Source organism: Streptomyces vilmorinianum, assembly GCF_005517195.1.
In the GTDB taxonomy this organism is placed as follows: Bacteria; Actinomycetota; Actinomycetes; order Streptomycetales; family Streptomycetaceae; genus Streptomyces; species Streptomyces vilmorinianum.
This window is the reverse complement of sequence record NZ_CP040244.1, coordinates 5,542,374-5,600,044: the sequence shown is the minus strand read 5'-3', so window position 1 is coordinate 5,600,044 and position 57,671 is coordinate 5,542,374. Positions and strand designations below refer to the sequence as shown.

General features: G+C 71.7%; 44 protein-coding genes and 1 riboswitch (2 of these 45 cut by a window edge). Of the genes, 32 read left to right on the top strand and 12 right to left on the bottom strand.

Going from position 1 to position 57,671, the window contains the following annotated elements; genetic code table 11:
• A protein-coding gene (locus tag FDM97_RS25945) for a trypsin-like serine peptidase (protein WP_137992892.1) crosses the window boundary here: on the bottom strand, nucleotides 1-62 show its 5' portion. 1,114 nt of this gene lie to the left of the window's left edge; only the first 62 of its 1,176 coding nucleotides appear in the window; it begins with the start codon at nucleotides 60-62; the stop codon falls past the left edge of the window.
• Nucleotides 63-383: 321 nt separating this feature from the next.
• Here FDM97_RS25945 and FDM97_RS25940 point away from each other — a divergent pair, with 321 nt between their 5' ends.
• The 5 genes from FDM97_RS25940 (at nucleotide 384) to FDM97_RS25920 (ending at nucleotide 8,386) form a co-directional block, all read left to right on the top strand.
• Complete coding sequence (locus FDM97_RS25940; RefSeq protein WP_254705760.1) at nucleotides 384-1,847, top strand: diaminobutyrate--2-oxoglutarate transaminase family protein; 1,464 nt, start codon at nucleotides 384-386, stop codon at nucleotides 1,845-1,847.
• Nucleotides 1,848-1,890: 43 nt separating this feature from the next.
• Nucleotides 1,891-3,792, top strand: a complete 1,902-nt coding sequence (locus FDM97_RS25935; RefSeq protein ID WP_137992891.1) for an IucA/IucC family protein — start codon at nucleotides 1,891-1,893, stop codon at nucleotides 3,790-3,792.
• A 17-nt stretch (nucleotides 3,793-3,809) separates the two neighbouring features.
• Complete coding sequence (locus FDM97_RS25930; protein WP_137992890.1) at nucleotides 3,810-4,520, top strand: GNAT family N-acetyltransferase; 711 nt, start codon at nucleotides 3,810-3,812, stop codon at nucleotides 4,518-4,520.
• A gap of 61 nt (nucleotides 4,521-4,581) precedes the next feature.
• A complete protein-coding gene (locus FDM97_RS25925; RefSeq protein ID WP_137992889.1) occupies nucleotides 4,582-6,375 on the top strand; it encodes an IucA/IucC family protein in 1,794 nt (597 codons plus the stop codon).
• 37 nt (nucleotides 6,376-6,412) lie between these two features.
• Complete coding sequence (locus FDM97_RS25920; protein WP_137992888.1) at nucleotides 6,413-8,386, top strand: ATP-dependent DNA helicase; 1,974 nt, start codon at nucleotides 6,413-6,415, stop codon at nucleotides 8,384-8,386.
• Between the two features lie 129 nt (nucleotides 8,387-8,515).
• Here the strand turns inward: FDM97_RS25920 and lexA are convergent, their stop codons facing one another.
• Nucleotides 8,516-9,313: a transcriptional repressor LexA gene (lexA, locus tag FDM97_RS25915; RefSeq protein ID WP_137992887.1), complete on the bottom strand. Its 798-nt coding sequence runs from the start codon at nucleotides 9,311-9,313 to the stop codon at nucleotides 8,516-8,518.
• A gap of 479 nt (nucleotides 9,314-9,792) precedes the next feature.
• On the opposite strand from lexA, the gene nrdR reads away from it, so the two are divergent.
• Nucleotides 9,793-10,305: a transcriptional regulator NrdR gene (nrdR, locus tag FDM97_RS25910; protein WP_137992886.1), complete on the top strand. Its 513-nt coding sequence runs from the start codon at nucleotides 9,793-9,795 to the stop codon at nucleotides 10,303-10,305.
• Between the two features lie 159 nt (nucleotides 10,306-10,464).
• On the top strand, nucleotides 10,465-13,359 hold the full coding sequence (locus tag FDM97_RS25905; RefSeq protein WP_137992885.1) for a vitamin B12-dependent ribonucleotide reductase: 2,895 nt from the start codon (nucleotides 10,465-10,467) through the stop codon (nucleotides 13,357-13,359).
• A gap of 118 nt (nucleotides 13,360-13,477) precedes the next feature.
• On the opposite strand, the gene FDM97_RS25900 is transcribed toward FDM97_RS25905, so the two are convergent.
• Complete coding sequence (locus FDM97_RS25900) at nucleotides 13,478-14,008, bottom strand: TerD family protein (RefSeq protein WP_137992884.1); 531 nt, start codon at nucleotides 14,006-14,008, stop codon at nucleotides 13,478-13,480.
• Nucleotides 14,009-14,438: 430 nt separating this feature from the next.
• Here FDM97_RS25900 and FDM97_RS25890 point away from each other — a divergent pair, with 430 nt between their 5' ends.
• The 3 genes from FDM97_RS25890 to FDM97_RS25880 all read left to right on the top strand — a co-directional run bounded on the left by FDM97_RS25890 (nucleotide 14,439) and on the right by FDM97_RS25880 (nucleotide 16,714).
• A complete protein-coding gene (locus tag FDM97_RS25890; RefSeq protein ID WP_137992883.1) occupies nucleotides 14,439-15,044 on the top strand; it encodes a YdbC family protein in 606 nt (201 codons plus the stop codon).
• Between the two features lie 86 nt (nucleotides 15,045-15,130).
• Nucleotides 15,131-15,790 (top strand): histidine phosphatase family protein, encoded by a 660-nt coding sequence (locus FDM97_RS25885; RefSeq protein ID WP_137992882.1) that lies wholly within the window; start codon nucleotides 15,131-15,133, stop codon nucleotides 15,788-15,790.
• Between the two features lie 12 nt (nucleotides 15,791-15,802).
• Complete coding sequence (locus tag FDM97_RS25880) at nucleotides 15,803-16,714, top strand: ADP-ribosylglycohydrolase family protein (protein ID WP_137992881.1); 912 nt, start codon at nucleotides 15,803-15,805, stop codon at nucleotides 16,712-16,714.
• Nucleotides 16,715-17,009: 295 nt separating this feature from the next.
• Here FDM97_RS25880 and FDM97_RS37145 read toward each other — a convergent pair whose 3' ends face one another.
• Nucleotides 17,010-17,285: a hypothetical protein gene (locus tag FDM97_RS37145; RefSeq protein ID WP_432816248.1), complete on the bottom strand. Its 276-nt coding sequence runs from the start codon at nucleotides 17,283-17,285 to the stop codon at nucleotides 17,010-17,012.
• Here FDM97_RS37145 and FDM97_RS25875 point away from each other — a divergent pair.
• Entirely contained in the window at nucleotides 17,260-18,765 is a 1,506-nt protein-coding gene (locus FDM97_RS25875; protein ID WP_432816247.1) for a DUF4153 domain-containing protein, read from the top strand. The genes FDM97_RS37145 and FDM97_RS25875 overlap by 26 nt on opposite strands.
• An 84-nt stretch (nucleotides 18,766-18,849) precedes the next feature.
• Here FDM97_RS25875 and FDM97_RS25870 read toward each other — a convergent pair whose 3' ends face one another.
• Complete coding sequence (locus FDM97_RS25870; RefSeq protein ID WP_137992879.1) at nucleotides 18,850-20,400, bottom strand: MFS transporter; 1,551 nt, start codon at nucleotides 20,398-20,400, stop codon at nucleotides 18,850-18,852.
• 134 nt (nucleotides 20,401-20,534) lie between these two features.
• Here FDM97_RS25870 and FDM97_RS25865 point away from each other — a divergent pair, with 134 nt between their 5' ends.
• From FDM97_RS25865 to FDM97_RS25855, 3 genes are all read left to right on the top strand, one after another.
• Nucleotides 20,535-21,161 (top strand): TetR/AcrR family transcriptional regulator, encoded by a 627-nt coding sequence (locus tag FDM97_RS25865; RefSeq protein ID WP_137992878.1) that lies wholly within the window; start codon nucleotides 20,535-20,537, stop codon nucleotides 21,159-21,161.
• 95 nt (nucleotides 21,162-21,256) lie between these two features.
• A complete protein-coding gene (locus FDM97_RS25860; protein ID WP_137992877.1) occupies nucleotides 21,257-21,967 on the top strand; it encodes a ribonuclease HII in 711 nt (236 codons plus the stop codon).
• 91 nt (nucleotides 21,968-22,058) lie between these two features.
• Nucleotides 22,059-22,688 (top strand): hypothetical protein, encoded by a 630-nt coding sequence (locus FDM97_RS25855; RefSeq protein WP_137992876.1) that lies wholly within the window; start codon nucleotides 22,059-22,061, stop codon nucleotides 22,686-22,688.
• Nucleotides 22,689-22,797: 109 nt separating this feature from the next.
• Here the strand turns inward: FDM97_RS25855 and FDM97_RS25850 are convergent, their stop codons facing one another.
• Both FDM97_RS25850 and FDM97_RS25845 read right to left on the bottom strand, forming a co-directional pair.
• Nucleotides 22,798-23,427 (bottom strand): hypothetical protein, encoded by a 630-nt coding sequence (locus FDM97_RS25850; RefSeq protein ID WP_137992875.1) that lies wholly within the window; start codon nucleotides 23,425-23,427, stop codon nucleotides 22,798-22,800.
• A 217-nt stretch (nucleotides 23,428-23,644) separates the two neighbouring features.
• The gene (locus FDM97_RS25845) at nucleotides 23,645-25,828 is read right to left on the bottom strand and encodes a RecQ family ATP-dependent DNA helicase (RefSeq protein ID WP_137992874.1); all 2,184 of its coding nucleotides are present in this window, start codon (nucleotides 25,826-25,828) and stop codon (nucleotides 23,645-23,647) included.
• A 133-nt stretch (nucleotides 25,829-25,961) separates the two neighbouring features.
• On the opposite strand from FDM97_RS25845, the gene FDM97_RS25840 reads away from it, so the two are divergent.
• From FDM97_RS25840 to FDM97_RS25810, 7 genes are all read left to right on the top strand, one after another.
• The gene (locus FDM97_RS25840) at nucleotides 25,962-27,332 is read left to right on the top strand and encodes a DUF4192 domain-containing protein (protein WP_137992873.1); all 1,371 of its coding nucleotides are present in this window, start codon (nucleotides 25,962-25,964) and stop codon (nucleotides 27,330-27,332) included.
• Nucleotides 27,333-27,447: 115 nt separating this feature from the next.
• Complete coding sequence (locus tag FDM97_RS25835) at nucleotides 27,448-29,499, top strand: glycogen debranching N-terminal domain-containing protein (protein WP_137992872.1); 2,052 nt, start codon at nucleotides 27,448-27,450, stop codon at nucleotides 29,497-29,499.
• Between the two features lie 109 nt (nucleotides 29,500-29,608).
• Nucleotides 29,609-30,379 carry an NUDIX hydrolase gene (locus FDM97_RS25830; protein ID WP_137992871.1) on the top strand — a complete coding sequence of 257 codons (771 nt, stop codon included), beginning with the start codon at nucleotides 29,609-29,611 and terminating at the stop codon, nucleotides 30,377-30,379.
• A gap of 119 nt (nucleotides 30,380-30,498) precedes the next feature.
• Entirely contained in the window at nucleotides 30,499-32,271 is a 1,773-nt protein-coding gene (locus FDM97_RS25825; RefSeq protein ID WP_137992870.1) for an ATP-binding cassette domain-containing protein, read from the top strand.
• A 159-nt stretch (nucleotides 32,272-32,430) separates the two neighbouring features.
• Nucleotides 32,431-33,318 (top strand): FadR/GntR family transcriptional regulator, encoded by an 888-nt coding sequence (locus FDM97_RS25820; RefSeq protein ID WP_137992869.1) that lies wholly within the window; start codon nucleotides 32,431-32,433, stop codon nucleotides 33,316-33,318.
• A gap of 377 nt (nucleotides 33,319-33,695) precedes the next feature.
• Nucleotides 33,696-35,243, top strand: coding sequence for an RNA polymerase sigma factor (locus tag FDM97_RS25815; RefSeq protein WP_137992868.1), 1,548 nt, complete (start codon nucleotides 33,696-33,698; stop codon nucleotides 35,241-35,243).
• Nucleotides 35,244-35,373: 130 nt separating this feature from the next.
• Nucleotides 35,374-36,192, top strand: a complete 819-nt coding sequence (locus FDM97_RS25810) for a S1 family serine peptidase (protein WP_137992867.1) — start codon at nucleotides 35,374-35,376, stop codon at nucleotides 36,190-36,192.
• Between the two features lie 103 nt (nucleotides 36,193-36,295).
• On the opposite strand, the gene FDM97_RS25805 is transcribed toward FDM97_RS25810, so the two are convergent.
• Nucleotides 36,296-36,526: a DUF7455 domain-containing protein gene (locus tag FDM97_RS25805; protein ID WP_137992866.1), complete on the bottom strand. Its 231-nt coding sequence runs from the start codon at nucleotides 36,524-36,526 to the stop codon at nucleotides 36,296-36,298.
• A gap of 433 nt (nucleotides 36,527-36,959) precedes the next feature.
• Between FDM97_RS25805 and FDM97_RS25800 the strand changes: the two genes are divergently transcribed.
• The 5 genes from FDM97_RS25800 to FDM97_RS25780 all read left to right on the top strand — a co-directional run bounded on the left by FDM97_RS25800 (nucleotide 36,960) and on the right by FDM97_RS25780 (nucleotide 43,368).
• Nucleotides 36,960-39,077 (top strand): DNA gyrase/topoisomerase IV subunit B, encoded by a 2,118-nt coding sequence (locus FDM97_RS25800; protein ID WP_137992865.1) that lies wholly within the window; start codon nucleotides 36,960-36,962, stop codon nucleotides 39,075-39,077.
• A gap of 100 nt (nucleotides 39,078-39,177) precedes the next feature.
• Nucleotides 39,178-40,395: a sensor histidine kinase gene (locus FDM97_RS25795; RefSeq protein WP_254705758.1), complete on the top strand. Its 1,218-nt coding sequence runs from the start codon at nucleotides 39,178-39,180 to the stop codon at nucleotides 40,393-40,395.
• Nucleotides 40,392-41,162 carry a response regulator transcription factor gene (locus tag FDM97_RS25790; protein ID WP_137992864.1) on the top strand — a complete coding sequence of 257 codons (771 nt, stop codon included), beginning with the start codon at nucleotides 40,392-40,394 and terminating at the stop codon, nucleotides 41,160-41,162. The genes FDM97_RS25795 and FDM97_RS25790 overlap by 4 nt, the downstream gene beginning before the upstream one ends.
• Before the next feature lie 98 nt (nucleotides 41,163-41,260).
• Nucleotides 41,261-41,773: a DUF485 domain-containing protein gene (locus tag FDM97_RS25785; RefSeq protein ID WP_137992863.1), complete on the top strand. Its 513-nt coding sequence runs from the start codon at nucleotides 41,261-41,263 to the stop codon at nucleotides 41,771-41,773.
• Nucleotides 41,770-43,368: a solute symporter family protein gene (locus FDM97_RS25780; protein ID WP_137992862.1), complete on the top strand. Its 1,599-nt coding sequence runs from the start codon at nucleotides 41,770-41,772 to the stop codon at nucleotides 43,366-43,368. Before FDM97_RS25785 ends, FDM97_RS25780 begins: the two co-directional genes overlap by 4 nt.
• Nucleotides 43,369-43,380: 12 nt before the next feature.
• Here the strand turns inward: FDM97_RS25780 and FDM97_RS25775 are convergent, their stop codons facing one another.
• Both FDM97_RS25775 and FDM97_RS25770 read right to left on the bottom strand, forming a co-directional pair.
• The gene (locus FDM97_RS25775; RefSeq protein WP_137992861.1) at nucleotides 43,381-44,058 is read right to left on the bottom strand and encodes a DUF7342 family protein; all 678 of its coding nucleotides are present in this window, start codon (nucleotides 44,056-44,058) and stop codon (nucleotides 43,381-43,383) included.
• On the bottom strand, nucleotides 44,055-45,791 hold the full coding sequence (locus FDM97_RS25770) for a sensor histidine kinase (RefSeq protein WP_137992860.1): 1,737 nt from the start codon (nucleotides 45,789-45,791) through the stop codon (nucleotides 44,055-44,057). Before FDM97_RS25770 ends, FDM97_RS25775 begins: the two co-directional genes overlap by 4 nt.
• Nucleotides 45,792-46,272: 481 nt before the next feature.
• Between FDM97_RS25770 and FDM97_RS25765 the strand changes: the two genes are divergently transcribed.
• Nucleotides 46,273-47,331 carry a CobW family GTP-binding protein gene (locus tag FDM97_RS25765; RefSeq protein ID WP_137992859.1) on the top strand — a complete coding sequence of 353 codons (1,059 nt, stop codon included), beginning with the start codon at nucleotides 46,273-46,275 and terminating at the stop codon, nucleotides 47,329-47,331.
• Here the strand turns inward: FDM97_RS25765 and FDM97_RS25760 are convergent.
• Nucleotides 47,328-49,784 (bottom strand): DNA gyrase/topoisomerase IV subunit A, encoded by a 2,457-nt coding sequence (locus tag FDM97_RS25760; protein ID WP_137992858.1) that lies wholly within the window; start codon nucleotides 49,782-49,784, stop codon nucleotides 47,328-47,330. The genes FDM97_RS25765 and FDM97_RS25760 overlap by 4 nt on opposite strands.
• Nucleotides 49,785-50,020: 236 nt before the next feature.
• Between FDM97_RS25760 and FDM97_RS25755 the strand changes: the two genes are divergently transcribed.
• From FDM97_RS25755 to FDM97_RS25740, 4 genes are all read left to right on the top strand, one after another.
• Nucleotides 50,021-51,373 carry a M16 family metallopeptidase gene (locus FDM97_RS25755; RefSeq protein ID WP_137992857.1) on the top strand — a complete coding sequence of 451 codons (1,353 nt, stop codon included), beginning with the start codon at nucleotides 50,021-50,023 and terminating at the stop codon, nucleotides 51,371-51,373.
• Between the two features lie 26 nt (nucleotides 51,374-51,399).
• Entirely contained in the window at nucleotides 51,400-52,767 is a 1,368-nt protein-coding gene (locus FDM97_RS25750; protein WP_137995029.1) for a M16 family metallopeptidase, read from the top strand.
• A 211-nt stretch (nucleotides 52,768-52,978) separates the two neighbouring features.
• Nucleotides 52,979-53,145, top strand: a riboswitch (cyclic di-AMP (ydaO/yuaA leader).
• Nucleotides 53,146-53,158: 13 nt separating this feature from the next.
• Nucleotides 53,159-53,929, top strand: a complete 771-nt coding sequence (locus FDM97_RS25745; protein WP_137992856.1) for a M23 family metallopeptidase — start codon at nucleotides 53,159-53,161, stop codon at nucleotides 53,927-53,929.
• Between the two features lie 197 nt (nucleotides 53,930-54,126).
• Nucleotides 54,127-54,819, top strand: a complete 693-nt coding sequence (locus FDM97_RS25740; protein WP_137992855.1) for a GntR family transcriptional regulator — start codon at nucleotides 54,127-54,129, stop codon at nucleotides 54,817-54,819.
• A 158-nt stretch (nucleotides 54,820-54,977) separates the two neighbouring features.
• Here FDM97_RS25740 and FDM97_RS25735 read toward each other — a convergent pair whose 3' ends face one another.
• Entirely contained in the window at nucleotides 54,978-55,259 is a 282-nt protein-coding gene (locus FDM97_RS25735) for an HPr family phosphocarrier protein (protein ID WP_137992854.1), read from the bottom strand.
• A 174-nt stretch (nucleotides 55,260-55,433) separates the two neighbouring features.
• On the opposite strand from FDM97_RS25735, the gene FDM97_RS25730 reads away from it, so the two are divergent.
• Nucleotides 55,434-57,671 carry the 5' portion of a GNAT family N-acetyltransferase gene (locus FDM97_RS25730; protein ID WP_137992853.1) on the top strand. It continues 1,053 nt past the right edge of the window, so only the first 2,238 of its 3,291 coding nucleotides appear in the window; it begins with the start codon at nucleotides 55,434-55,436; the stop codon falls past the right edge of the window.

The following is a 57,671-nucleotide window of genomic DNA, read 5'->3' as shown; positions in this document are numbered from 1 at the left end:
GCCGTCAGCGTCAGCGCCGCGACGGCAGCCGCCGCGGCCAGCAGCGGACGAATCGATCGCATCTCGTGATCCCCCTGGGACTACGTCAACTTGTGCATGAGTGAACTGTGGTGGCGCCGTGACCGGCGCCGAAGTGCGGCCCCCACTATGCCGGTGCGTGAGGGGACGGTGCGCAGCAGGTCCACGGTTCCGGCCCTCGCCGAGTCGTTGCCGGGCCGTGATCCCCACCCCTTCAAGGATCTTGGGATTCCGCCGTGATCCTTGGCAGCTCTCGTCGTTGGTACGTACGGGGGACCCAGAGGCAGCGTTCAAGACCGGCGTTCGCACGGTGGAGCAACGTACCGATGTGCAACGCAACTGTTACAGCGGGAGGACACCGAGCCGTGGCCGTGACCGAACCAGCTCCGGCCGTACCGCCGGCCGCGCACGCGCACCCGGGGGAGCGGAGGACGGGCGAAGGGGGCGCCGTCGAGGGCATCTTGCGCCGCCAGTCGCTGCGTGAATCGGCGGCGCGCACCTATGCGCGCTCGCTGCCGATCGTTCCCGTACGGGCCCGGGGGCTGACCATCGAGGGTGCGGACGGCCGCCGTTACCTGGACTGCCTCTCCGGCGCGGGGACCCTGGCCCTCGGGCACAACCACCCCGTCGTCCTCGAAGCCATCAAGAAGGTCCTCGACTCCGGTGCTCCGCTCCATGTCCTCGATCTCGCCACCCCGGTCAAGGACGCCTTCACCACCGAGCTGTTCGCCACGCTGCCCGCCGGACTCGCCGACGACGCGCGCATCCAGTTCTGCGGCCCGGCGGGAACGGACGCGGTCGAGGCCGCCCTCAAACTCGTCCGCACGGCCACCGGCCGAAGCGGGCTGCTCAGCTTCACCGGCGCCTACCACGGCATGACCGCCGGCGCGCTGGACGCCTCGGGGGGTGCGACGGACGTACGGGTCACCCGGCTGCCCTACCCGCAGAACTATCGCTGCCCCTTCGGCGTCGGCGGCGATCGCGGCGCCGAACTGGCCGCGCGCTGGACGGAGAACCTCCTCGACGACCCCAAGGGAGGCGTCCCCACCCCCGCCGGCATGATCCTCGAACCGGTGCAGGGGGAGGGCGGAGTCATCCCCGCTCCCGACGACTGGATGCGCCGGATGCGGGAGATCACCGCCGCCCGCTCCATCCCGCTCATCGCCGACGAGGTCCAGACGGGCGTCGGCCGCACCGGCGCCTTCTGGGCCGTCGAGCACAGCGGTGTCGTCCCGGACGTCATGGTGCTCTCCAAGGCCATCGGCGGCTCCCTCCCGCTCGCGGTCATCGTCTACAAGTCGGAGCTCGACGCCTGGGAGCCCGGCGCCCACGCGGGCACCTTCCGCGGCAACCAGCTCGCCATGGCCGCCGGAGCGGCCACCCTCGCGTACGTACGGGAGAACCGGCTCGCCGAGCGCGCCGCCACCCTCGGCGCCCGGATGCTCGGACGGCTCCAGGGCCTGGCCGCCGCCCACTCCTGCATCGGCGACGTACGCGGCCGGGGGCTGATGATCGGCGTCGAGCTGGTGAACCCGTACGCGGCCGTCGCGGACAACTCCGTGACCGACGCTCCACCGGCCGACCCGGCCCTCGCGGTGAGCGTCCGCCAGGAGTGCCTCGACCGCGGTCTCATCGTCGAACTCGGCGGCCGCCACTCGGGAGTCGTACGACTCCTGCCTCCGCTCACTCTCACCGACGAGCAGGCCGAGGCCGTCCTCGACCGTTTCGCCGACGCCCTGGCCGCCGCCGAGCGCGCCCATCGCGCACACCGCCCGGGTCCGCCCGCGCACGACGCGCGCCTCCGGAGCGACTCCGGACCATCCCACTGATCCCGGACCGAACCCGGACACCCTCACAAGGAAGCCCCTCCCCGTGAACGCCAGCCCCGCCTTCGAAGCGCCCGACACCGGCAGCGCCGCACGCGGCCCGCTCACCGTCGAGCAGGCCACCGTCCCCCGCCAGCATTCCGGTCCGTACGATCCTCAGCCCACGCCCACCCCCACGCCCGCATCGTCCGCGTCGCTCGCCGCGGCCGCGGCCGCCACGGCCGTGCGCCAGGACCACCTCGACGACCCGGACCCGCAGCGCGCCGCCGACACGGCGACCATCGAGAACCTGCTGCGCTGCTGGGTGCGCGAGAAGAACCTCCCCGCCCCCGGGTCCGGAACGCTCCGGATCCCCCTCGAAGCCAGCGGCACCGCCCTCCTCGTACCCGTCCGGTACTGGTCGCCAACGGGATGGCACCGCTTCGGCGCCCCCGCCCTCGAAGGGCTGCACCCCACAGCCCCCACCGCCGACGCCGTCACCGTCGCCGCCCTCCTCAGCCGCGAGACCGGCCGCCCGGAAGGCGCCGAACTCGTCGGCCGCGTCGCCGACTCGGCCCGCCGCACCGCCGAGTTCATCACCGACCGCCGTCGCCGCCCGGCCCCCGGCCCCGAGGCCGACCTCTTCCTCACCGCCGAGCAGTCCCTGCTCCTCGGCCACCCTCTCCACCCCACTCCCAAGAGCCGCGAGGGACTGTCCGAGGCCGAGGCCCGGCTCTACTCGCCCGAGCTGTACGGCTCCTTCCCCCTGCACTGGATGGCAGTCGACCCCTCGGTCCTCGCCTCCGACTCCGCCTGGACCGAACAGGGCCGCCCGGTCTCCGCCACCCAGCTCGCCGCCGGTCTCGCCGACGGGCTCGAACTGCCTCCTGGCACCGTGCCGTTGCCGCTGCACCCCTGGCAGGCACGCGAGCTCCCGCACCGGCCCGCCGTCGCCGCCCTCCTCGACGCCGGCCTCCTCCACGACCTCGGCCCCCACGGCGCCGCCTGGCACCCCACCTCCTCCGTCCGCACCGTGCACCGGCCCGGCGCCCGGACGATGCTCAAGCTCTCCCTCGGCGTACGCATCACCAACTCCCGCCGCGAGAACCTCCGCAAGGAACTCCACCGCGGCGTCGAGGTCCACCGGCTCCTGCGCACCGGGCTCGTCGACCAGTGGCAGGCCGCCCACCCCGGCTTCGACATCGTCCGCGACCCCGCCTGGCTCGCCGTCGACACCCCGGACGGCGAACCCGTGCCCGGACTCGACGTCATGATCCGGCACAACCCCTTCGCCGCCGGAGACGACGCCGTCTGCATCGCCGCCCTGACCGCCCCGCGCCCCTGGCCGGGCACCACCGGGATGCGCTCGCGCCTCGCCGACCTCGTCACCCGCCTCGCCGCCCGCACCGGCCGCCCCATCGCCGCCGTCTCCGCCGAGTGGTTCCTGCGCTACCTCGACCAGGTCGTCCGCCCCGTCCTCTGGCTCGACGGCGTCGCCGGTGTCGCCCTGGAGGCCCACCAGCAGAACACTCTGGTGCTCCTCGACGCCGAAGGCTGGCCCCGCGGCGGCCGCTACCGGGACAATCAGGGCTATTACTTCCGGGAGTCCCGCCGCGACGAGCTGGAGAGCCGCCTCCCCGGCATCGGAGCCGCCAGCGACACCTTCGTCTCCGACCAGGTGACCGACGAACGCTTCGCCTACTACCTCGGCATCAACAACGTCCTCGGGCTCATCGGGGCCTTCGGCGCCCAGCGCCTCGCCGACGAGCGCGTCCTGCTCGCCGGATTCCGCCAGTTCCTCACCTCCGCCACCAGCCTCGGATCCCCGCTGCCGCACCGGCTCCTGGAGGCCGCGACCCTGCGCTGCAAGGCCAACCTCCTCACCCGTCTGCACGGCCTCGACGAACTCGTCGGACCCGTCGACACCCAGTCCGTCTACGTCACCATCACCAACCCCCTCCGTTCCTGAAGAGAGGAGAGCCCCCCGTGCCTCCCACCGACGCGAGCACCGGCACCGGCCCTCGACCCCCGTCCGACACGGGCGCCGAGGACACCCTGGACCTGCACCTCTCGGACGAACTCATCGCCCTGTTCTCCACCGGCGTGAGCACGGCGACCAGCGACGGCGACCTCCTCGACGCGGTCGCCTCGTGGGGCACGGCGACCACGCCGGTCGGCTTGTTCCGCCTCGTGCCCGTAAGAATCGAGCGGGACCTGGAGCTCGTCACGCGCTGGATGAACGACCCCGCCGTGGCCGCGTTCTGGGAGCTGGCCGGCCCGGAGACCGTGACGGCCGACCACATCCGCGCCCAGCTCGACGGAGACGGCCGCAGCGTGCCGTGCCTCGGTGTCCTCGACTCCACCCCGATGAGCTACTTCGAGATCTACCGGGCCGATCTCGATCCGCTCGCCCGGCACTACCCGGCGCGCCCTCACGACACCGGTATCCATCTCCTCCTCGGCAGCATCGCCGACAGGGGCCGGGGTCTCGGCAGCACGCTCCTGCGCGCCGTCGCCGATCTCGTACTCGACCACCGGCCCCGATGCGCCCGTGTCATCGCCGAACCCGACATGCGCAACACCCCCTCCGTCTCGGCCTTCCTGAGCGCCGGCTTCCGCTTCTCCGCGGAAGTCGACCTCCCCGACAAACGAGCCGCCCTCATGGTCCGCGACCGCGTGCTCCGTCACGTCCTGTGAACGCCTCCCTGCCTTACATACACCGCCCGACCCACAGCGGTTCCCACCCCGAGGAGTCCCCGTGCCGTCGTCCCCTGCCACCCATGACTCCGCACTTCTCTCACCCCCCGAGCTGACCCCCGCGGCCTGGTCCCGGGCAGCCACCCGGCTGCTCGCCAAGACCATCGGCGAGTTCGCGTACGAGGAGATCGTCGAGCCCGCTCCCGTCGACGCCTCGGGCGACCCCGACCGCCATCTGCTGCGCCTCGACGACGGCTCCGCCCTGACGTTCACGGCCCGCCGCGGCGCGTACGGAAGCTGGCGCGTCGCAGCCGACTCGCTCGCCTGCGACGGGCAGCCGCTCACCGACCCCCTCGACTTCCTCGTCCGCGCCCGCCGTCTCCTCCGCCTCGACGGCGCCACCCTCGGCCATCTCATCCGCGAACTCACCACGACCCTCGCCGCGGATGCCCGCCTCGACCGGACGGCCCTGACCGCGGACCGGCTCGCCGACCTCGGATACGCCGAACTCGAGGGCCACCAGACCGGCCACCCCTGGCTCGTCCTCAACAAGGGCCGGATCGGCTTCTCCGCGACGGACGCCGCCCGCTGGGCCCCCGAGGCCCGCCGCCCCGCCCGCCTCCCCTGGATCGCGGTCAGCACCGACCTCGCCGCCTACCGCGGAGTCCCCGGCCTCGACACCCCGGACCGGCTCTACGCACGCGAGCTCGACGCCGACGTCCTCGCGACCTTCCGGGCCACGCTGCGAGCCCGCGGCCTCGACCCGGAGACGTATCTCCTCCTGCCCGTCCACCCCTGGCAGTGGGACGAGATCATCCTCCCGCTCTACGCCCCGGCCGTCGCCGCCGGAGCCATCGTCCCGCTGCCCGCCGACGGCGATGTACGCGTGCCGCAGCAGTCCATCCGTACGTTTCTCAACACGAGCCGGCCCGACCGGCACACCGTGAAGCTTCCGCTGTCCGTGCTCAACACACTCGTCTGGCGCGGACTCCCCACGGAACGGACCCTCGCCGCACCCGCCGTCACCTCCTGGGTCCACGGACTGCGCGACGCCGACCCCTTCCTGCGCGACGAGTGCGGAGTGATCCTGCTCGGCGAGGTCGCCTCCGTCACCGTCGAGCACCCCCTCTACGACCGGCTGCCCGAGGTCCCGTACCAGTACAAGGAACTCCTCGGCGCGATCTGGCGCGAACCGCTCAGGCTCCCGCCCGGCGAACGGGCCCGCACCCTCGCCTCCCTGCTCCACACGGATCCGCACGGCCGCGCCTTCGTCGCCGAGCTCGTCGAACGCTCCGGACTCGCCCCCGCCCTCTGGCTCCAGCGCCTCTTCGCCGCCCTGCTGCCCCCGCTCCTGCACTTCCTCTACCAGTACGGCACCGTGTTCTCCCCGCACGGCGAGAACGCCATCGTCGTCTACGACGACCAGGACGTCCCGGTACGCCTGGCGATCAAGGACTTCGTCGACGACGTGAACATCAGCGCCCGTCCCCTGCCCGAGCACGACGCGATGCCGGACGACGTCCGGGCCGTCCTGCTCACGGAGGAGCCCGACTTCCTCACCCAGTTCATCCATTCAGGGCTCTTCGTCGGCGTCTTCCGCTACCTGGCTCCGCTCTGCGAGGAACAACTCGGCGTGCCCGAGGGAGACTTCTGGTCCCTCGTCCGTGCCGAGATCCTGCGGCACCAGGCGCGCTTCTCCGAGCTGAAGGAACGGTTCGAGCTCTTCGATCTCCTCACTCCCCGGATCGAGCGGCTCTGTCTCAACCGCAACCGTCTGCATCTGGACGGCTACCGCGACCGCCCCGAGCGGCCGCACGCCGCCGTCCACGGAACGGTCCCGAATCCGCTCGCGTGACCCGACTGTCAGTGCCGCGCCGTAGGGTGGACGCGCTATGACGAAGCCATCCCTCCCCGACCTCCTCCACGCCGCCGTCTCCGCCGTCGGCGGTGTGGAGCGGCCCGGCCAGGTCACCATGGCCGAGGCAGTTGCCGAGGCCATCGACGACAGCTCCCACCTCCTCGTCCAGGCCGGCACCGGCACCGGAAAGTCCCTCGGCTATCTGGTGCCGGCGCTGGCGCACGGTGAGCGCGTGGTGGTGGCCACGGCCACCCTGGCGCTCCAGCGACAGCTGGTCGAGCGTGATCTCCCGCGGACGGTCGAGGCCCTGCATCCGCAGCTGCGCCGGCGCCCGGAGTTCGCCATGCTCAAGGGGCGGTCGAACTATCTCTGCCTCCACCGCCTCCACGAGGGCGTTCCGCAGGACGAGGAGGATGGCCTCTTCGACCCCTTCGAGGCAGCGGCCCCCACGAGCAAGCTGGGGCAGGACCTGCTGAGGCTCCGGGACTGGTCCGACGAGACCGAGACGGGCGACCGGGACGACCTGACCCCGGGCGTCTCCGACCGGGCCTGGGCACAGGTGTCCGTCTCCTCCCGGGAGTGCCTGGGGGCGAGCAAGTGCGCGTACGGGGCGGAGTGCTTCGCCGAGGCGGCCCGCGAGCGCGCCAAGCTCGCCGAGGTCGTCGTCACCAACCACGCCCTGCTGGCCATCGACGCGATCGAGGGCGCCCCCGTGCTGCCCCAGCACGAAGTGCTGATCGTCGACGAGGCCCATGAGCTGGTCTCCCGGGTCACCGGGGTCGCCACCGGCGAGCTCACACCCGGCCAGGTCAACCGCGCCGTCCGCCGGTCGGCAAAGCTCGTCGACGAGAAGATCGCCGACCAGCTCCAGACGGCCGCCGAAGGCTTCGAGCGGGTGATGGAGCTCGCCCTCCCGGGGCGCCTCGAGGAGATCCCTGAGGATCTGGGCTACGCCCTGACGGCGCTGCGCGACGCGGCTCGCGCGGTCATCTCGGCGCTCGGCTCCACCCGGGACAAGTCCGTCCAGGACGAGGATGCCGTCCGCAAGCAGGCCATGGCCTCCGTGGAGACCGTTCACGGCGTCGCCGAGCGGATCTGCCAGGGCTCCGAGTACGACGTCGTCTGGTACGAACGCCACGACCGCTTCGGCGCCTCGCTGAGGGTGGCGCCGCTCTCGGTCTCCGGGCTGCTGCGCGAGAAGCTCTTCGCGGACCGGTCCGTGGTGCTCACCTCGGCCACCCTGAAGCTCGGCGGTGACTTCAACGGAGTCGGCGCCTCGTTGGGTCTGGCCCCCGAGGGCACCCAGGGCGAGGACATCCCGGTGTGGAAGGGCATCGACGTCGGCTCGCCGTTCGACTACCCCAAGCAGGGCATTCTCTATGTCGCCAAGCACCTGGCCCGCCCCGCGCGGGACGGCGACCGCGCCGACATGCTCGATGAGCTCACCGAGCTGATGCAGGCGGCGGGCGGCCGCACGCTCGGGCTGTTCTCCTCGATGCGGGCCGCTCAGCTCGCGGCCGAGGAGCTGCGCTCCCGCATCCCCGAGTTCCCGATCCTGCTCCAGGGCGAGGACACGCTCGGCGAGCTGATCAAGAACTTCACCGCCGATCCGCAGACCTGTCTCTTCGGCACACTCTCGCTCTGGCAGGGCGTGGACGTCCCGGGCGCGAGCTGTCAGCTGGTCGTGATGGACAAGATCCCCTTCCCGCGCCCCGACGACCCGCTGATGAGCGCCCGCCAGAAGGCCGTCGAGGACGCGGGGGGCAACGGCTTCATGGCCGTCGCGGCCACGCACGCGGCCCTGCTGATGGCCCAGGGCGCGGGCCGCCTCGTACGGGCCACCGGCGACCGTGGCGTCGTCGCCGTACTCGATCCGCGGCTGGCCACGGCCCGGTACGGCAGTTATCTGAAGGCTTCGCTGCCCGACTTCTGGTACACCACGGACCGCAATCAGGTGCGCAAGTCGCTGGCGGCGATCGATGCCGCTTCGAAGGCGGCCGGCGCCTGAAAGCAGACCGGGTCCCTGCCGACACGGCAGGGACCCGGGGGTCTGGGGGTTGAGGGCCTGGGAGGACAGAGCAGGGCCCCGGGACCGGCGCAGTGGGTCCCGGGGCCCGGTCAGAGCCGGCGAGTGGTGTCACACCCGCCGCAGCACCGCCACGACCTTGCCGAGGATGGTGGCCTCGTCACCAGGGATCGGCTGGTACGCCGCGTTGTGCGGCAGCAGCCAGACGTGGCCGTCCTCGCGCTTGAAGCGCTTCACCGTGGCCTCGCCGTCGAGCATGGCCGCCACGATGTCACCGTTCTCCGCGACCGGCTGGCGGCGCACGGTGACCCAGTCGCCGTCGCAGATCGCGGCCTCGATCATCGAGTCGCCCACGACCTTCAGGACGAAGAGCTCGCCGTCGCCCACCAGCTGCCGAGGCAGCGGGAAGACGTCCTCGACCGACTCCTCGGCGAGGATCGGGCCACCGGCGGCGATCCGGCCGACGAGAGGCACGTACGAGGCGGCGGGCTTGCCGGTGGTGTCGGTCGGCTGAGTGCTGGGCTGGTCGGAGCCGCGCACCTCGTACGCACGGGGCCGGTGCGGGTCCCGGCGCAGGAAGCCCTTGCGCTCCAGTGCCATCAGCTGGTGAGCGACGGAGGAGGTGCTCGAGAGGCCCACCGCCTGGCCGATCTCCCGCATCGACGGCGGGTAACCGCGCCGCTGGACCGAGTCCCGGATGACCTCGATGACCCTCCGCTGCCGGTCCGTGAGGCCGGAGCTGTCGGCCCTGATGCCTGGAGGTCGTCCGGGCAGGGAGCGCGCAGGTCGACCTGGCTCCCCGTCCCCGTTCATGGCTGCGTCATTCATGGGCATGGCATGCACCGGCTCGAGTCGGCCCTGGGAGCGGTCCTGGGCAGTGATGGTGGCACTGTCTGCGGTGGTGGTCACGTCGGCGGCCCCTCTCGAATGGTCTCCCTGGCTGGCACAACGGTAGTGGCTTTCGAAAGGTTGCGCCAAACACACGTTCGAGTGAAAAATCGCAGATTGCCTTACGCGTGTGCGCAAGTGGGTGTATGTGCGAGCCCGGGCGCCGGTGGCAATTCGGTCATTACGGTACCGTTCGCCATCGGACCGCGCGGGGGCGGGGGTGCCCTCCCAGTGTCGCATCCGTGGGCCCCGAATCGGCGGAGCCGCGCGCTTCCCGTACCCTCGTGGCCGGCCCTGAAAGCGCGGGACGTGCGACACGCGCGAAGTGCCGGAAAAGCACCTCAACCCAAGATCTAGTGGTTGGATTGCATCAGCCACCTAGAAGTTGTGGTCCCCGGTCTGCTGGGGGTGTGTGCATCGCCTATGCTGGTGGTCGCTTCGAGGGGCCTTGACGGGCTCGGCGAGGCTATTCAGTCGTGCCGTGAGGGAGGGTCGGAACCATGCATTGCCCCTTCTGCAGGCACCCCGACAGCCGTGTCGTCGACAGTCGCACCACCGACGACGGAACGTCGATCCGACGCCGCCGCCAGTGCCCCGACTGCTCCCGTCGTTTCACGACGGTGGAGACCGCATCGCTGATGGTGATCAAGCGGTCCGGTGTGACCGAACCCTTCAGTCGTACCAAGGTCATCTCCGGCGTGCGCAAGGCATGCCAGGGACGGCCCGTGACCGAGGACGCCCTCGCCAAGCTCGGCCAGCGGGTCGAGGAGGCGGTGCGCGCCACCGGGAGCGCCGAGCTGACCACCCACGACGTGGGGCTGGCCATCCTCGGCCCGTTGCAGGAGCTCGACCTCGTCGCGTACCTGCGCTTCGCATCCGTTTACAAGGCTTTCGACAGCCTCGACGACTTCGAGGCCGCCATCGCGGAACTCCGCGAGCAGCGGCCTCCCGCAGAGGAATGCGGGACCGGAGCGACCCCCGAGGTCCCCGTTCCCGCCACCGCCGCCGACTGACCGGCGGGCCGGACCGGGGGTCCGGCCGAGGCCGGCCGCGAGCGGCCGAACAGACGTGTCACGAGCGCCATCGGCGGTGCTCGCGGCAGCAGACAAGAAGACGGTGCCCTGGGACTATCTGGGCACTTCAGGGTGTTTTGCCCGTATATGGGAGGCGGCATGACAGAGACGGCGAGCGGTCCGGCACGAGGTTCCCGCGCCAAGGGAGCCAAGGCGAGCAAGGGCCTGCGTATCGAGCGCATCCACACCACCCCCGGCGTGCATCCGTACGACGAGGTGGTCTGGGAGCGCCGTGACGTCGTCATGACCAACTGGCGCGACGGCTCGGTCAACTTCGAGCAGCGTGGCGTCGAGTTCCCCGACTTCTGGTCGGTGAACGCGGTCAACATCGTCACCAGCAAGTACTTCCGCGGGGCCGTCGGCACCCCGCAGCGCGAGACCGGTCTCAAGCAGCTCATCGACCGGATCGTGAAGACCTATACGAAGGCCGGGGAGGAGCACGGCTACTTCGCCTCTCCCGCCGACGCCGAGATCTTCGAGCACGAGCTGGCCTACGCCCTCCTGCACCAGATCTTCAGCTTCAACTCGCCGGTCTGGTTCAACGTCGGCACGCCGCAGCCGCAGCAGGTCTCCGCCTGCTTCATCCTGTCCGTCGACGACTCCATGGAGTCGATCCTCGACTGGTACAAGGAAGAGGGCATGATCTTCAAGGGCGGCTCCGGCGCCGGCCTGAACCTCTCCCGTATCCGCTCCTCCAAGGAGCTGCTCTCCTCCGGCGGCAACGCCTCCGGCCCGGTCTCCTTCATGCGCGGCGCCGACGCCTCCGCGGGAACGATCAAGTCCGGTGGCGCCACCCGCCGCGCGGCCAAGATGGTCATCCTCGACGTCGACCACCCCGACATCGAGGACTTCATCGAGACCAAGGTCAAGGAGGAGGAGAAGATCCGCGCCCTGCGTGACGCGGGCTTCGACATGGACCTGGGCGGCGACGACATCACGTCCGTCCAGTACCAGAACGCCAACAACTCGGTCCGCGTGAACGACACCTTCATGAAGGCGGTCGAGTCGGGCGGCACGTTCGGGCTCACGTCCCGCATGACCGGCGAGGTCATCGAGGAGGTCGACGCCAAGGCGCTCTTCCGCAAGATGGCCGAGGCCGCGTGGGCCTGTGCCGACCCGGGCATCCAGTACGACGACACGATCAACCACTGGCACACCTGCCCCGAGTCCGGCCGCATCAACGGCTCGAACCCGTGCAGCGAGTACATGCACCTGGACAACACGTCCTGCAACCTCGCCTCGCTGAACCTGATGAAGTTCCTCAAGGACGACGGCAAGGGCGAACAGTCCTTCGACGTCGAGCGCTTCGCCAAGGTCGTCGAGCTCGTCATCACCGCGATGGACATCTCCATCTGCTTCGCCGACTTCCCCACCCAGAAGATCGGCGAGAACACCCGCGCCTACCGCCAGCTGGGCATCGGCTACGCCAACCTCGGCGCCCTGCTCATGGCGACGGGTCACGCGTACGACTCCGACGGCGGCCGCGCCCTGGCCGGCGCCATCACCTCGCTGATGACCGGCACCTCGTACAAGCGCTCCGCCGAGCTCGCCGCGGTCGTCGGTCCGTACGACGGCTACGCCCGCAACGCCCAGCCGCACCAGCGCGTCATGAAGCAGCACGCCGACGCCAACACCGCGGCCGTCCGCATGGACGACCTCGACTCGCCGATCTGGGCCGCCGCCACGGAGGCCTGGCAGGACGTGATCCGCCTCGGCGCCAAGAACGGCTTCCGCAACGCCCAGGCGTCGGTCATCGCCCCGACCGGCACCATCGGTCTCGCGATGTCCTGCGACACCACCGGCCTCGAGCCCGACCTCGCCCTGGTCAAGTTCAAGAAGCTGGTCGGCGGCGGCTCGATGCAGATCGTCAACGGCACCGTCCCGCAGGCCCTGCGCCGCCTGGGCTACCAGGAGGAGCAGATCGAGGCGATCGTCGCCCACATCGCCGAGCACGGCAATGTGATCGACGCCCCCGGTCTGAAGACCGAGCACTACGAGGTCTTCGACTGCGCCATGGGCGAGCGCTCCATCTCCGCGATGGGCCACGTCCGCATGATGGCCGCCATCCAGCCGTGGATCTCCGGCGCCCTGTCCAAGACCGTGAACCTGCCGGAGACGGCCACGGTCGAGGACGTCGAGGAGGTCTACTTCGAGGCCTGGAAGATGGGCGTCAAGGCGCTCGCCATCTACCGCGACAACTGCAAGGTCGGCCAGCCCCTCTCCGCCAAGAAGAAGGAGCAGGAGAAGGCCGAGGTCACCGCGAAGTCCGAGGCGACGATCCGCGAGGCCGTCGAGAAGGTCGTCGAGTACCGCCCGGTCCGCAAGCGCCTCCCGAAGGGCCGCCCGGGGATCACCACCTCCTTCACGGTCGGTGGCGCCGAGGGGTACATGACCGCCAACTCCTACCCGGACGACGGTCTCGGCGAGGTCTTCCTGAAGATGTCCAAGCAGGGTTCGACGCTCGCCGGCATGATGGACGCCTTCTCCATCGCCGTCTCCGTCGGTCTGCAGTACGGCGTGCCCCTGGAGACGTACGTCTCCAAGTTCACGAACATGCGCTTCGAGCCGGCCGGTATGACGGACGACCCGGACGTGCGGATGGCACAGTCGATCGTCGACTACATCTTCCGCCGCCTGGCGCTGGACTTCCTGCCCTTCGAGACCCGCTCCGCACTCGGCATCCACTCCGCCGAGGAGCGCCAGCGCCACCTGGAGACGGGCTCCTACGAGCCCACCGAGGACGAGGTGGACGTCGAGGGCCTGGCCCAGTCCGCGCCCCGTACGCAGGAACTGAAGGCCGTCGCCACCCCGGCCAAGGCCGCCGAGGCCGAGGGCCCGGCGCCGAAGCAGGCGCACACCTCGGCGGAGCTCGTCGAGATGCAGCTGGGCATCAGCGCGGACGCCCCGCTGTGCTTCTCCTGCGGCACGAAGATGCAGCGGGCGGGTTCCTGCTACATCTGCGAGGGCTGCGGCTCGACCAGCGGCTGCAGCTGAACCTAGGTGCCCACCAGGCGCGAAACGCCTGGTCGTAGTGGGGAGCCGGCGGATGCCGGCTCCCCACTCGCGTATGGTCCGTCGTCCCGGCGTGGGCGTGTAGGCGTGCAGGCGTGGATCAGGCGGGCCGGGTGCCCATCAGGGTCGTGAACGTCTGCGGGTCCGTGTCGAAGCCACGAGGCATCGACACGAAGGACCAGCCGTCCGTGCCGGGGCGGGTGAACTCCACGATCGTCGCCGCCGTGGCGTCGGCGAGGTCGCTGAAGTCGTGCGCCGCCAGCTCCGTGTAGCCCTCGCGGATACGGACACCGGTGTTCGCGATGTCGCCGAAGGTCAGCCTGCCGCCGCCCTGCTGTATGGCCACCCCCACCACCACGCGCGCGTAGCGCGGCGCGAGACGCTCCAGTTCCAGGACCATCGCCTCGTCGTAGCCGAAGCCCTGGCCCGTACGGCTGTCCCGGCTGAGCGTGATCGTGCCGTCCGGGGAGCGGCTGCCGAAGTGCACCAGATAGGCCGGCGTGCCGTGGGGATCGTCCGCCGTGTAGACCGCGGCGATGATGTCCAGGTCGTGCGCCGCGGCGCCGATCGGACTCGGGTCCCACTTGAGCGTCACCTCGACCTTGCCGACCCCCTTGTTGAGTCCGCTCACCGTGAATCCCCTCTCTGCGTACGACGCGTACCGCCGGCCCGGTCAACTGCCCGTGGTCGCGGACAGGTTGTCCATGGTGTCATGCGCGCCCGGTGCGATCACGGGATCCGGTCGCACCGGCACGAGGGGGAGCACGTGTGGAGCGGCGCGGAACCGGATCTGGACGCCTATCTGGAGCGCATCGGGTACGACGGGGAACTCCGGCCCACGGCCCGTACGTTGAGTGCATTGCACCGGGCGCATGTGGGGGCCGTCCCGTCCGAGGCTCGTCGTCACGGTCGAGGAACGTACCGTCGGCCCGCGGGAGTTGACTGCGGTGCTGTCCGAGGTCTTCGGCATCGAACTGGATACCGAGGAGGTGGCGGGTCTCGTGCGAGTGCACTCCGCCGTAGTCTGACGGCGGCCCGGTCCGGCCCCGTACGATGGCGCGGTGCTGGTCAAGTGGATTCGCTGCACCGTGGTGGACCGTCGGGGGTTCGAGCGGGGACAGCGGAAATGGGCGGGGCTGCTGGGTGAGCCGGGATTCCGGGGACAGGGCGGAGGATGGAGCCGGGCGCGGCCCGACGTCGCCCATGTCTTCGCGTTCTGGGAGAGCCGGGCGTTCTACGACTCGTTCATGGCGCGGTCGCACGACCGGCTCGCGGCCGCGCAGACGGGCACGTACAAGGACAGCCAGGTCAAGCTCTTCGACCACCGCTTCGATGTGAAGACGGGCTTCGAGCCGAGGTTCGCGGACGCCGACGTGGCCCGGGTGGCGCACTGTCGTGTCCACGAGGACAGGGTCGAGCACTTCGCGCTGATGCAGGAGAAGGTGTGGAATCCGGCGATGGCCGGCTCCCCCGGAATGCTGCGCGGGGTGTTCGGGGAGGCGCCGGGGAACGAGTTCGTGGTGCTGTCGATGTGGCGGTCCGCCGCGGAGCACGGCAAGTACCGGGTGGAACGTATCGAACGGCTCGGGCTGCGGGCCCAGACGGAGGCCGACGTGGCGGCGCTGACCGGGGACGTGGTGCGGCTCGAGCCGTCCTGGACGGTGTGATCGCCTCACCGGCCGCCTACGCCCGGATGGGCTCCGGCCGCCCCCTCGGCTGAGCCCGGCCCGAGCGGGCGATCTAGGGTCGAGGCATGGCACGACCGCGGCGCATCGTTCTCGTACGGCACGGAGAGTCCGAGGGCAATGCCGACGACACGGTGTACGAACGTGAGCCCGACCATGCGCTCAGGCTCACCGAGACCGGTCTGCGGCAGGCGGAGGAGACGGGGGACCGGCTGCGGGAGCTCTTCGGGGACGAACGGGTCAGTGTCTACGTCTCGCCCTACCGCCGCACCCACGAGACGTTCCGGGCCTTCCGGCTCGATCCCGGGCAGGTCCGGGTGCGAGAGGAGCCGCGGCTGCGGGAGCAGGACTGGGGGAACTGGCAAGACCGGGACGACGTACGTCTGCAGAAGGCGTACCGCGACGCGTACGGCCACTTCTTCTACCGCTTCGCGCAGGGTGAGTCGGGGGCCGACGTGTACGACCGGGTCGGGGCGTTCCTGGAGAGCCTGTACCGCAGCTTCGAGGCGCCCGACCACCCGCCGAACGTGCTGCTGGTCACCCACGGACTGACCATGCGGCTGTTCTGCATGCGCTGGTTCCACTGGACGGTCGCCGAATTCGAGTCCCTGTCCAATCCGGGGAACGGCGAGACGAGGATGCTGCTGCTCGGCGAGGACGGCAGATACAGCCTGGACCGGCCGTTCGAACGCTGGCGTACCCCGGAACCGTACGGGCACACCGGATAGAGTGGCAGAGCGATGACCGCTGACTCCTCTCTCGACCGGCGCTTCGACCGCGCCCTGGCCAGCCTCCGAGGGCTGGCCGTGGGAGACGCCCTGGGCTCCCAGTTCTTCGTTCCCGCCAACTATCCGCTGCTCAAGCGACGCGCGCTGCCGTCGGGCCCCTGGCAGTGGACCGACGACACCGAGATGGCCTGCTCGATCCTCGCCGTGCTCGTCGGGCACGACCGGATCGACCAGGACGCGCTCGCGCGTTCGTTCGCCGAGCACCACGACTTCGACCGGGGCTACGGGCCCGCGGTCAACCGGATGCTCCGGCTCATCAGGGAGGGCGGCGACTGGCGGGAGCTGGCCTCCGCGCTCTTCAACGGCCAGGGGTCGTGGGGCAACGGTGCCGCGATGCGGATCGCCCCGCTCGGCGCCTGGTACGCGGACGACCCGGAGCAGGCGACGCACCAGGCCGAGATCTCCGCGTACACGACGCACCAGCACCGCGAGGCCGTGGTCGGGGCGATGGCCGTGGCGGCCGCGGCCGCGCTCGTGGCGGATCCGGCCGGTCCGCCCACGCCCACGGACCTCCTGGACGGGGTCGTCGCCCTCGTGCCGCGCAGCGCCGTCGGCGCGGGTCTGCGCCGGGCGCGGGACATGCTCGACTACGACGACGCGGTGACCGTGGCCGCCGTCCTGGGCAGTGGTCGCCGTACGAGCGCGCACGACACCGTTCCGTTCGCGCTCTGGTCGGCGGCCCGCGGCCTCGGGGACTTCGAGCGGGTGTTCTGGACGACCGCGCAGGTGGGCGGCGATGTCGACACCACGTGCGCGATCGCGGGCGGTGTCGTGGCCGCCGGCGTGACCGGCGCGCCGCCCGCCGCCTGGCTGGAGCAGACGGAGGAACTGCCGGACTGGCTGCCGACCGCGGTCCGGCCTTAGGGGTGCGCGCCGCCGGGCCGGCCCGGCGGCGCCCGTGGAGGCCCGCTCGGGGCCGCCCGTGTCACCGGGGCGGGTCGGGCGCGAGTGTCACGGTCCTGACACAGCGCCGCACGTACGGGTTCGAACGCCCGTGCCGCGGTTAGAGTCGGCCACTCCGAAGCGCTGATCATGAAGTAGGCGCGCCGACGAGACACCCGGACCGCAGCCCTCCGCCGTCATGGCTCCGCCTGCGCGCCGGGTCGGGAGGGGGTCCCGTGTCCGACACACCGTCCACACCAGCACCGAAGGACGGCACTCAGGCCGAGCCGGAGTCGCAGCCGGCCGCCGCCGTCCCGCCGCCCGGTGCCGCCGTACCGCCCGCATCGCCCGCGCCGCCCGCATCACCGGCGCCGCCCGCATCACCCGCGCCACCCGCGCCGCCGCAGCCGCGGGCAGCAGCGTCCACCGGGCGTCCGGGCAGCCGGCCACCGCACCATCCCTGGGCTCCGCCTGCGCCCCCGAGCGACACCTGGCTGACCCGGCTGCGCCCCGGCGCGCCGGCCCAGGTGACCGCCCCGACCCTCTGGGCCATCCTGGCCACCGCGCTCCTCAGCGCGCTCCTGTTCGGAGGCGGGCTCGGGCTCAATCTGGTGATCGTGGCCGTTCCCGCGATCCTCGCCGCAGCGTTCGCCGCGCGGGCGGCCGACCGTCGGATCCGCCCGTGGACGCTGGTCTGGGCGGTCGGCGGCCTCGCCCTCCTCGCCGTGCCCGCCCTGCGGGACGCCGGATGGCCGACCTTCCTCGCGATCGTCTCCGCCCTGGTGCTGACCGCCTTGGCTCTGCACGGCGGCCGGGGCTGGCCGAGCGTCCTGTTCGCGCCCGTCGGCCTGATCGACTCCGTCGGCTCCGGCACCACCTGGGCGTGGCGAGGCCTGCGCGAGCGGGCCGACGGGTCGCGCGGGCGCTGGGGGCCCGTCGTGCGTACGGTCGGCGTGGCCGTCGCCCTGCTCGTCGTCTTCGGCGCGCTGTTCGCCGGAGCCGACGCGGCCTTCGCCGATCTGCTCGGCTCGCTCATGCCCGACGTATCGCTGGAACAGGCGCCCTGGCGGCTCTCCCTCTTCCTGCTCGGACTGTTCGGCGCGATCTCCGTCGCCCGTACCGCCGCCGCGCCGCTGCGCTGGGACCGTATGGTGATCCGCCCCGGCCGGGCGCGCGCACGGCTGGAGTGGGCCCTTCCGCTCATCGTCCTGAACCTGCTCTTCGCGGCCTTCAACGCCGTCCAACTCGCCGTTCTCTTCGGCGGATACGACAAGGTCCTCAGCGAGACCGGCCTGACCTACGCCGAGTACGCGCGCCAGGGTTTCTGGCAGCTCCTCATGGCCACCCTGCTCACCCTCGCGGTGATCGGGCTCGCCCTGCGCTGGGCGCCGCGCGCCGACGCCCGCGACCGGACGCTCGTCCGCGCCGTGCTCGGCATCCTGTGCGTCCTCACGCTTGTCGTGGTCGCCTCCGCGCTGCGCAGGATGGATCTGTACGTGGACGCGTACGGGCTCACCCGGCTGCGGATCTCGGTGGCCGCGATGGAGATATGGCTGGGCCTGGTCATCGTGCTGATCATGGCCGCGGGGATCTTCGGTGCGCGCCTGCTGCCGCGGGCACTGGCTGTGAGCGCCGCCGCGAGCATGCTGGCCTTCGGCCTGGCCTCGCCCGACGCGATCGTCGCCGAGCGCAACCTGGAGCGGTTCAACCGCCTCGGAAAGATCGACGTCCCCTATCTCGCGGGGCTCTCGGCCGACGCGGTGCCCGCGCTCGACCGGCTTCCCGAGCCGCAGCGCACCTGCGCCCTGCGGGACATCGAGGCGCGGCTGGGCGACGAGGACGACACGCCGTGGTACGCCACGAGCTGGTCGCAGGCGCGGGCTCGCGCGCTCCTGGCGGAGCGTGGCGTCGACCGGTTCTCCGTGGACTGCGGTGAGCCGAGCAGGGAAGAGGAGTACGACCCGTACGCGAAGGGGGCACCGCACAGCGCACCGCACAGCGCCCCGTACGACGCCCCGTACGACGCCCCCTGAGGCACCCGCACCCGTACCCGCACGCACACGTGCCCCCGCCCGGAAGGGGTGGGGGCGCGGTGCGTGTGTACGGACCGCGGTCGCCTAGGCCACCGGGCCCCCGGCCTCGGCCTTGCCGCTGAGCGCCTCCAGATCGCTCTTGCGGACCCGGATCACCGCCACCGCCGTGATCAGCGCGAGCAGCACCATGCCGACGGCCGCCGTGAACGCGGTCGAGATACCGGCGGTCAGCACCTCGTGACCCCACGGCGCCGGCAGCTCCTTCGTGGTCGCGAACTCCGTCTTCTGCTCCGGTGTCGCCGTCGCGAGGAAGGACGCCGCCTGCTTCTCTCCCTCGCTGCGGCTGGCCGTGCCGAAGACCGTGACCAGGATGGAGAGACCCAGCGAACCGCCCACCTGCTGTGTCGCGTTGAGCAGACCGGACGCCGCGCCCGCCTCGTGTTGCGCCACACCGGACACGGCGGTCAGCGTGAGTGTCACGAAGTTCAGGCCCATGCCGAAGCCGAACATCACCATCGGGCCGAGGACACCGCCGACGTACGAACTCTCCGGCGTGATGAACGTCTGCCAGAACAGCCCGACACCGGTGATCGCGGAACCGGTCACCATGAAGGGCTTCGGGCCGAGGACCGGCAGCAGCCGCTGCGAGAGCCCCGCCCCCGTCACGATGGCGACTGTCACCGGGAGGAAGGCGAGTCCGGACTGGATCGGGCTGTAGCCCAGGACGTTCTGCACGAACAGGACGATGAAGAAGAACATCCCGAACATCGCCGCGGCCAGGCTGAGCATGATGACGTACGTGCCCGAGCGGTTGCGGTCGGCGAACATCCGCAGCGGGGTGATGGGCTCCCGCGCCCGCGACTCGACGATCGCGAAGGCCGCGAGCAGGATCACCGCCGCGATGAAGGAGCCGATCGTCAGCGGGTCCCGCCAGCCCTCCTCGGACGCCCGGATGAAGCCGTACACCAGCGACGCCATGCCGAGGGTCGAGGTCAGGGCGCCCGCGATGTCGAACCGGCCCGGGTGGCGCTCCGACTCGTTGATGTACCGCGGTGTCAGGAAGGCGATCAGGAGGCCGATCGGTACGTTGACGAACAGCACCCAGCGCCAGTCGAGCCACTCGGTGAGCATGCCGCCGGCCAGCAGACCTATCGCGCCGCCGCCGGCGGAGACCGCGGCGAAGACGCCGAACGCCCTGTTCCGCTCCGGGCCTTCGGGGAAGGTCGTGGTGATCAGCGCGAGGGAGGTCGGCGAGGCGATCGCGCCGCCGACGCCCTGCAGCGCGCGAGCGGCGAGGAGGTGCCAGGGTTCCTGGGCGAAGCCGCCGAGCAGCGAGGCGAAAGTGAAGAGCAGGATTCCGGTCAGGAAGACGCGGCGGCGTCCCAGGATGTCACCGGCCCTGCCGCCGAGCAGGAGAAGGCCGCCGAAGGTGAGCGTGTAGGCGCTGAGCACCCACGACAGATCGGTGGTGGAGAAGGAGAGCGCGTCCTGGATGTGCGGCAGGGCGATGTTCACGATGGTGGCGTCGAGGACGACCATCAGCTGACAGGCCGCGATCACGGTGAGGGCGATTCCGGGTCGCCCTGGCCGGGTCGACCCCGGCGCGGCCTGTGTGTCCACTGGAGATGTTGTCACTATGGATCCCCCCACGGAAGAATTAGTGAACGCACCCGTTCACTGTCCTCAACGGTAGTGAGTCCCCCTCAGTGAACGCAACCGTTCACTGAGCACTGCCAGGCAGTCCTGTCGGTCTCAAGGGAGAGTCCCTGATGGTTACTTCGCGCTCCGCGGCCGCCGCTCGGCCGCAGGGGGCATCGCTGCGACGCCGCGGCCCGGTACTGGAACGAGCCATTCTGGAGGCTGCGCTCGAGCAGCTGAGCACCGTCGGCTGGAACGGCCTGACGATGGAGGGTGTCGCAGCCGGTGCGCAGACCGGCAAAGCCGCGGTGTACCGGCGCTGGCCGTCGAAGGAAGATCTGGTCGCGGACGCCCTCCAGGCCGGACTGCCGACGCTCGACGAGGCGCCCGATCACGGGAGCGTCCGCGAGGATCTCTACCAGCTGTGCCGCCGGGTCCGCGCGTCGATGTACTCGAAGCCCGGCTTCGCCCTGCGGTCGGTGATTCACGAATGCGACAGCGAGACGGCGGAACGGTTCCACGGGCTGATCGTGAGCGGGGTGATCGAACCCTCCACGCGACTCTTCCGTGAAGTGGTGCAGCGGGGGATCCGGCGCGGTGACGTGCGGCCCGACGCCACGGACGACCTGATCTTCGACGTCATCCCGGCGATGATGATGTACCGCTCGAAGATGTGCGCCAGTGAATGGACGGACACCGAGATCGCCGCCATGGTCGATCAGATCATGGTGCCGCTGCTCCGCTCCCGGGACTCCTGAGCGGAACCGGTCGGAGCGTCCCGAGGCGGCTTCGGACATCCGACGCCGAAACCGGGTATCGCGGGCGGCGCCCATCGGCGTAATCTGTGGGCGCCATGCCCTACGAACCACCTACCCACAGCGTCGAGCGATCGCTCCGAGCCACCACCGGCGCCAAGATCGTTGCCGGGGTCGACGAGGTCGGACGCGGGGCATGGGCCGGTCCTGTCACGGTCTGCGCGGCCGTCACCGGACTGCGGCGGGCCCCCGAAGGGCTCACCGACTCCAAGCTGATCACCCCCAAGCGTCGCTCCGCCCTGGCCGCGGAACTGGAGAAGTGGGTCACCGCGTACGCGCTCGGACACTCCTCCCCGCAGGAGATCGACGAGCTCGGCATGACCGCGGCACTCCGGCTGGCCGCCGTACGGGCACTGGACGCCCTGCCCCTGCGCCCGGACGCGGTGATTCTCGACGGGAAGCACGACTACCTCGGCAGCCCGTGGAGGGTCCGTACGGTGATCAAGGGCGACCAGTCCTGCATCGCCGTGGCGGCGGCCTCGGTCATCGCCAAGGTGCGGCGCGACGCCATGATGGCCGAGCTGGAGGTCGAGGCGGAGGAGTGCGCGGCCTACGGCTTCGGCGCCAACGCGGGCTACCCTTCGCCGGTCCACAAGGCGGCTCTGGAAGCGCGGGGGCCCAGCCCGTACCACCGGCTCTCCTGGTCGTACCTCGACGCGCTGCCCCAGTGGCGGCATCTCAAGAAGATCCGTATCTCCGCCGAGGCGGCCGCACTGGAAAGCGGGGGCCAGCTCGGCTTCGACTTCTGAACTTCCCGGCAGAGCCTTGTCGGCGGCCGGGGCGCACGATTGTGCCCACCCGCCGGAGCCCCGCGCACCGGCGTTTGATAGACATTCACCCATGCCTCTCATCCCCGAGGAGCCTCAGATTCACGAGAGTGCCCAGGGTCCCCGCGGCACGGCCGCAGGCCACCCCGCGCCGACCCCCCGTCCCGTACCCGGTCCGCGTTCCGCGGCTTCACCGCGTCCCGGGCGTCCCGGCCCCGGACCTGCCAGGCCCGCCCCGCCGGTACCGCGCCCGCACCCCGGTGCCGGGCAGTCCCCGTCACCCCGCCCGGAGAATCGTTCCGAGCAGCGGTCCGGCCCGCAGATCCAGCTGATCCCCGCCCCGGTCGACGGCGCGCTCGACGCCGCCGAAGAGGCCGTCGATCTGCTCCTGGAGACCGGCCGCGCACCCGGCGACATCCTCGTTCTCACCACCGGCGAGCAGCACCCATGGGCGGCGCACGAGCTGACCTTCGGCGATGCCGCCTACTGGGCCCAGCAGGACGCCCGCGACGACGTGTTCTTCGCGGACGCCGCCGCCGCGGAACGGGCCGGCGTACGGCCCGTGGTCGTCGTGGCGGTCAACGGCGGAGCCGATGACGTCGCCGCCCGGGCCCTGCCCCTGGCGATGGGCCGCGCGAGCGCGCTGCTCATCGTCTGCGGTGACCCGCAGCGCATCAACGCCGTACTCGGCGCGGGTGTCTGAGCAGCAGCACATCGCGCGGTCCTGACCCGGCTGCCCCGCAGGGGCGGCCGGGCCGTGGTCCTGCGCACCGGGAGTGGAGCCCCGTTCCACGTGCACCGGAGCGGGAGCCTCAGCGTGCCGCCGTCCTGCGCAGTGGCTCGGCGGCGCCGCCCGCCGTACGCGGCGTCAGGATGCCGAGTTCGGAGGCGACATCCCCCAGCGCCGTGGGACGCGAGTCGGAGCTCGGGTGCCGGCCGCCCCGGCCCTCGCCCAGCACCTGCCAACCGCCGCGGGTCAGCGTGATGTACGCACCACAGCGCAGCCCGTGGAGCGTGCAGGCGTCCCTCAGCCCCCACATCCACGCGCCGTCCTCCTCCGTCCAACGCTCGTCGCCGTCACGGCAGTAGAGCAGCACGGCCGTCCGTACGGGGGCGCGGCGTCGCAGGTCGTGCGGGATGACACGGCGCAGATGCGCGAGGAGCGCGTTACGGAACTCCCAGCCGTCCGCTGGAACGGGGCGGCGGACGAACGACGCGCTGGCGGCGAGCCGTTCCTCGTGGTCGAGGACGGCGACGACGGCCGTCGCCGGTGTCGGCCGATGCCGGGTGTGCAGGCCGCTGACGACCTCACGAGGGTTGCGGAGCAGTGGAATTCCGGCCGCCGCCCACTCGGCCGGCTCCAGCATCCGAGCGAGGCGGCTGGCGGACTCGGACGACGAGCTGATCGAGGTGGCTGCGGACGGAGCGAATCCGAAGGTCACGGTCCTCCCTTCGGATACACGCCCGCTGGGCGGGCAAGGGCGAGTGAGGGCGCACCACGGCACAGTCCTTCCGGACCGCGTACAGGGCCGTGCGGGGCGGATTCCCAATTCTTGCGGGCCTGTGCGCGGGCGGCAACGAGCAATTGAGGCCGCTGACTGGAATGCGCCGGTATCGCACTCATATCCCTGCCCAGCCACCCATTGTTCACTCCCCGTTTCACCCCTGGACGGCGAGCACCAGTGGGAACACCCCCTCCGCTCCCTCCCGTCGCAGCAGTCGCGCCGCCACGGCGAGCGTCCAGCCGCTGTCCGACAGATCGTCCACCAGCAGCACGGGACCACCGGCCGAGGCAAGCCGCTCGGCCAGCGCCGGAGGCACCGTCAGCGCCTGATGGAGCCCGACGACCCGCTGGGCGCTGTTCGTTCGGGAGATCCGAAGGTCCTCGGCCTCCGGCGCGTACTCCACCGCACCCAGCAGCGGCATCCGGCCGATCTCCGCGATCCGCTGCCCGAGCGAGCCCACGAGGTGCGGCCTGCTGCGAGAGGCGATCGTGACCACACCGGCCGGCCGGACAGGAGCGTCCGGCGCCCCGGACGCCCAACCCCCGGACCCCTTGGCCCAGTCGGCGAGCACGCGCACCACCGCCTGCACGACATCGTCCGGAACCGGCCCGTCCGGGGCCCGCTCGGAGAGCATCGGTCGCAGCCGGTTGCCCCAGCCGATGTCGGAGAGCCGGCCGAGGGCCCGCCCGCCGAACGACTGCTCGCCCGCCGGGATACGGCCCTTCAGATCGACGCCCACGGCCGCGAGTCCGGTCGGCCACATCTTGCGCGGCTCCACCTCCACGCCCGGCCGACCCAGCTCGCCCTTGGCAGCGTCGAGCGCCGCGACGCTCACCTTCGGGTCGAAGCGGGACCCGGAGCAGTTGTCGCAGCGCCCGCAGGGGGCGGACTCCTCGTCGTCCAACTGACGCCGCAGGAACTCCATCCGGCAGCCCGTCCCCGCCGCGTACTCACGCATCGCCTGCTGCTCGGCCGCCCGCTGCCGGGCCACCCAGGCATAGCGCTCGGAGTCGTACACCCAGGGCTGTCCCGTGCTGGTCCAGCCGCCCTTCACCCGGTGCACGGCACCGTCCACGTCGAGCACCTTGAGCATCGTCTCCAGCCGGGTCCGCCGCAGCTCGACGAGCGGCTCCAGAGCCGGCAGGGACAGCGGACGCTCCGCATGCGCCAGTACGTCCAGCGTGCGGCGCACCTGCTCCTCGGGAGGGAAGGCGACCGACGCGAAGTACTGCCAGATCGCCTCGTCCTCCTTGCCCGGCAGCAGCAGCACCTCCGCGTGCTCCACCCCACGCCCGGCGCGGCCCACCTGCTGGTAGTAGGCGATGGGCGAGGACGGCGAACCGAGGTGCACCACGAAGCCCAGGTCCGGCTTGTCGAACCCCATGCCCAGGGCCGACGTCGCCACCAGCGCCTTGACCCGATTGGCCAGCAGGTCCTCCTCCGCCTGCTGCCGGTCCGCGTTCTCCGTGCGGCCCGTGTACGAGGACACCGTGTGCCCGCACTGACGCAGATAGGCGGTGACCTCCTCGGCGGCCGCGACCGTGAGGGTGTAGATGATGCCGGAGCCGGGAAGCTCGCCGAGGTGGTCGGCGAGCCAGGCCAGCCGGTGCGCCGCGTCGGGCAGTTGAACGACGCCGAGGCTCAGGCTCTCCCGGTCGAGGGGGCCGCGCAGCACCAGCGCGTCCGTCCCCGCGCCCGTACCGAGCTGCTCGGCGACGTCCGCCGTCACACGGGCATTGGCCGTGGCCGTCGTGGCGAGCACCGGTACCCCGGCGGGCAGATCGGCCAGCATCGTGCGCAGGCGTCGGTAGTCGGGCCGGAAGTCATGCCCCCAGTCGGAGATGCAATGGGCCTCGTCGACCACGAGCAGGCCCGTCGCGGCCGCGAGCCGGGGAAGGACCTGGTCGCGGAAGTCGGGGTTGTTGAGCCGCTCGGGACTGACCAGCAGCACATCCACCTCGCCCGCCGCCACCTCCTGCTGGACGGTCTCCCACTCCTCCGTGTTCGACGAGTTGATCGTCCGGGCCCGGATACCGGCCCGGGCCGCCGCCTCCACCTGGTTGCGCATCAGCGCGAGCAGCGGGGAGACGATCACGGTGGGACCGCTGCCGGCAGCGCGCAGCAGCGACGTCGCGACGAAGTACACGGCGGACTTGCCCCACCCGGTCCGCTGCACGACCAGCGCCCGCCGCTTGTCCGCGACGAGTGCCTCGATGGCACGCCACTGGTCCTCGCGGAGTCTCGCCGTGCCGGTGGGGTCCCCGACGAGGCGGGCGAGTACGGCATCGGCGGTGGCTCGGAGGGCCGCGCGGTCCGTGAGGCGATCTGCGTTGGTCATGCCCCCATGCAACCCGATGACTCGGACAAAGCGCGAACGAGCCGCGAAACCTGTGGACAACGAGGAGGGGCCGGCCCCGCGAGTTATCCACAGGGGTTTCGGAGCCGGGGCGGTCCGCGAGACCGTCGTGACCATGAACACGAACCCGCACGAATTCCGTGGAACGACCGAAACGCAGCAGATCACCCTGCGCGGCCCCGCCGAACTGGCCGACGCGCTTCCGTTCATGCTGGGCTTCCATCCCAGCGACTCCGTCGTCCTCGTCGCGCTCCACGGCGAGCACGGGCGATTCGGGGGCCGGGTCAGGCTCGGCATCCCCCGCTCGCCGAAGGAATGGCCCTCGACGGCGGAGCACCTCGCGGAGTGCATGGTCGACAACTGCGCGCGGCGCGGCACCCGCCCGGACGGCATCGTCGTCTTCCTCTGCCAGGACCCCGCGCCGGGCGAGACGGGCCGCCGGGTGATGGAGCGCCTGCGCCCGTTCGCCCAGCGGCTGCGCACCGCCTGCGGCGCACTCGACATTCCCGTCTACGAAGCCCTCTGCATCTCCGACGGTCTCTATTTCTCCTACTGCTGTCCCGACACCACCCGCTGCTGCCCGCCCGGCGGCACACCTCTCGCGCTGACCGGGACGTCGGTCATGGCGGCCTCCGCCGCCTACGCCGGAATCCAGGTGCGGGGATCCCTGCGGGACATGGAGGCACGGCTCAAGCCGAGCGAAACGGGCGATGACGAGCGACAGCGCAAGGCTCTGAACGAGGCCGCCGCCGTGATCGTCCCCAAGATCCTCGACGGCCCGCCGGGCGTGGGCCGGGCCGAGGTCAGGGAGACCACGCTGAAGCTCGCCCGGGAGGTGCTCCGGCGTTATGGCGGGCCGGGCGGCGAGGCCGACGGTCCGGCGCAGACGCCGCCGGCAGGCCGGGGGCGGGGCGCGGGGGCCGCGGAGAGGGACGCCGCCGACGACGCGCTGATCGGGCCCGAAGAGGCAGCGGCGCTGATCCTCGGCCTGCAGGACCGGGAGACCCGGGACCGGGCAGCCGAATGGATGGAGGGACGGGAGGGTGCGGCCGCCCTGCGGCTGTGGCGCGTGCTCGCCCGGCGCTGCGTCGCTCCCTTCGGCGAGCACGCGGCGGCGCCGCTCACCCTCGCCGGCTGGGTGGCCTGGTCGACCGGGGACGAGCCGGCGGCCCAGGTCGCGCTCGGCCTGGCGATGGACGCCGACCCCGATTACCTCTTCGCCCGCCTGCTGCACCAGGCCTGCAACGAGGGCCTCGACCCCGAGTCGCTGCGCAGCTGCCTGCGGCAGGAGCGCGGGTCGAGGGCGGCGACGGCCGTGGAGTCCCGCACCACGGCGCGTCGGGGCGGCCCCCGCGGCCCCCGGCCGCAGACGGCCGGGAAGGGCGGACCGACCGCCGGTACCCGACCGGGCAGGACCTCGCCCAAGCCGCCCCGGGGCGGCGCGGCGCGGCGCACCGGACAGCGCGGGACGAGGAGCGGGCGATGACGCCCGTGACCAGGCCACCCGCAGCGGCGTTCAGCTCTGTGGCGGAGCCCGACGACCCGTGCCGCCGACATCCCACCGGCCGTCCGGACCCCACAGAGAGCACCGCAGACCACTCATGGCCCCCAGTCCCGCCTCCGCCCCCGGATCCCCGGCCGGACACGTACCCGGCGCCGGGCTTATGGCCCAGGGCTCCGCACGGCCGGGCGAGCTGCCGCCGGTGCACAACGCGCTCATCAGCGTCGCCCTGCCTGCCCTCGCTATCAGCGCCGAGCACGGACAGCTCACCGGACAAGGCCTCGAAGGGGTCTACCACTCCGGGCGCAGACTCCTCTCCCGCTGTGTGCTGCGGGTGGCCGGCCGGGAGCCCATCGCCCTCCGGGGCAGACAGGCAGCCGCCGACCGCTCCGTGTTCCTCGCGGTCCTGCGCACGGCGGGAGACACCGGGCCCGATCCCGGCCTCGCCGTCGAGCGCTCGCGCGGCGCCGACGGAAGCGAGCGGATCACCCTGCGCAGCTCCGCGGGCCGACCCTTGCGGGTCCCGGTGGAAATCGCTCTGGGGACGGATCTCGCGGATCTGGGAGCGGTGGCGGCCGGGCGGGCCGGGCCCGAACTCCCCGCGAGTGTCCACGGCACGGGCATGCGCTGGACGGCGGACGACGGCCGGTACGCCTCCGTCTCCGCGGACCCGCCGCCGACGGACGCGCTGGCCGCTGCCGGACTTCTGCGCTGGGAGGTCGAGTTGGCCCCCGGAGCCGCCCGCACCATCGAACTCAGGGTGCACGGGGACCGCACCACCCGGTTCACCGGTCCTTCGGGAGCCGGTACCGGCCGCCCAGGTGGGGTGGTTCTCGCCGAGGCCCGCGCCGAGGGGGACGATCCGAGGCTCGGGGAGCTCCTGGCCGCGGCTGTCGACGACCTTCGGGCGCTCCTCCAGCGTGACCCCGCGCATCCTGCCGACGTCCATCTCGCCGCCGGAGTGCCCTGGCGCTGCGGACCGGCCACCGCCGAGGCGCTCTGGGCCGCCCGTATGGCCCTTCCGCTCGGCACTCGGCTCGCCGTCACGACGCTCCGCACGCTGGCCCGCACCCAACTCGACGGTGCGGGCGCGGCGTCGGGGCGCATCCCCGGACCCCTCAGGGACGCCGGCCCCTACCTCCCGCCGCGCTGCACCGGCGTGGAGGCCACCCTCGCCTTCCCCGTGGTCCTCGCCGAGGCCAGGCGCTGGGGCCTTCCCGAGCAGGACCTGGAGGAACTGCTTCCCGCGGCGGAACGGTGTCTTCAGTGGCTGCGCGCCGCCGCCGACCCGCACGGGTTCGTCCCGGACCCGGGACCCGCCGGGCCGTGGCGGGCGGAGACCCAGGCCCACGCCCACCGCGCGGCGGTGCTCGGCGCCGACCTGCTCGACGCCTGCGGGCGGCCGGGCGGGGACGCCTGGCGGGACTGGGCGCGCACCCTGCGCGAGCGGTTCCGGGCGGAGTTCTGGCTCGCCGACCGGTCCGGTGGCAGGCCCGCCGCGGCCCGGGTGCCGGGCGGGCGGCCGTGGACCCAGCTGGGCGGCTGGGCCGCGCACCTCCTGGACACCGGCCTCCTGGGCGGTGGCCGGTACGCCCCCGGCCTGCTGGACAAGGCCACGACCGAACAGCTGGCCCGGCTGCTCGGTACGCCGGCGCTCGACTCCGGCTGGGGACTGCGCAGCCTCGGTGCCAAGGAACCCGGCCACAATCCCTTCGGTCACCGGGCCGGAGCGGTGCGGGTCCACGAAACGGCCGTGGCGGTGGCCGGGCTGACCGCGGCGGGATACGAGAAGGAGGCGGCGTCCCTGCTGCGCGGGACCCTCGACGCGGCGGAGGCGTTCGGCTACCGGCTGCCCGAGATGTACGCGGGAGACCAGCGCACGGCCAGGGGTGTCCCCGCGCCGCACCCGGCGGCCTGCCGGCCCGCCGCCGTGGCCGCGGCGGCCGGAGTCCACCTGCTGGCGACGCTCGCCGGGATCCGTCCAGACGCGCCGGGCGGGACCGTCGCCCTGCACCCCGTCCGGTCGTCTCCGCTCGGTGCGGTACGGCTGTCGGGTCTCCGCGTCGCGGGGGAGCCGTTCGCCGTGCGGGTGAGCCGGCTCGGACTCGGCATGGTCGAGGAGGCCGCCGACCGCCTCCAGCTGGGGGTCTGATCACATGGCGGTCCGCACCTCGAAGGACACCGCGCCGAAGTGGGAAGAAGTCGTCGCTGATCCACCGGAGGGAGGTGTTTATCGTCAGGAAGACGACTATGATCGCCGCATGCCACCCTACGACCCGTCGGCCTTTCCGCCCTTCGCCGTGACCGTCGATCTGGTCGTGCTCACCGTGCGGGGCCACGCCCTGTGCGCCCTGGTCGTACGACGGGGAGAACCTCCGTTCCAGGGCCGGTGGGCGCTGCCCGGCGGATTCGTCCGGGCCGACGAGGACCTCGGCATGGCCGCCGCGCGTGAGCTGGTGGAGGAGACCGGGCTCTGCGTCCACGACCCGGGCGCCCCGGCACCCATGCCCGACAACGGCGCGCACCTGGAGCAGCTGGCCACCTACGGCGACCCGCAGCGCGACCCCCGGATGAGGGTGGTCAGCGTCGCCCACCTGGCGCTCGCCCCGGACCTTCCGGCGCCGCGCGCCGGCGGAGACGCCAACAGCGCCCGCTGGGCTCCGGTCGAGGAGCTGCTCGGCAAGGACGGCTCCGTCGAACGCGAGCACGGGGAGGCGGAACCGCTCGCCTTCGACCACGCCCAGATCCTCGCCGACGGTGTCGAGCGGGCCCGCTCGAAGATCGAGTACTCCTCGCTGGCCACGGCCTTCTGCCCGCCCGAGTTCACGGTCGGGGAGCTCCGACGGGTGTACGAGGCGGTGTGGGGTGTCGCGCTCGATCCGCGCAACTTCCACCGGAAGGTGACCGGTACCCCCGGTTTCCTGGTCCCGGCCGGTGGTACCACCACGCGCCAGGGCGGCCGTCCCGCGCAGCTCTTCCGGGCAGGTGGGGCGACCCTCCTCAACCCGCCCATGCTGCGTCCCGAGGTCTGACGGGCTCGTTCCGAGGCGACCCGGGGTCCCAACCCTGCGCCAAAAGTCCGAAATGTAGCGTTATCTTGCTTTGATAGCCGCCCTGCCGCGGAGCGGTCTCACCTACCGCGAGAGAAGCGATGCTCCAGGCCATCGGACTCACCAGCAGCCCCCGCCGCGACCTCCCGCCCGCCGTGGACGATCTCACCTTCGAGGCGAGGCCGGGTCAGGTCACGGCCCTCCTCGGCCCTGCCGGATCCGGCAAGACGACCACCTTGCGGCTGATGCTCGAGCTCGAGCCCGGCCGGGGCGTCACCTACTTCCGTGGGCGTCCGCTCCACCGCATCGCACACCCCGCCGGCGAGGTCGGCGCGCTGCTCGGCGATGTCCCCGGGCATCCTTCGCGCACCCTGCGCAGCCAGTTGCGGATGCTGTGCGCCGCCGCCGGGGTCCCCGCGGCCAAGGCCGACGAGATGCTTCGGGCCGTGGGGCTCACCGGCCTCCACGACCAGCGCATCGGCACCCTGGCCCGGGGGATGGACCGCCGACTCGGCCTCGCCTCCGCCCTGTTGGGCGACCCGCACACGCTCCTGCTCGACGAGCCCGGCGCCGGTCTCTCCGTACGCGAGAACGCCTGGCTGCACGAACTCCTGCGCGCCCACGCCCTCGAGGGCGGCACCGTCCTCTACACGACCGAGGACCCCAAGGACGCGGCGCGTCACGCCGACCGGGTCGTCACCGTCGCCCACGGCCGGCTCGTCGCGGAACAGGACGTGGCCGAGTTCGCCCGTACCCGGCTGCGGCCGCGGGTCGCCGTCCGTACGCCGCATGCCGCGCGGCTTGCCGCGGCCGTCACACGGGAGGCGCGCGCCGCACGTCGATCCGTCGAAGTGGTCACCGAGAAGGGCAACCGCCTGTCCGTCTACGGAAGTGACTGCGCCGCGATCGGCGAGACCGCCTTCCGTCACGGCGTGCTCATCCATCAGCTGGCCGACGAAGTGGCCGACACCGGCCCCGGTGCCTCGCCGGAAGCCTCCGGCCCCGCCACCGAGCAGGAAGGTGCCTTCACTCAGGAGTCCGGGCCGGTGTCCGAGCCGGCGCGGGAGCCGGTTCGGGAGCCGGCGGCGGTCCGGCGGCCGCCCCGCTCGCCGCTTCGCCCGCTCAGGTACGAGATCCGCAGGCTTCTCGGCGTTCCGGCCACGCCCCTCGTGGTGGCCGCGGTCCTCGTCGCGTCCGTCGTGATCTCGCTGGTGCTCGGGCGCGGCGGCGGTACGCCCCTGCCCACGGTCCTCGCCGGCTGGCCCGCCCTCTCGCCCCTGCCGCCCGCCGCCATCGGGGCCGGACTGCTCGGCGCGTTCTCCTTCGGGGACGAGTACCGCTATCCGGCGCTCACCACCGGCCGGGGCGTCGTCCCACGCAGGCTCGGGCTGCTGCTCGCCAAGCTCACGGTCGCGGCCGCCGTCGCGCTGGTTCTCGCCGTGCTCGTCGTGGTGGTCGATCTGGAGGCCCTCCGTCTCGTCTACGGCGGCGAGTTGATCCCCGTACCGAAAAACTGGCCGACGTTGTGTGCCAGTTGGCTCGGACTGATCACCGGCTGCGCCTGGGCGGGGGTGCTCGGAGCCGGGGTCTTCCGGGTCGCCGCGGCCGGGGTGGCCGCGGTGCTCTCGGTGCCGGTGGTGCTCGCCCCCCTCCTGCAGCAGGCCGCCTCGGGGCCCTCGGTCCGCTCGATCGCCGGGCTCCCCGCCCGGCTGCGGGAACTCGCCAGCATGGAGTGGCCGGCGGCGGCCGACCGCTGGCTCACGGGGGCGCTGCGGGTGGTCGCCCAGCCCGTGGGGGTGGCGCTGGCGCTGGCGTTGACGGCGCTGCTCTGCGCCTATCTGCTCACCGGCCTTCACCGTAAAGCGCGTTGGTGATCATTTCGGACCGAATGCTTCCGCTTCCCCGGCAACTTCCTTGAGAATGCCCGAATATGTCCGATTAATCGTCAATTGTGTAGGGGGTGCCGATCACCCTTTCGTGTGCTTTTCACCAAAGACCTCAAGGGTCACGGGAGCCACGCCGACAAAGGATGCGTGAGTACCCTTGCGCACACCATGATGACCGCCGCCCGCCCCGTCGACTCCGGCCTCGGCGCCCCGGGCGATCTCGACCGATACCCGTACACGGAGGCGCCCGTCGCCGATCGTGTGGGTCCGCCCTCCTGGGAAGGGGTGGAGACGGACCTCGGCCGGGTCGGTCGTCGCAGCGCCGGCAGCCGCGGCCGCGGGCTGCACGGCCAGCTCGTCCAGCAGCTGGGCCAGATGATCGTCTCCGGCGATCTCGGTGCCGACCGCCCGCTCGTCCCCGAGGAGATCGGCCAGCGCTTCGAGGTCTCCCGCACCGTCGTCCGTGAGTCGCTGCGCGTGCTGGAGGCCAAGGGCCTGGTCAGCGCCCGCCCCAATGTCGGCACCCGGGTCAGGCCGGTCAGCGACTGGAATCTGCTGGACCCCGACATCATCGAGTGGCGCGCCTTCGGGCCGCAGCGCGACGACCAGCGCCGTGAGCTGAACGAGCTGCGCTGGACGATCGAGCCGCTGGCCGCCCGCCTCGCCGCCGGTCACGGCCGCGAGGACGTGCAGCAGCGGCTCGCCGACATGGTCGAGATCATGGGCCACGCCTACGCCCAGGGCGACGGCATCACCTTCTCCCGGGCCGACGCCGAGTTCCACTCCCTGCTCATCCAGCTCGCCGGCAACCGCATGCTGGAGCACCTCTCCGGCATCGTCGCCGCCGCGCTGCAGGTCTCCGGCGGCCCGGTCACCGGCTGTGACCGACCCGGCGAGTCCTGCCTGACCCACCATGCGCGCATCGTCGACTGCCTCGCGGCCGGCGACGCCCAGGGCGCCGAGACGGCCATGCGCCAGCTGCTGACCGTCCACCCGGAGGTGGAGCGCGTCGTGCCCGCTCCGCGCGAGCACTGACCCGCGGGCCGTGGCCAGGCACGCGGAGCCGTACGCAACCACGTGTCGCCGGACCCGCGCGGAACCCGGGGATCATGGCGAATCCCCGGGGGCCGCGGGGGATCCGGCGGCGCGAATGTGCGACGAACTCCCGTTCTGGCCGATTCGTCGCAAATGAGGTGTGACTCGGGCCACGTGGATTGGGCGTAACACTCCTCGAAGCCGTGCGATGACCTAAGAGGTGACAGCCGAGGAAGGAATACAGCAGCCGCGTGAGGCGCTGTGCAGTTCCCCGGTCCAGCCCGCGCCGTCGGCACATTCCCCGTCGACGGTCGTCGGCTCCGGCCCGATCATGGGCGGGGCCGGAAGCCGTTTTCCATCGTTCCGAGAGGTTGTTCGTGTCGGCCAGCACATCCCGTACGCTCCCGCCGGAGATCGCCGAGTCCGAGTCTGTGATGGCGCTCATCGAGCGGGGAAAGGCTGATGGGCAGATCGCCGGCGATGACGTGCGTCGGGCCTTCGAGGCTGACCAGATTCCGCCAACCCAGTGGAAGAATGTTCTGCGCAGCCTCAACCAGATCCTCGAGGAAGAGGGTGTGACGCTGATGGTCAGTGCAGCGGAGTCGCCGAAGCGCGCCCGCAAGAGCGTCGCAGCGAAGAGCCCGGCCAAGCGCACCGCCACCAAGACCGTCACCGCCAAGACGACCGTGACGAAGACCGTCTCGGCCGCCACGGCGGCCCCGGCGGCAGAGAGCGCGGACCCGGCCGACGAGGCCGGAGCGCCGGCGAAGAAGACGGCCGCGAAGAAGACCGCGGCCAAGAAGACGGTGGCGAAGAAGACCGCCGCCAAGAAGACGACGGCCAAGAAGACCGCCGCCAAGAAGGACGCCGACGAGGTCCTCGAGGGCGAGGAGCTCCTCGACGACGTCGCGCCCGGCAAGGGTGAGGACGAAGAGGCCGAGGGCGAGAACAAGGGCTTCGTCCTGTCCGACGAGGACGAGGACGACGCTCCGGCGCAGCAGGTCGCCGTCGCCGGTGCCACCGCCGACCCGGTCAAGGACTACCTGAAGCAGATCGGCAAGGTCCCGCTGCTCAACGCCGAGCAGGAGGTCGAGCTCGCCAAGCGCATCGAGGCCGGTCTGTTCGCCGAGGACAAGCTGGCCAACTCCGACAAGCTGGCGCCCAAGCTCAAGCGCGAGCTGGAGATCATCGCCGAGGACGGCCGCCGCGCCAAGAACCACCTCCTGGAGGCCAACCTCCGTCTGGTGGTCTCGCTGGCCAAGCGCTACACCGGCCGCGGCATGCTCTTCCTGGACCTGATCCAGGAGGGCAACCTGGGTCTGATCCGTGCCGTCGAGAAGTTCGACTACACCAAGGGCTACAAGTTCTCCACGTACGCCACCTGGTGGATCCGTCAGGCGATCACCCGCGCCATGGCCGACCAGGCCCGCACCATCCGTATCCCGGTGCACATGGTCGAGGTCATCAACAAGCTCGCGCGCGTCCAGCGCCAGATGCTCCAGGACCTGGGCCGTGAGCCCACCCCGGAGGAGCTGGCCAAGGAGCTCGACATGACCCCCGAGAAGGTCATCGAGGTCCAGAAGTACGGCCGCGAGCCGATCTCCCTCCACACCCCGCTGGGTGAGGACGGAGACAGCGAGTTCGGTGACCTGATCGAGGACTCCGAGGCGGTCGTCCCGGCCGACGCGGTCAGCTTCACGCTCCTCCAGGAGCAGCTGCACTCCGTGCTCGACACGCTCTCCGAGCGTGAGGCCGGCGTGGTCTCCATGCGCTTCGGTCTCACCGACGGCCAGCCGAAGACGCTGGACGAGATCGGCAAGGTCTACGGCGTGACACGCGAGCGCATCCGTCAGATCGAGTCCAAGACGATGTCGAAGCTGCGGCACCCGTCCCGTTCGCAGGTTCTGCGCGACTACCTCGACTAGTCGACGGTCGTACGAGACGAAGGGCCCGGTTCCCGGAAGGGGACCGGGCCCTTCGGCGTGCGCGGGTGCAGGGTGGGGGCGCCTGGACGACGCTGGGTGAACCGACATCACCGGAGAGTCAGGAGGCTCTATGCGTCCCCCCATCGCCCGAGCATTGACCGCTGCGCTGGGCCTGATCTCGGCGGCGGCCGGGCCGTTCGCCGCCGCCGCTCCCGCGGCCGCCGACAGCGTCGTGGTCGGAGGTCAGCCCGCCAAGATCTCGGACGCGCCGTGGGCCGTGGCGCTCTCCAGCCGTGACCGGTTCGGAGGTACGCGCGCCGGTCAGTTCTGCGGGGGAGTGGTCGTGGCACCCACCCGGGTGCTGACCGCGGCCCACTGCGTCGGCAGGGACGTCCTCGGCGGCGACCCCTGGGAGCTGTCCGACTTCAAGGTCATCGCGGGCCGGAGCGCCCTGCGGGGCCAGGGCGGACAGGAGATCCGGATCTCCGACACCTGGGTCAGTCCGGACTACGACCCCACGACCAATTCCGGAGACATGGCCGTGCTGACGCTGGCGACCGCGCTGCCGCAGTCGTACGTGATCGCGGTGGCCGACGCCGGTGACGCGGCCGAGGCACCCGGCACACCGGCGGACGTGTACGGATGGGGGGACACCACCGGCAGCGGGACCTATGCCTCGGCCCTGCGCTCCGCGCGGGTCCAGGTGCTGCCCGATGCGGCGTGCGAGCGGGCCTATCCGGGGGGCTTCGGCGCCGCGTACCGCGCCGAGACGATGCTGTGCGCCGGCGATCCTCTGGGCGGCAGGGATGCCTGCCAGGGGGACAGCGGAGGCCCGCTGGTGGCCGGGGGACGGCTCATCGGCCTGGTGTCCTGGGGCACCGGCTGTGGGCAGGCCGAGAATCCGGGGGTCTACACACGCGTCTCGACCGTCCTGCCGACGGCCTTCTGAGACCTTCGGGTGCGAGAACGGGCGGCCACCCCCCTTGCCTGCGGGGGCGGCCGCCCGTCGACCGGTCGATGACCGGCCCTTGGCTCGTCGTGGATGCGAGGCGTCAGCGGTCCTCGTCTACTGCCTTGGCCGGCACGTCGGTGAGCCGGTCCGTCTCATCCTGTATTTCCGCGGCGATCTTCTTGAGTTCCGGCTCGAACTTGCGCCCGTGGTGGGCACAGAAGAGCAAGTCACCACCGCTGGTCAGGACGACGCGCAGGTACGCCTGGGCGCCGCAGCGGTCGCAGCGGTCAGCGGCCGTCAGGGGGCTCGCGGGGGTCAGAACAGTAGTCACGTCGCCTCTTCTCTAGCTCGACGAGCTGTCGTACCAGGGTCAACATCCAACCAGGCCGAAAACGTTCCCGCTCGTGGCTTTTCCTCGAAACTTCTTCCCGAGGTGGCTGTCTGCTGCCGGTTGGCGGCGAATGAGCCGTATTGCGTCGCTCTACGGATTTCGCATGGCTTGTCTCGGTTCGTTCCTCCCGGCTGGGTTGCCGGTTGTTCATGAGGACGTGCCCGGAGCCTAAATGGTTCATGCCTGGAAGGGAACGTGATGTTCGCGTCACCCCTTCGAGGGATCGAACACCCATGCGACTCTGCACTAGCATGAGAAATCAGGAGGGTGGCGTGACAACGGCTCTACCAGGCATCGGTACCCTCTGACCGGTGACCGACGCCGGGCCTTACCCCACCGGGCCAGTTTTCAAATTCAGCGAGGAGCGAACCGCGTGACCGCCGAGACGTCCGTGCCGTCCAGTGCGCTGCTGACCGCAGACCGTGACGGTTCCAACTACACCGCGCGGCACCTGCTCGTACTCGAAGGGCTCGAAGCGGTCCGCAAGCGCCCTGGTATGTACATCGGGTCCACCGACAGCCGAGGCCTGATGCACTGCCTCTGGGAGATCATCGACAACTCGGTCGACGAGGCTCTCGGCGGCTACTGCGACCACATCGACGTGATCCTCCACGAGGACGGCTCCGTCGAGGTGCGCGACAACGGCCGGGGCATCCCGGTCGACGTCGAGCCCAAGACCGGTCTCTCCGGCGTCGAGGTCGTCATGACCAAGCTCCACGCGGGCGGGAAGTTCGGCGGCGGCTCGTACGCGGCCTCCGGCGGCCTGCACGGCGTCGGCGCCTCCGTGGTGAACGCCCTGTCGGCCCGGCTCGACGTCGAGGTCGACCGGAACAGCTCCACGCACTCGATCAGCTTCCGCCGCGGCGTGCCCGGCATCTTCACCGAGCAGGGTGCGGAGAGCCCCTTCGACCCCGGCAACGGACTGCGGAAGACCAAGCGCGTCCCCAAGACCCGCACCGGCACCCGCGTGCGCTACTGGGCGGACCGCCAGATCTTCCTCAAGGACGCCAAGCTCTCCCTGGAGACGCTCCACCAGCGCGCCCGCCAGACCGCCTTCCTGGTGCCCGGCCTGACCATCGTGGTCCGCGACGAGCGCGACCTGGCGGGCGTGGGCAAGAGCGAGGAGACCTTCCGCTTCGACGGCGGCATCAGCGAGTTCTGCGAGTTCCTCGCCCAGGACAAGGGCGTCTGCGACGTGCTGCGGCTGACCGGCCAGGGGACCTTCAAGGAGACCGTCCCGGTCCTCGACGACCGCGGGCACATGACGCCCACCGAGGTCACCCGCGAGCTGGGCGTCGACGTCGCCCTGCGCTGGGGCACCGGCTACGACAGCACGGTCAAGTCCTTCGTCAACATCATCGCCACCCCCAAGGGCGGCACCCACGTCTCCGGCTTCGAGCAGGCCATCACCAGGACCGTCAACGAGGTCCTGCGCTCCGCCAAGATGCTGCGCGTCGCCGAGGACGACATCGTCAAGGACGACGCCCTGGAGGGGCTCACGGCCGTCGTGACGGTCCGGCTCGCCGAGCCGCAGTTCGAGGGCCAGACCAAGGAGGTGCTCGGCACCTCCGCGGCCCGCCGGATCGTCGCCAACGTGGTCGCCAAGGAGCTGAAGGCCTTCCTGACGTCCACCAAGCGGGACGCCAAGGCCCAGGCCCGGGCCGTCCTGGAGAAGGCCGTGGCGGCCGCCAGGACCCGTATCGCGGCCCGCCAGCACAAGGAGGCGCAGCGCAGGAAGACCGCGTTGGAGTCCTCCTCGCTGCCGGCCAAGCTCGCCGACTGCCGCAGCGACGACGTGGAGCGCAGCGAGCTCTTCATCGTCGAGGGAGACTCCGCGCTCGGCACCGCCAAGCTCGCCCGCAACAGCGAGTTCCAGGCACTGCTGCCGATCCGCGGCAAGATCCTCAACGTCCAGAAGTCCTCCGTCTCGGACATGCTCAAGAACGCCGAGTGCGGGGCGATCATCCAGGTCATAGGAGCGGGCTCGGGCCGCACCTTCGACATCGACGCGGCCCGCTACGGCAAGATCGTGCTCCTCGTCGACGCCGACGTCGACGGCGCGCACATCCGCTGCCTGCTGCTGACCCTCTTCCAGCGCTACATGCGCCCCATGGTCGAGGCCGGCCGGGTCTTCGCCGCCGTGCCGCCGCTGCACCGCATCGAGCTCGTCCAGCCCAAGAAGGGCCAGGACAAGTACGTCTACACGTACTCGGACAACGAGCTGCGCCAGACCCTGCTCGACTACCAGCGCAAGGGCGTCCGCTACAAGGACTCCATCCAGCGGTACAAGGGTCTCGGTGAGATGGACGCCGACCAGCTGGCGGAGACCACGATGGACCCGCGCCACCGGACCCTGCGCCGGATCAACATCGGCGACCTGGAGTCCGCCGAGCAGGTCTTCGACCTGCTCATGGGCAACGACGTGGCTCCCCGCAAGGAGTTCATCACCAGCTCCGCGGCGACCCTCGACCGCTCGCGGATCGACGCCTAGCCGACCGTCCACCCAGGGGTGGAGCCGCAAAGCTCCACCCCTGAGGCGATCACGGCGACGCCTCCGCTCCGTAGCATCGACGCGACGGAGGGGGACGGACGTGAACAGCAGCAGGACGACCAACCGATGGCTCGTATGGCCCGCGCCTGAGGCGCTGACCCGGGTCGGCGTGCCGCGAGGCCGCCTCGTGCTCGACGGCCTCCTGCTCGCGGGGGTCAGCGTGTGGATCGTGACCAGCGCCCATGTCTCGGGAGCCTTCCCCGGCTGGTACGGGCTGCTGCCTCCGCTCGGTCTCGCGCTCTGCGTCACCGCGCTCGTCGCCTACCACCGGACGACTCTCGCCAACCGGCTCGCCCACTCGCTCGGCCTGCTCGCCCTCGTCGTCGCCCTCGGGTTCGGGGCGCATACCGCCGGCGCCCCCGTCCCCGCCACCCTGCTCTGGATCGTCGTCTCGATCGCGGCGATGGAGCGACTGCCCCTGCTCGTCGCCCTGGCCACCGTGCTGATCCTCGCCGGAGCCTTCGTGGACGCGGACGAGACGGGGGTCCTGGGAGCCGGAGTGACCACGGCGACCGTGCTGCTCACCGGGTACATGCTCCGTCTGGACGCCGAGGCCCGCAGCTCCGGGTTCCGGCTGCTGGCCCAGGAGCGGGCCGCCCGGGAAGCCGAGGCAGCCTCCGCCGCGCTGGCCGAGCGGGCCAGGATCGCCCGCGAGATCCACGATGTCCTGGCGCACAGCCTCTCCGCGCAGATGGTGCACCTGGAGGCGGCGCGGCTGCAGATAGAGGCCGGCGCCGACCGGGAGAAGATCCTCGAGCGGGTGGTCGCCGCCCGCTCCATGGCCCGGGAGGGGCTCGCCGAGACCCGGCAGGCGCTCTCCGCGCTCCGCGGTGACATGGTGCCGGTCGAGGACTATCTGCGGGAGCTGGCCCGCGAGGACCGGGCCGTGGTCGAGGTGACCGGCGCCCGCAGGTCGCTGCCGGCGGAGGCCTCCCAGGCCGTACGGAGGGTGGCGCAGGAGGCCCTCACCAACGTACGCAAGCACGCGCCGGGGGCCAGGACGCGGCTCCTGCTCGCCTACGAGCCGGAGGAGGTCGCCCTGGAGATACGGGACTCCGGTGCGCCGGGCACGTCCGGAGCCGCGGAGGACGCGAAGCCCGCGGAGGCCGCGCAGGACGGGCAGGAGGCAGGGCTGCACGCCACGGGATCCGGCTACGGACTCCTCGGCATGCGGGAGCGTGCCGAGCTCCTGGGCGGGACGCTGGATGCGGGACCCGAGGGCGAGGGCTTCGCGGTGCGGCTGAGGGTGCCGGCATGAGCGGCCCCGGGAACCGGCACGGAGAAGGCCGGGTCGCGCGCGTGATCGTCGCCGACGACCAGTCCATGGTGCGGGAGGGAATCGTGCTGGTGCTCGGGCTGCTGCCCGGCATCGAGGTCGTCGGCTCCGCCCGGGACGGCGAGGAGGCCGTCGCCCTGACCGCCGCACTCGCCCCCGACGTGGTGCTGATGGACCTTCGGATGCCGCGCTGCGACGGCGTCGAGGCGACCCGGCGCATTCGCGCCGACCATCCGGGCACCGAAGTCGTCGTCCTCACCACCTACGCCGACGACGACTCGCTCTTCCCCGCGCTGCGCGCCGGGGCGCGCGGCTATCTCACCAAGGACGCGGGCGGGGAGGAGATCGTACGGGCCGTCCATGACGTGCTCGACGGGCGCGCCGGACTCGCTCCCTCCGTCCAACGGCGTCTCCTGGAGCAGCTGATGACCCAGCCGGAGCGGCACGGACGGCACGGACGGCACGGACGGCACGCACCCTCCCGCGAAGGGGCCCGAGACTCCACGCACGAGCCGGCCGCGGACCCGCTGCCCGACGGGCTCACCGAGCGCGAGAGCGAGGTGCTCACCCTCGTCGCCGACGGCCTCTCCAACCAGGAGATCGCCGGCCGGCTCGGTATCTCCACCGCCACCGTGAAGACACACATCAACAACCTCTTCGCCAAGACCGGGGTGCGCGACCGGGCGCAGGCCGTGCGGTACGCATATCAGCACGGGCTCGTCGCACCACCTGGAGAAACCATCACCTGATGGGGTGAAGTGCGAGAGGAGAAGAGTCCGGGATCTTCCCGCTCTGTCCATCCTTGGGCACGCGGCCGAAACGGTTCGCTGACAAGGAGAGTTCACCGGTGGAGAAGCACGAAGGGCCGGGCGCCCCGGCGGTGCGGATCGACGATCCCTGGTATGACGCGCTGGCCTCCGGCTGGGGTGAGCCGACCGACACGGAGACACCGGCCGGCTCCGGAGCGCACACCTCGTCGGTACCCGGAGTCGTACCGCCACAGCTGCCGGTCCACAGCGCGGCCGACATCTATCTGGAGGTCCAGCGCAGTCCGGCCTTCCAGGAAGTACGCAGCCGCTACCGGCGGTTCGTGATCCCCGCCTCCCTCGCCTTCCTCCTCTGGTATCTCGCCTATGTCGTCGCCGCGACGGCGGCACCCGGACTCATGGCCCGGCCCGTCGCCGGCATGGTGAACGTGGCGATGCTCGCCGGACTCGGACAGTTCCTCTCCACCTTCCTGCTGACCTGGGCCTACGCCCGGCACGCCCGGCTGCGGCGGGACCGGGCGGCGCTGGAACTGCGCTGGACCGTGTTCGACGAAACGCGGGTACAGGAGAGGACGCGGGGGATCCACCAGTGACCGACGACCACCAGACACTCGCGCTGCTGCTGTTCAGCGCGTTCATCGCGGTGACCCTGGCGATCACCACCTGGGTGAGCCGCAAGCGGCGCGGCTCGGCGGAGGAGTTCTACGCCGGCGGCAGGCTGTTCTCGCCCATGGAGAACGGTTTCGCCATCGCGGGTGACTACATGTCCGCCGCCTCCTTCCTCGGCATCTCCGGCCTGATCGCGCTCTTCGGCTACGACGGCATGCTGTACTCCGTCGGCTTCCTCGTCGCCTGGCTGGTCGTCCTGCTCCTGGTGGCCGAACTGGTGCGCAACTGCGGCCGGTTCACGCTCGCCGACGTCGTCGCCGCCCGGATGGCGGAGCGCCCCGTCCGTATCGCCGCCGGCACCTCCTCCGTCACCGTCTCCGTGCTCTATCTGGTGGCCCAGATGGTGGGAGCCGGCAGTCTGGTCGCTCTGCTCCTCGGGGGCACGAGCGAGGCCGCCCGCTCCTGGACGGTGATCGGCGTCGGCGCCCTGATGGTGATCTATGTGTCGCTGGGCGGGATGCGGGCCACCACCTGGATCCAGATCGTCAAGGCGGTGCTGCTCATGGCCGGCACGATCGCCCTGACCGTGCTCGTCCTGCTCCGCTTCCACGGCGACTTCAACCAGCTGCTCGCCACCGCCGCGGAGCGCAGCGGACACGGACGGGAGTTCCTCGCGCCGGGGCTGCGCTACGGCGGAGGGTGGACCGCGCGTCTCGACTTCATCAGCCTCGGCCTCGCACTCGTCCTCGGCACCGCGGGCCTGCCGCACATCCTGTCCCGCTTCTACACCGTGCCCACCGCGAGGGCCGCCCGCCGCTCGGTCGTCTGGTCCATCGGACTCATCGGCGGCTTCTATCTCATGACGATCGTGCTCGGCTTCGGCGCCGCCGCGATCATCGGCCCCGACGCCGTCCGCTCCTCCAACGCCGCCGGGAACACGGCCGTACCGCTGCTCGCCCTGGACCTCGGCGGCGGAGCAGGCTCCACGGGCGGCACGGTGCTCTTCGCGGTCGTCGCCGCCGTCGCCTTCGCGACGATCCTCGCCGTCGTCGCGGGCATCACGCTCGCCTCCTCGGCCTCCGTCGCCCACGACCTGTACGCCTCGCTGCGCCGCCGCAACGCTCATGCGAAGCAGTACAGCGAGGTCACCGTGGCGCGGCTCGCCGCCGTCGGGATCGGCGCGGCGGCGATCGGGCTGGGGCTGCTCGCCCGCGATCTCAACGTGGCGTTCCTGGTCGGTCTCGCCTTCGCCGTGGCCGCCTCAGCCAATCTGCCGGTGCTGTTCTACTCGCTGTTCTGGCGGAACTTCACCACGCGGGGCGCCGTGTGGGCGGTGTACGGAGGGCTCGTCCCGGCCGTCCTGCTCGTCGTGCTCTCCCCGGTCGTCTCCGGAAGCCCCGACGCGCTCTTCCCGGGCGTCGACTTCCACGTCTTCCCGCTGCAGAACCCGGGGGTCGTCTCCATCCCGCTCGGCTTCCTCGCCGGCTGGATCGGGACCGTGACCTCGACGGAGCCGCCGGACGCCGCCAAGCACGCCGAGACCGAGGTACGGGCCCTCACCGGCGCCGGAGCGGTGTGACAGACGGACCGCCTACGCGCGGACCCAGACGTACCGGTGCTCGGGGCGGCCCGTCTCGCCGTACTTCAGCGAGAGCCGCACCCGGCCCGTCCGTTCGAGCAGCTTGAGATAGCGCTGGGCGGTCTGCCGGCTCACCCCCGCCCGCTCGGCGATCTCCTGGGCGGACAGGGCCCCGTCGGCGGCGAGCAGCACCTGACGTACCAGCTCCGCGGTGGTGGGGGAGTGCCCCTTCGGAAGGCCGGGCTCCGTCGCGCCCGCCGAGAGGGCGCCGAAGATCCGGTCGACCTCGGCCTGTTCCGCCTCGCCGCCGCCGTCGAGCGTGTCGCGCAGGGCCGCGTACGCCTCCAGCTTGGCGCGCAGCCCGGCGAAGGTGAACGGCTTGACCAGGTACTGCAGCGCGCCGTGCCGCATGGCCGCCTGGACGGTCGCCACATCGCGCGCCGCGGTCACCATGATCACGTCGGTCTGGTGGCCGAGCCGGCGCAGTTCCCGGACGACCGCGAGCCCGTTCTCGTCGGGCAGGTAGTGATCGAGGAGGATCAGGTCGACCCGGACCTCGCCGAGCCGGCGGATCGCCTCCGCGGTCGAGTGGGCGGTGGCGACGACCCGGAATCCCGGCACCTTCGTCACGTAGGCCGCGTTGATCTGCGCGACCCGTACGTCGTCGTCCACGACCAGTACGTCGATCATCGCGGCTCCCCGACCCGCAACGAGGGCTCCGGCCCCGGCTCCGGTTCCAGCCCCGGCTCCGGTTCCAGCCCCGGCTCCGGTTCCAGCCCCGGCTCCAGCCCAGGCTCCGGATCGCTCAGTGCCTCAGGGAGTACGACGGTGAACTCGGCGCCCCCGTCCGGGCCCTCGCCGACCCGGGCGCTGCCTCCCCGGCGTTCGGCGAGCCGGCGCACCAGGGCCAGGCCCAGGCCCCGTTTGCCGTGGGACGGCAGCTCCTTGGTCGTCCAGCCCTCGGTGAAGATCAGCTCGCGGCGGTCGTCGGGAACGCCGGGCCCGCTGTCGGTGACCCGCAGAACGGCCGTGCGCCCCTCGGCCCGCAGGGCGATCTCGACGCGCGGCTCGGCGGTGCCGGCGGCGGCGTCCAGCGCGTTGTCGACGAGGTTTCCGACGACGGTGACCAGCTCGCGCGGGTCGACCAGGCGGTCGGGGAGCAGCGAGTCGGGGGAGACCCGCAGGCCGACACCCCGCTCGGCGGCGACCGTGGCCTTGCCGACCAGGAGCGCGGCGAGGAGCGGGTCGTGGATCTTCTCGGTGACCTGTTCGGCGGTGGCCCGGTGGACGCCGACAACCTCGGTGACGAACTCGACCGCCTCGTCGTGCATCTCCAGCTCAAGGAGGCCGAGGAGGGTGTGGAGGCGGTTGGCGTGCTCGTGGTCCTGGGCGCGCAGGGCGTCGATCAGGCCACGGGTGGAGTCCAGTTCGCGGCCGAGGCGCTCCAGCTCGGTCCGGTCGCGCAGGGTGGCGACGGCGCCGCCGTCGTCCGTCGGCATCCGGTTGGCGATGAGCACCCGATGGCCGCGGACGGTCACCAGGTCCTCACCGGTGACCCGGCCGGCCAGCACGTCGGCGGTGCGTCCGGAGCCGAGCGCCTCCTCCAGCGGGCGGCCGATGGCCTCCGGGCCGATCCCGAGGAGGCGCTGGGCCTCGTCGTTCAGGAGCCGTATCCGCCCGGTGTGGTCGAGGGCGACGACGCCCTCGCGGATGCCGTGGAGCATGGCCTCGCGCTCGGCGAGCAGAGCGGAGATGTCGGAGAAGGCCAGGTCGTGGGTCTGACGCTGAAGCCTGCGGGAGATCAGATACGCGGCGAGGGCGCCGGCCGCCAGGGCCCCGCCGGCGTACGCGAGGAGCCCCGGGATCGCGCCGAGCAGCCGGTCCTGGACGCTGTCGTACTCGATACCGACCGACACGGCGCCGACGATGGTCCCGTCGGCGTCCCGCAGGGGCGCCTTGCCGCGCGCCGAGCGGCCGAGGGTGCCGCTGTCGATCTCCATGACCTCGTGTCCGGCGAGCGCCGCGCTGGGGTCCGTGGAGACGATCCTGCCGATCTGGGCGGGGTCGGTGTGGGACCAGCGCACGCCCCGGGTGTCCATGACGACGACGTACTCGGCGCCGGTGGACTGCCGGATGCGTTCGGCCTCCGCCTGCACAGGACCTCGGGCGGAGGGCGCGGAGGCACGCAGCGAGGCGGCGACCTGGGGGGAGGCGGTCGTCTCGGCGATGGCGAGGGCGCGCCGCATGGCCTGGTCGTCGAGCTGGGCACTGAGCGGTGCGAGGAAGAAGCCGGTGGCCAGGACCGTGACGCCGGTGGCGATGGCCAGCTGCATGAGGAGGACCTGCGAGAAGACCCGCTGCGGCCAGCCGAACCGCCTGCGTCGCGCGGGGGGCGGCGTGGGGGTGGTGGGTGCGGGGCTCATGGCAGGAACGGTACGGGGCGGGGGGCGGCGACCGGAAATGTGCGGGGCGGTCGGGGTCGCCGGGGCGCGGTGTCGTCGGCCGCGGGCCGGTGGGGGTGCGCGCGGCCTCCGGCCGGGGCCGTGTTCCCGCCCGCACCAGCCGTGCGGGTGAGGACAGAGGTGCGGGTCGCCCTGGGGCGGTGACGCGCCGTCGGCGGCCGGGGGTGCGACGGTTTCGCGTCGCGGGCACGTCTTGGGGTCGCCGGGGGCCGCCGTCGGTCCGGGCGCGGTGTCGTCGGCCGCGGGGCGGTGGCGGCTGGGTGTTCCTCCCCGCACCACCCGTGCGGGTGGGAAGACAGCGGTGACGCGCCGCCGGCGGCCGCGGGTGCGATGGCTTCCGCGCCGCCGGCGGCCGTGGGTGCGATGGCTTCGCGTCGCGGGTGTTCGGGGGCTTGCCTATTCTGGGGGCTTTGGCGTGTGTCGAGTCGTCGGAGGGTTTGCCTTGACCAACCAGCAGATTCCGGTCGTCGTCCTCTCCGGGTTCCTCGGATCGGGCAAGACGACGCTGCTCAACCATCTGCTGCGCAGCGCCCGGGGCACCCGGATCGGGGTCATGGTCAACGACTTCGGGGACATCGGGATCGACGCCATGACCGTCGCCGGGCAGGTCGGGTCCACCGTCTCGCTCGGGAACGGATGCCTGTGCTGTGCCGTCGACGTCAGTGAGCTGGACGAGTACCTGGAGGTGCTCACCAGGCCCGAGCTGCGGCTCGATGTGATCGTCATCGAGGCGAGCGGGCTGGCGGAGCCCCAGGAGCTGGTGCGGATGGTGCTCGCCAGCGAGAACGAGCGGATCGTGTACGGCGGGCTCGTGCAGGTCGTCGACGCCGCCGAGTTCTCCGCCACGCGCGAACGTCACCCCGAGACCGACCGGCATCTCGCCCTCGCCGACCTGGTCGTCGTCAACAAGGCGGACCGGGTCGGCGAGCGGGAGCTGGACGCCGTCCACGAGACCGTCGCCCGTCTCGCGGGGCCCGCCGCGGTGATCCGTGCCGCGCACGGGCGGATCGACCCCGAGGTCCTCTTCGACCGGGTCGTGCCCGACGGGGAGATCGAGGGGCAGATGTCCATCGAGGACCTCCTCTACGGTGACCCCGACGAGGAGCACGACCACGCGCACGCCGCCTACGAGACCCTCTCCCTCGCCTCCGGCACGGCCCTGCACCCGCGCAGGCTCATGGAGTTCCTGGACTCCCGCCCGGAGGGCCTCTACCGCATCAAGGGATTTGTCGACTTCGGCGCCGCCGACCCCGGCAACCGCTACACCGTGCACGCCGTCGGCAGGTTCCTGCGCTTCTACCCCGAGCCCTGGGCGGTCGGCCAGGAGCGGCTCACCCAGCTCGTCCTCATCGGCGCCGGCATCGACGCGGCGGCCCTGCGCAAGGCGCTCGCCGCCTGCGAGCTGAACGGCCCGCAGGACGTCCCCGACGAGCACAGCATGTGGGGCGTCCTGCGGTACGTACGACAGACCGATCCGGAACCGGCCGAGCCGGTCGACTAGGTCGCCGGGCCCGCCAGGACCGCCACCGGCTTCGGCAGCGGGGTGCCCGAGCCGTCGCGGCGCGGGTCGATCTCGGGCAGCTCCGCCGGGGTGCCGTTCTTCTGCGCGGCGCGCGCCGGGGTCGCGCCCGCCCAGGCCAGGACGAGCACGTCCTCGCCCTTCAGGAACCGCTGGCAGCGCACACCGCCCGTCGCGCGCCCCTTACGGGGGTACTGGTCGAACGGCGTCAGCTTCGCCGACGTACCGGCGGAGTCGTCCAGGGTGCCCGTGGAGCCCGCGACCGTGAACACCACCGCGTCCGCCGCCGGATCCACGGCCGTGAACGAGATCACCTCGGCGCCCTCGGCCAGCTTGATGCCCGCCATGCCACCCGCCGGGCGGCCCTGCGGCCGTACCTGCGAGGCCTGGAAGCGCAGCAGCTGGGCGTCGGAGGTGATGAAGACCAGGTCCTCCTCGCCCGTGCGCAGCTCGGTCGCGCCGACGATCCGGTCACCCTCCTTGAGGGTGATGACCTCCAGCTCGTCCTTGTTCGCCGGATAGTCCGGCACCACGCGCTTGACCACGCCCTGCAGCGTGCCGAGCGCGAGCCCCGGCGAGGACTCCTCGAGCGTGGTCAGGCAGACCACCGTCTCGTCGTCCTCCAGGGTGAGGAACTCCGCCAGCGGCGCGCCGCCCGCCAGGTTGGGGGCGGCGTGGGTGTCCGGCAGCTGGGGCAGGTCGATCACCGCGATCCGCAGCAGCCGTCCCGCCGAGGTCACCGCGCCGACGTCGCCGCGCTGGGTCGCCGGGACCGCCGAGACGATCACGTCGTGCTTGGAGCGCTTGCCGTCCTCCACGGCCGGGAGCTCCTCCGTCACCGTACGGGCCAGCAGACCCGTCGAGGAGAGCAGCACCCGGCACGGGTCGTCCGCGACCTCCAGGGACGTGGCCGAGACCGGCGCGCCCGCGGACTCCAGCAGGACCGTACGCCGATCGGTACCGAACTTCTTCGCCACCGCGGCCAGTTCCGCGGAGACCAGCTTGCGCAGCTCGCTGTCGGACTCCAGGATCCCGGTCAGCTCGTCGATCTCGCCGTTGAGCCGGTCGCGCTCGGTCTCCAGCTCGATCCGGTCGAACTTGGTGAGCCGGCGCAGCGGGGTGTCCAGGATGTACTGCGTCTGGATCTCGCTCAGCGAGAACCGCTCGATCAGGCGCTCCTTGGCCTGTGCCGAGTTGTCGCTGGAGCGGATGAGGCGGATGACCTCGTCGATGTCGAGCAGCGCGACGAGCAGGCCCTCGACCAGGTGCAGCCGGTCGCGCTTCTTGCCGCGGCGGAACTCGGAGCGACGGCGCACCACGTTGAAGCGGTGGTCGAGGTAGACCTCCAGGAGCTCCTTGAGGCCCAGCGTGAGCGGCTGGCCGTCGACCAGCGCCACGTTGTTGATGCCGAAGGACTCCTCCATCGGCGTCAGCTTGTAGAGCTGCTCCAGGACCGCCTCCGGCACGAAGCCGTTCTTGACCTCGATGACCAGGCGCAGACCGTGGTTGCGGTCGGTGAGGTCCTTGACGTCGGCGATGCCCTGCAGCTTCTTGGAGCCGACCAGGTCCTTGATCTTGGAGATGACCTTCTCCGGGCCGACCGTGAAGGGCAGCTCGGTGACGACGATGCCCTTGCGGCGCGCCGTCACGTTCTCCACGGTCGCCGTGGCGCGGATCTTGAACGTGCCGCGGCCGTTCTCGTACGCGTCCTTGATGCCGGACAGGCCGACGATCCGGCCTCCGGTCGGCAGGTCGGGTCCGGGGACGAAGCGCATCAGCGCCTCGAGGTCCGCGTGCGGATAGCGGATCAGGTGCCGGGCGGCCGCGATCACCTCGCCCAGGTTGTGCGGAGGCATGTTGGTCGCCATGCCCACCGCGATGCCGGACGCGCCGTTGACCAGCAGGTTCGGATACGCGGCGGGGAGCGCGACCGGCTCCTGCTCCTGGCCGTCGTAGTTCGGCGAGAAGTCGACGGTGTCCTCGTCGATCGACTCCGTCATCATCAGCGCCGCGGCGGCCATCCGGGACTCGGTGTACCGCATGGCGGCCGGCGGGTCGTCGTTGCCCAGCGAGCCGAAGTTGCCGTGGCCGTCGACGAGGGGGAGCCGCATCGAGAAGGGCTGGGCCATGCGCACCATCGCGTCGTAGATCGACGCGTCGCCGTGCGGGTGCAGCTTGCCCATGACCTCGCCGACGACACGGGCGCACTTCACATAGCCGCGGTCGGGGCGCAGGCCCATCTCGTTCATCTGGTAGACGATGCGGCGCTGGACGGGCTTCATGCCGTCGCGGGCGTCCGGCAGCGCGCGGGAGTAGATCACCGAGTACGCGTACTCGAGGAAGGAGCCCTGCATCTCGTCGACGACGTCGATGTCGAGGATCCTCTCCTCGAACGCGTCGTCCGGCGGCGGTGTCTTCGTGCTGCGGCGGGCCATCGCGGCTGCGGCTCCTTCACCAACAAGGTTGATCTGACGCGGACCATTGTGGACCGTCCCACCGACAACGCCGACCGCGACCCGGGCACGGCCCCCTGTGAGCCGGTGCATGAGCCGTACGCGACGGCCGGGCGACCCGGAAGAGGGACGCCGCGAACCTGCGGGAACTTCGCCAGGTGGTAGTGCGCTTGCATACAGTGGCAGGACTTTTCCATATCGCGATCGAAGGGACGTACATGCCCATGGGTCACACGGCCACGGCAGAGGCCGGCTCCGGCGGCCTGACAGCGACCGAGCACCGGCTGGCCAACGGCCTGCGGGTGGTGCTCTCCGAGGACCACCTGACCCCGGTCGCCGCGGTCTGCCTCTGGTACGACGTCGGCTCGCGCCACGAGGTCGCGGGCCGCACGGGCCTCGCCCACCTCTTCGAGCACCTGATGTTCCAGGGCTCCAAGCAGGTCCACGGCAACGGGCACTTCGAGCTGGTGCAGGGAGCGGGCGGCTCGCTCAACGGCACGACGAGCTTCGAGCGCACCAACTACTTCGAGACCATGCCGGCCCACCAGCTGGAGCTCGCGCTCTGGCTGGAGGCGGACCGCATGGGCTCGCTGCTCGCGGCCCTGGACGACGAGTCCATGGAGAACCAGCGGGACGTCGTCAAGAACGAGCGCCGCCAGCGGTACGACAACGTTCCCTACGGCACGGCCTTCGAGAAGCTGACCGCCCTCGCCTACCCCGAGGGCCACCCGTACCACCACACGCCGATCGGCTCCATGGCCGACCTGGACGCGGCCACCCTCGAGGACGCGCGGGCCTTCTTCCGCACGTACTACGCGCCGAACAACGCGGTGCTCTCGGTCGTCGGCGACATCGACCCCGAGCAGACCCTGGCCTGGATCGAGAAGTACTTCGGCTCCATCCCGTCCCACGACGGCAAGCTCCCGCCGCGCGACGGCACGCTGCCCGACACCATCGGCGAGCAGCTGCGCGAGGTCGTCGAGGAGGAGGTCCCGGCCCGCGCGCTGATGGCCGCCTACCGGCTGCCGCACGACGGCACGCGCGAGTGCGACGCCGCGGACCTGGCCCTGACGGTGCTCGGCGGCGGCGAGTCCTCGCGGCTCCACAACCGCCTGGTCCGCCGGGACCGCACGGCCGTGGCCGCCGGCTTCGGCCTGCTGCGCCTGGCGGGCGCCCCCTCGCTCGGCTGGCTGGACGTCAAGACCTCCGGCGGTGTCGAGGTGCCCCGCATCGAGGCCGCCGTCGACGAGGAGCTGGCCCGCTTCGCGGCCGAGGGCCCGACGCCCGAGGAGATGGAGCGCGCCCAGGCCCAGTTGGAGCGCGAGTGGCTGGACCGGCTCGGCACGGTCGCGGGCCGCGCCGACGAACTGTGCCGCTACGCGGTGCTGTTCGGCGACCCGCAGCTCGCCCTCACCGCGGTGAACCGGGTCCTGGACGTCACCGCGGCGGAGGTGCGGGCGGTCGCCAAGGCCAAGCTGCGCCCGGACAACCGCGCGGTGCTGGTGTACGAGCCGCTCGGCACCGAACAGAGCGACAGCGACAGCGACGAGGAAGAGGGAGCGGACCAGTGACCGACGCCGGCGCGCCTTTGACGAGCATGACGTTCCACCCGCAGCCGGAGGCGGGCATCGCCAAGCCGTGGGCCTTCCCGGCCCCGGACCGCGGAGCGCTGGACAACGGTCTGACCGTGCTGCGCTGCCACCGCCCCGGCCAGCAGGTGGTGGCCGTCGAGATCTTCCTCGACGCCCCCCTGGACGCCGAGCCCGAGGGCCTCGACGGCGTCGCCACGATCATGGCCCGCGCCCTCTCCGAGGGCACGGACAAGCACACGGCCGAGGAGTTCGCCGCCGAGCTGGAGCGCTGCGGCGCCACGCTCGACGCGCACGCCGACCACCCGGGCGTACGGGTCTCCCTGGAGGTCCCCGTCTCCCGGCTGCCCAAGGCGCTCGGCCTCCTCGCCGAGGCCCTGATCGCGCCGGCCTTCCTCGACACCGAGGTCGAGCGCCTGGTGCGCAACCGGCTCGACGAGATCCCGCACGAGACGGCCAACCCGGCCCGCCGGGCGGCCAAGCAGCTCTCCAAGGAGCTCTTCCCGGCCACCTCCCGTATGTCCCGGCCGCGCCAGGGCACCGAGGAGACGGTGGAGGCGATCGACGCCGCGGCCGTGCGCGCGTTCTACGAGGCGTACGTCCGGCCCTCCACGGCCACCGCCGTGGTCGTCGGCGACCTGACCGACGTGGATCTGGACAAGGTCCTCGACGAGACGCTGGGCGTCTGGACGGGGAACGCCGCCGAGCCGCGCCCCGTCCCGCCGATCACGGCCGACGACACGGGCCGCGTCGTCATCGTGGACCGCCCGGGCGCCGTCCAGACCCAGCTGCTGATCGGCCGCGTCGGCGCCGACCGGCACGACCGCGTCTGGCCGGCGCAGGTCCTCGGCACGTACTGCCTCGGTGGCACGCTCACCTCCCGCCTGGACCGCGTCCTGCGCGAGGAGAAGGGCTACACGTACGGTGTCCGGGCCTTCGGTCAGGTGCTGCGCTCGGACGGCAAGGGACACGGTGCCTCGATGCTCGCCATCAGCGGCTCCGTCGACACGCCCAACACCGGCCCGGCGCTCGACGATCTGTGGAAGGTGCTGCGCACCCTCGCCGCGGAGGGTCTGACGGACGCGGAGCGCGACGTGGCCGTGCAGAACCTGGTGGGTGTGGCTCCGCTGAAGTACGAGACCGCGGCCTCCGTCGCCGGGACGCTCGCCGACCAGGTCGAGCAGCACCTCCCGGACGATTTCCAGGCGCAGTTGTACGCGCGCCTGGCCGAGACCGGCACGGTGGAGGCGACGGCGGCCGTCGTCAACGCCTTCCCAGTGGACCGCCTGGTCACCGTGCTCGTCGGTGACGCCGCCCAGATCGAGGAGCCGGTGCGCGCCCTCGGTATCGGTGAAGTCACCGTCGTCACAGGCTGATCGAGCCGGATCGAGCCGGATCGAGCCGGTTCCGAGGACCCCGACGTCACTGTACGTCGGGGTCCTCCCCTTTGTCCGGATTGCAGCAGAGGGTGGCCGTATGCCCTGTGGCATGTCTTACAAACGGGCGTGTCTGTTTGGTGATTGAAAGACGATCCGCTTAGCGTCGGTCCGGCTGTTCGCCAGTTGCACCCGCCGCACCCGCGGCATCGGACAGTCATCGCCGAGTCCCCGTCAGGCGCGAGCCTGGGGAGCCGGGGACCCACACGAAGTCCCTGGGGTGAATCGGACGCCTTCGCACCGCGTGCGGAGGGGCCCGTAGGAGACCTTCCTGCTCCGAACCCGTCAGCTAACCCGGTAGGCGAGAAGGAAGGAAAGGATCAGCCACTACATGGCGTTCACCCGTGCCACCGGGAAGCATCGTGGTCCGAGCCGTCTGACGCGCCGCAGCGCGGGGCTCGCCGGCGTGGCGACGCTCGCCACCACCGGCGTCATCGGAACCCTCGCCTCCCCGGCGTTCGCCGCCGACACGGACGCTCCCTCCCTCGAGGACACCGGCCTGACCCAGGTCGTCGCCGCCGACTCCCTCGCGAAGACCATCGACGCCCAGGCCGCCGCGCAGGAGCGCGAGGCCGTCGAGGCCCTGGAGCGCGCCAAGGCCGCGGCCGAGGCCAAGCGCAAGGCCGAGGCCCGCGCCAAGGAGATCCGCGCCGCCAAGGAGCGCGCCGCCCGTGAGGCCGAGCGCAAGCGTCTGAACTCCTTCCAGCTTCCCGTGGCCGGCTCGTACGTGACCACCGGCTACAAGGCCGGCGGCTCGCTCTGGTCCTCCGGCAGCCACTCCGGCGTCGACTTCCGCGCGGCCTACGGCAGCACGGTCGTCTCCGTCGGCTCCGGCACCGTCGTCGAGGCCGGCTGGGGCGGCGCCTACGGCAACAACATCGTCATCCGGATGAACGACGGCACGTACACCCAGTACGGCCACCTGTCGGCCATCAGTGTCTCGGTCGGACAGTCCGTCACCCCGGGCCAGCAGATCGGCATCTCGGGCTCGACCGGCAACTCGACCGGCCCGCACCTCCACTTCGAGGCGCGCACCAGCGCCGAGTACGGCTCCGACATCAACCCGGTCGCGTACCTGCGCGCCCGCGGCGTGAACGTCTGATCCACGCCCCACCCGCGTCAGAAAAGCCCCGGCTCGTACTGAGCCGGGGCTTTTCGCTGGCCAAAAGATATCCATGGATCTCCGGTAGCCATCGGAAATGTCTCTCCGCTGCAATAGAGTCACCGAAGAGTCGGCGAGGAGCCGGCGAACAGGCGTCAATCGGATGGGTTTCGCGCGGATTAAGGCGGAGGTCGAACATGCGCATTCCCGCGCACTCGGTATGCACGGCGATCCGGGACGACATCGTCTCCGGAGCCTTCGAGCGCGGCAGCCGGCTGACCGAGGAGCAGCTGGCCCGCCGCTACGGAGTCTCCCGCGTCCCGGTCCGCGAGGCCCTGCGCACGCTGGAGTCGGAGGGCTTCGTGATCACCCGCCGCCACGCGGGCGCCCATGTCGCCGAGCCGACCGAGCAGGAGGCGGCCGACCTGCTCGACGTACGGGCGCTCCTCGAGCCGCTCGGAGCCGCGCGCGCCGCCCAGCGTCGTACCGAGGCCCATCTCAAGGTGCTGCGTGGCCTGGTCAGGCTGGGTCAGGAACGGGCCAGACGCGGCCAGGGCGAGGATCTGCGCTCGCTCGGCAGCTGGTTCCACGAGACCCTGGCCCAGGCCTCGGGCAGCCCGGCGCTCACGGCCCTGCTCACCCAGCTGCGGCACAAGATCGCCTGGATGTACACGGTCGAGACCCCCGCCCAGCCCGTGGAGGCGTGGGCCGAGCACGGGGCGATCGTGGACGCGGTGGCGCGGGGCGACGCCGAACGCGCCCGTACGCTCACCGCCCTGCACGCCGAGCGCTCCCTGGTCCTGCACCGGCTGAAACGGCCGGAACGCCCGGAACGCGGCCGTGTGAGGGCTTCGCAACACGTCGTAAACACGGCGAGCATCCGGAATTAACGAGCACGCCGTATACAAAGAGGGAGCAATTCGGCGGGCGGAATTCGTGCTGCGCCGAATTCCGATGGACTGTGCTCTTACTGGAAAGCGGAGAAAACGAAGGAGCCGCACCCGCCGGAATTCCGGCCGGTGCGGCTCCTTCGTGTGTGGTCCTTGGGTCAGACGGTCTCGGGGAGCTCCTCGAGCCCCTCGGCGACCAGTCGCGCCAGACGGTCCAGAGCGGCCTCGGCGCCGTCGGCGTCCGAAGCGAGCACGATCTCCTCGCCGCCCTGCGCGCCCAGGCCGAGCACCGCGAGCATCGACGCGGCGTTGACCGGGTTGCCGTCGGCCTTGGCGATCGTCACGGGGACGCCGGAGGCCGTGGCAGCACGGACGAAGATGGAGGCGGGGCGGGCGTGAAGGCCCTCGGCCCAGCCGACATTGACGCGGCGCTCAGCCATGGTGTTGCCCTTCAAAGTCTCAGCGGTTGTCTAGACCAGTCTCTCACGGGTTGCGAGGTGCTCGTAGCCGACCTCCGGCCCCGGCGGGACGGCCGTTCGGCCCTCCTACCTTGCATGGCGCACACAGCGTGCGCGACCGGTGCCACTGTCGTATCCCGGCCGTACGCTTGCCCCATGCAGAGCGCGTCGGAACAGCCTGAACACGCATACCCCGACCACTGGGAAGCGGATGTGGTCCTCCGTGACGGCGGCACCGCGCGCATCAGGCCCATCACCGTTGATGACGCCGACCGACTGGTCAGCTTCTACGAGCAGGTCTCGGACGAGTCGAAGTACTACCGCTTCTTCGCGCCCTACCCGCGCCTCTCCGCCAAGGACGTCCACCGCTTCACCCATCACGACTTTGTGGACAGGGTGGGACTCGCGGCGACCGTCGGCGGAGAGTTCATCGCCACCGTACGCTACGACCGCATCGACGCCCAAGGCATGCCCGCCAGCGCTCCCGCCGACGAGGCCGAGGTCGCCTTCCTGGTCCAGGACGCCCACCAGGGGCGGGGCGTGGCGTCCGCACTGCTCGAACACATCGCGGCGGTGGCGCGGGAGCGGGACATCAGACGGTTCGCGGCGGAGGTGCTGCCCGCGAACACGAAGATGATCAAGGTCTTCACGGACGCCGGGTACACCCAGAAGCGCAGTTTCGAGGACGGCTCCGTGCGGCTCCATCTCGACCTGGAGCCCACCGACCGCTCGCTCGCCGTGCAGCGCGCGCGGGAGCAGCGGGCCGAGGCCCGCTCGGTGCAGCGCCTCCTCGCACCCGGCTCGGTCGCCGTCATCGGCGCCGGGCGCACCCCGGGCGGGGTCGGCCGTACGGTGCTGCGCAACCTCCTGGACTCCGGCTACACCGGGCGTACGTACGCGGTGAACCGCGCCCTCGCGGAGGGGACCGGCTCCCTCGACGGGGTGCCGGCCTTCCGCTCCGTCGGGGACATCGGCGAGCCGGTGGACCTGGCGGTGGTGGCCGTCCCGGCCGACCGGGTGCCGGAGGCGGTCGCCGACTGCGGAGAGCACGGGGTGCAGGGCCTGGTCGTGCTCTCGGCGGGCTACGCGGAGAGCGGGGCGGAGGGGCGGGACCGGCAGCGCGAACTGGTACGGCAGGCCCGCTCGTACGGGATGCGGATCATCGGGCCCAACGCCTTCGGGATCATCAACACCTCGGCCGGTGTCCGGCTGAACGCCTCGCTCGCGCCGCAGATGCCGACGGCCGGGCGGATCGGTCTGTTCACCCAGTCCGGCGCGATCGGCATCGCGCTCCTCGCCGGACTGCACCGGCGGGGCGCCGGCCTCTCCTCCTTCATCTCGGCGGGCAACCGGGCGGACGTCTCGGGCAACGACTTCCTCCAGCACTGGTACGACGACCCGGAGACGGACGTCGTCCTGCTGTACCTGGAGTCGATCGGCAACCCCCGGAAGTTCACCCGGCTGGCCCGGCGCACGGCCGCGGTCAAGCCGGTCGTGGTGGTCAAGGGCGCGCGGCACAGCGGGAGCGCGCCGCCCGGACACCGGGTGCCGGTCACGCGCATCCCGCACGCCACGGTCTCCGCGCTGCTGCGCCAGGCCGGGGTCATCCGCGTCGACACGGTCACCGAACTCGTCGACGCGGGCCTGCTCCTCGCGGGCCAGCCGCTGCCGGCCGGGCCCCGGGTCGCGATCCTCGGCAACTCGGAGTCGCTCGGGCTCCTCACGTACGACGCCTGCCTGACGGAGGGGCTGCGTCCGCTGCGCCCGCTCGACCTGACGACGGGGGCGAGCCCGGCGGACTTCCGCGACGCGCTGACGGCGGCCCTCGCGGACGACGCGTGCGACGCGGTCGTGGTGACGGCGATCCCCTGGGTCGGTGAGAACGGAGCCGTCGAGTCCGGCGACGGCGAGGTCCTCGCGGCCTTCCTCCGCGAAGCGGTCGCCACCGCGCCGTCGTCGGCGAAGCCGGTGGTCGTGGTCCACGTCGAGATGGGCGGCCTGGCGGAAGCCCTCGCGGTGGCGACGAGCACGAGGCCGACACCGGGGACCTCTGCGGGCGCGGCGGGAGCCGGGACCGGGACCGGGCCCGGGGGGCCCGCGCGGCCGGTCCTCGGCCTGTCCGTGGCACCCGCCGACGCCGGGACACCAGCTCCGGTGGGGTCCGGCGACCGGAAGGCAGGGCCCGTGCCCGTCTCCGGACAGGAGCCGGCGACGCCGGGACCGCCCGCCGGGACGGCCCGAGTCAGCCCGGCGGGCGAGGTGGGGGCCGGCGGATCCGGTGGGCTCGACGGGGCCCAGCCGCACGGTGCCGCCGCCGGCGACCGCGCGGGCGCGTCCGCCGCGGCACCCGGGCCGACGGCCCCGTCCCAGGCCTCGGCCGCCGCAGGCGGATCG

Coding starts and splice junctions, on each gene's coding strand:
- FDM97_RS25920 (WP_137992888.1), top strand. CDS start 6,413: ATGACGAAGCCATCCCTCCCCGACCTCCTCCACGCCGCCGTCTCCGCC.
- nrdR (WP_137992886.1), top strand. CDS start 9,793: ATGCATTGCCCCTTCTGCAGGCACCCCGACAGCCGTGTCGTCGACAGT.
- FDM97_RS25905 (WP_137992885.1), top strand. CDS start 10,465: ATGACAGAGACGGCGAGCGGTCCGGCACGAGGTTCCCGCGCCAAGGGA.
- FDM97_RS25885 (WP_137992882.1), top strand. CDS start 15,131: ATGGCACGACCGCGGCGCATCGTTCTCGTACGGCACGGAGAGTCCGAG.
- FDM97_RS25880 (WP_137992881.1), top strand. CDS start 15,803: ATGACCGCTGACTCCTCTCTCGACCGGCGCTTCGACCGCGCCCTGGCC.
- FDM97_RS37145 (WP_432816248.1), bottom strand. CDS start 17,285: ATGGCCCAGAGGGTCGGGGCGGTCACCTGGGCCGGCGCGCCGGGGCGC.
- FDM97_RS25865 (WP_137992878.1), top strand. CDS start 20,535: ATGGTTACTTCGCGCTCCGCGGCCGCCGCTCGGCCGCAGGGGGCATCG.
- FDM97_RS25860 (WP_137992877.1), top strand. CDS start 21,257: ATGCCCTACGAACCACCTACCCACAGCGTCGAGCGATCGCTCCGAGCC.
- FDM97_RS25855 (WP_137992876.1), top strand. CDS start 22,059: ATGCCTCTCATCCCCGAGGAGCCTCAGATTCACGAGAGTGCCCAGGGT.
- FDM97_RS25845 (WP_137992874.1), bottom strand. CDS start 25,828: ATGACCAACGCAGATCGCCTCACGGACCGCGCGGCCCTCCGAGCCACC.
- FDM97_RS25840 (WP_137992873.1), top strand. CDS start 25,962: ATGAACACGAACCCGCACGAATTCCGTGGAACGACCGAAACGCAGCAG.
- FDM97_RS25835 (WP_137992872.1), top strand. CDS start 27,448: ATGGCCCCCAGTCCCGCCTCCGCCCCCGGATCCCCGGCCGGACACGTA.
- FDM97_RS25830 (WP_137992871.1), top strand. CDS start 29,609: ATGCCACCCTACGACCCGTCGGCCTTTCCGCCCTTCGCCGTGACCGTC.
- FDM97_RS25825 (WP_137992870.1), top strand. CDS start 30,499: ATGCTCCAGGCCATCGGACTCACCAGCAGCCCCCGCCGCGACCTCCCG.
- FDM97_RS25810 (WP_137992867.1), top strand. CDS start 35,374: ATGCGTCCCCCCATCGCCCGAGCATTGACCGCTGCGCTGGGCCTGATC.
- FDM97_RS25790 (WP_137992864.1), top strand. CDS start 40,392: ATGAGCGGCCCCGGGAACCGGCACGGAGAAGGCCGGGTCGCGCGCGTG.
- FDM97_RS25775 (WP_137992861.1), bottom strand. CDS start 44,058: ATGATCGACGTACTGGTCGTGGACGACGACGTACGGGTCGCGCAGATC.
- FDM97_RS25770 (WP_137992860.1), bottom strand. CDS start 45,791: ATGAGCCCCGCACCCACCACCCCCACGCCGCCCCCCGCGCGACGCAGG.
- FDM97_RS25760 (WP_137992858.1), bottom strand. CDS start 49,784: ATGGCCCGCCGCAGCACGAAGACACCGCCGCCGGACGACGCGTTCGAG.
- FDM97_RS25755 (WP_137992857.1), top strand. CDS start 50,021: ATGCCCATGGGTCACACGGCCACGGCAGAGGCCGGCTCCGGCGGCCTG.
- FDM97_RS25750 (WP_137995029.1), top strand. CDS start 51,400: ATGACGTTCCACCCGCAGCCGGAGGCGGGCATCGCCAAGCCGTGGGCC.
- FDM97_RS25745 (WP_137992856.1), top strand. CDS start 53,159: ATGGCGTTCACCCGTGCCACCGGGAAGCATCGTGGTCCGAGCCGTCTG.
- FDM97_RS25740 (WP_137992855.1), top strand. CDS start 54,127: ATGCGCATTCCCGCGCACTCGGTATGCACGGCGATCCGGGACGACATC.
- FDM97_RS25735 (WP_137992854.1), bottom strand. CDS start 55,259: ATGGCTGAGCGCCGCGTCAATGTCGGCTGGGCCGAGGGCCTTCACGCC.